The following is a 48,965-nucleotide window of genomic DNA, read 5'->3' as shown; positions in this document are numbered from 1 at the left end:
TGATAACGGAGGTAACTTTATACTTGAGTAAGTAGCTCCACCCAGGCAGACTTTAGTCTGCTTTAACAAACTATGGACTTTCAGTCCATAGTGGTTTATTTTGATTCTCAGCGCTATACTCATTTGAAAACCATACGAATAAAGGTATTCTTAATTGATAATAAGTTGGTGTGGGTGAAGCATGTAAGAACTTCCCTCTCTTATCATCAAATAAATCTTCTCCGTGGTCAGAGGTGTATAGTAATGCTGTAGAGGCATTTGTTTTCTTCAAGGCGTCTATTGTGCTTGATAAGAAGTAGTCAGTGTACAAAATTGTGTTGTCATAGGCATTTAGTAAATGCTCCCTCTCTGATTTTTTTACACCTGCGATTTCGTCAGACATAAATTGTTTAAACTCCTTTGGATAGCGCTCCATATAATTAAAGTGTGAACCATAGGTGTGTAAAAGTATAAACAGGTTGTCTTCAGTACTATTGATGATTTCTTCCATGATGGGAATTAATTCTGCATCATAGTGATTTTGGGTCATTCTTGTCTTTGAATCAGTTGTGCGAATCGTCTTGTAAATATCAGCTTCTTTCGTAAAGTATTCAATAAATGATGAATTTTCAGCTTGATTAGAAATACAAACTGTTTTGAAATTGGCTTCTTTGAATGCTTGAGCAATTCCTTTTCTATTGTATATGATATTGTAATTACTCGCTTCGGCATCTGATAAAATGATAGATACACTTTTGTGTGTTGTATTAGATTGCGTTAGTGCATCTTTGAAGACAAACAGATTATCTTGTTTGCTGAGTAGGGGCGTGGTAGGTCTGTCGTAACCATAAAGTTGCCAATTGTCAGCTCTACTTGTCTCACCCACAATCAGAACATATATTTCTCTTTGCTGTGATTTCTTTTCTTTTACAGCGTGAAATTTGAATCCTTCTGAAGTTATTGGATATCGCTTTACTTTATCCCATTTATTGACTGCAAACCCCAAGTTGTGAATGGCATTAATAGGATACACATGTTGATTAAAGGCGAATGTATTTGAATTGGTGTTTTCACTCCAAAAAGACAAAATTAAACTTGCTGCTAAAATAGCGAAAGAAGGAAGGAATACTTTTTTTCGGAAAGCCCAATCCAGATAAATCCTCTTTCTCCATTGCATAATGGCCAGAATAGTAGCAGGTAAATATAGAAAACAAACAAGGGCTATTGATGGTAGCAAACTACCTAATAATTCATTAATTTCACTTGTGTTTGTAGTTGCTACATTGAGAAACATATCTGCGGCGATCACATCTTCTCCAAACAGATAGAATAATACAATTTGAAAAGCATGCAAGAAGAGTAGAGGGAAGTAAATAATTTGCCACTTTCCTGTGTTCTTAAATGCGGATAAAATAAATATATAAAACCCTAAAGGGAATAATAGGGTAACAATCTTCCCAAAGAGATTTACAGGTGCATTGAAAAAGAAATAGATGGAAGGAACCATGTTTACAGTTATATAAAACCAAAACAAAGCTTTCGGATTGTTTATTATTTTTGAAACAATCCCTTTTTTTTCAGTCGTAGTCATTTGTCTTATTTCTTAGAACGATTCGTTAATATTAAAGTAAAAGCCACTTTGTCCTTTTCCTATGCCGTAATCTAATCGGATATTGACGCGGTTTTTAAATTCCCATCTGTAACCTATACCATAAGCTGGAAGGGTGTGTTTCCAATCGTAATTCTTGATGTTTTCAAATACATTACCGGCTCCACCCCAAATAGCTATTCCATGTCTGTTATAGATTTTCTGTCTTAATTCAACTTGTGTGTTTAGCTGCTTTCGATCCCTATACTGGCCCATAAAGTACCCTCTCATTTGTCGAGCACTTCCCAATAGGGAGAGCATATTCCATTGAACATCTCCATTGTTGAAGCTACCGTTCAAATCAAATGCCAAAAGCCCGCCTTTCCATACTTGTTGATACGTTCTGGCAGTAAAGTCAATTCGCCCAAAGTGGTGATTACTCCCAAGTGTTTTAGGGAAAAAGACTTGCTCGTATTTAATAAACCATCCTTTTGAGGGATTGGGAATAAAGTCTCGGGAATCATATTGAAGAATAAAACCTCCTCCGATTGCTGTACTTAGCATATCTCCTTCGGGAATCATTTCTTCTTTTTCGAAGTTTTTAGCTCTGAAATTTTGAGCAGAAAAAGTTACTCCAACATATGTATTTGGCAATACTTTTCTCAATACATCTAACTTTAAAGCCAGGCGATATTCATCGTATTTGGAATACTCATTTGCCGATCCAGCCTGATAACCAACTCCGTAAAATTTACTTGGCATGAAAGCAAAGTTCATGTCGTAGTTTAGGCGGTAATCATCATTGGGAAAAATAGTTGTGTTTTCTAAGCCAATTGAGAAGAAACCACTTGTCGTAAAATTGGTATATATAGATACAGCTGAAGGAGGTAACTCCATGTTTTCTTTGTCAAGTCTATATAAACCAGAGGCAACTATTCCAAGGCCAAGTTTAGTATCTACTGAATAACTTGGGCCACCAATAAAAGATAAGTCAAATTTTTTATCTGATTTATCTTTTTTCGCCTCTTCGAAATAACTTACAATCCGCTCAGTGAATTTTTTTTTAGTAGTAACACTGTCTGGGGTAATATTGCTATTATCAGGTTCTTGGGTTTCTTGAGCCATAGATATCATCGAAACAAAGAACATAATAATGAGCAATTGTATATGTATATAGTTTTGCTTCATATTATCAAAAATCTTAATCCACAAAGGTACGAAATATGTATTCGAGTAAAATCTCAAAGCTCTGAAATAAGGAGCGTAAAGTAAGTTTCTTAACTGTTTTTAGTAATAATTAGTTTAATGTTAAGAAATACATAAGCCATTCGTATAATGTTTATACTTTTTTCATTACTATTAGTATTTGACCAATAATAATAATGAAGGACACGGATAAAGTTGTGTAAATTGCTATTTTGTTAAATAATGTAACTTTTTTCTGATGAAATTGCATTGCTCGAACAAAAATAATGACGGGTACCACCAAAGCGAGAATCACCCCTGCTATCGCTGCGAAACCCAATGCCTTCATAAAACCTTCAGGGTAGAATAGGGCAAAACCCAGAGGAGGAAGGAAAGTAAGTGCACCTGATAAAGAAGGGATTACTTTGGAAGATTTGTTTTTTAATAAATCCTTGTAATAATCATAAAGACCAACGCTAACACCTAAAAACGATGTTCCTAATGCTGCAGCTGAAAACAGACTAAATAGCGTTTCTATATAGGTTGATTTTGCTACTTGTCGAATACTCATGATCAAGCCATCAAGAGGCTCTCTTTGTCTAAGTATAGACATAAATGTTGTTTGATCTAAACTGCCAAGTACTACGATTTGCCAGATTAAATATATCGCTAATGGAAGCAAACTCCCTAAAATGAATGCTCTATTGAGTAACTTCTTGTTTCCCCCAAGATAATTGACTATCGTTGGAATACTGCCATGAAAGCCAAATGAAGTGAAGATAGGTGGGATCGCAGCAATAATAAGCCCTTGCTTCAATGGCATTGAAAGTAAATTAATGCCTTGAATTAAAGGTATCATTAATATTACTAATACGATTAGAAAGATAACTTTAGCTGTAAATAGCCCTCTGGTAATAAGGTCGACTGATTTGGTACCGATGATGACTATCGTGCTAAAGAGGATAGAGAATAAAATGATTGCAAACTTTCTGTTGATATCTAAGTTAAATACCAGGTCGATATTTGTTTTTAAAATCGTTCCCCCTCCTGTCATATAGGCTGCTGTCAAAGAGTAGATTAAAAACATCAAACTTAACCCAGCAATGCGATTGACAAATAGATTAGTATATTTTCTAGTCAAGGTGTCAAATCCATCAGTGCACGAGTTAAACTCATAGATCTTTACCATTAGCAAAGCAGTATAGCAAGTGACAAACCATAGTAAGAATAGTAATAACGAAGATCCAATAAATCCAACTCCAGCCGAAGAAATTGGCATGGCTAACATTCCTGCTCCTATTGAGGATCCCGCAATAATTAAAATACTACCTAAAAGTTTACTATTCATTTTTTCTATGCGTTAAGCTACAAAGGTATGAAAAAGCTAAACCTTTATATACTATAAGCAGTTTTACAATGATCAAATATGTTTATTTAGTCGTTAGATTGAAAGATAGAGGTATCAATTATCTTGCTCAAGGTCTTTATAATTTTTGAGTTCCATATTTCCTGTGAGGATTTTATTTTCCTTATTCGCATCTTTTGTCATTCCTGTATCTAATCCAAGATAGTACTTAGTGTGTTCATACAGATTTGTAGTCGATATAGTATCGTTTATTTGTCCTGTAATCTTAAAATTTTGATCAACTGAATTACTGTGCCAGATAAAGTAAGGAACATCAATTCCCTTTTTACTCCATCCGTGTTTGTAATTGTGATTTTTGAATACTTGACCGTGATCAGATAAGTAAATAAGAATAGAATTAGTATTCTCTATTTTTTGGATGATTTGTTCCATGACAAAATCAGTATACAATACACTATTGTTGTATTCATTGATAGCTTTTTCAGTATTCGATTTGAATACATCAAATTCTTTTGGATAACGTTGATTAGCATCTAAGTGACTGCCGTTGATATGAATGATAATAAATCTCTTTTTATTATTGTCTGCTAAAGCTTGATCTAATAGTTTAAGGACAGATTCATCATGACTTTTATCTTTCCACTCTTTGTTTTGAGCCATTTCTGCAAGGAGTGATATCGTACTTACGTACTTTCCATACTTTTCTTGAGAAGACAACCAATAGGTGGACCAAATATTACTTTGGTTTGCAAGGTTAATTACATTGTCTTTGATAAAGTGAAGATCATATTTACTTGCGTTTGGTACGCCACTACTTAACATGTAAGGAACGGAAAGTATTGTAGAGCCTGACGGTGCTATAGCATTGTTGTAGATTAGTAAATTATCTTTTCTTTTATCAATATAGGGTGTTGTTTTTTCTAAATTACCATATAGAGATAAGGCATCTCTACGTTGAGATTCTCCTAAAAGGATAATAACATTTTGTAAGTTATTGTTTGTTGTTGTTAGGTTGCCATACGTGTGTACATCATCTGACATTTCTTTTGTATTGCGGATAATAGCAAAAGCTTCTTCGTATATACGAAGTGTAAATAATGGTACTTTATTTAGATAACGTTCATAGCGAATACCGTTAATATGCTCTAAATCTAAGTTTTTCTTTTTGTTTCTAAGACCATCTATAGTTATTCCAATAAATAGCAAAAGTGTTATAATGACAATTGCTTTCACTGTTTTAGTTTTCTTTAGCGAATTTAAGTTATAGGCGCAATACGTTACAATTATGAAGTAGAGTATAGAAATAAGTATATAAGGCATAAGTGAAATAAATATTTCTCTTACTTCTTTTGTTGTAGTCATTAAGGTACTCATTGCCATGTTTGTATCAAAACTACTGTTGTAGCTAAATCGTGCAACAATCACTTGGAAGAAATTGATGGTAATTAGTAGATTAATCAAATATGCGAATGATAGTCCTATTTTATTCTTTATTATTGTTGAAGATAGAATGAAAAAGCCAAAAGTTAAAAGCCAACAATATATATTGTTAGAAAACTTAAAGAAAGCTTCGTCACTATTAATAAAAATAGGTAAAAAAGATGCAATCAAAAGGATGGCAAAGGAAATTGATTTTTGTTTAGTAAGTTGACTTTTCAAAGTTTTTTTTGCGAATTTAATTAAATTTTATCATTTTTTCGTACATATAATGTATTTGTTTAACTTTTGAATTGTCATTTGTTGTCTGTTTGTCTGTTTTATTGAGTTTATTAACTTCATTATTATACCTTTAACGTTTTCTTGTTAGTTTAAATAGTTTAAAAAAAATGAGTCTATTGGGTTAGTATCTGAGATACTTATTTATATTTGCACTATGCAAAGAAGAATAAACATAGCGAGGGTTTTACTGATAGTAGCAGTTTTGTTTACTACAGTATTTCAGTTCATACATAGCTATGAACACGTTACTTCGTTTATATCTTATGCAAATGAACACAGTACACACGCTCACTTTAATGAAAAGCGTGAGGATAGTGGCAATAGGTTAGAATACAAGGTTAATCACAATGAACTTGAAAAATGTTTCGCATGTGATATTATTATTCCTGCTGATACTACACCTATTTTAGAACTAGCCTTTAGTTCTTTTGAACATCATGAGAAAGTACAACAAGAAGTTGTACAAACTTTCATTCCTTTATCTCATGTGTATTATTCTCTCAGGGCACCTCCTGTATTCGTTTAATTGTTTTTTTCCTTCTCATCTTATGTGAGTAAGGATAAGTATTTTATTAAACGAAAATATTATCAAAGTATGAGATTATCACTTTTGGTGTTATCTCTAATGTTTTCCATCTGCGTTTCTGCACAGAATTATAATGTTCGCGGAGAAGTATCAGATAGTTATGGACAGGCATTAGTGGGTAGTACTATACAATTAGGAGAATACGTTACACTAACAGATCTTAATGGACAGTTTTTATTTCAAAGTGTTCCTGCAGGTCAACATAGTTTTAGAATAAGCTTTATTGGTTATACTTCCATTGAGCAGGAGTTAAATGTAGGTTCAGATTTAAATTTACACTTTCATCTGAAAGATGATAACACACTTTTAGATCAAGTAGTTATTTCTTCAAAAGGAGTACAAACGGTTAGAAATACGGAAAAGATTTCTAACAAAGAACTTGTTGAGAAGTTTTCTGGATCATTAGCTAAGACCCTTGAGAATATACCTGGGGTTAATGCTATGGAGATTGGAGCGGGTGCTTCCAAACCTATTATTCGCGGACTTGGATTTAACCGTGTTGCGGTGGCTGAGAACGGAGCGAAGCAAGAAGGACAACAATGGGGAGCTGATCACGGATTAGAAATCGATGCCTTTAGTACAGAAGAAGTAGAAGTAGTAAAAGGGGTTGGAGCTATTGAATATGGAAGTGATGCTATTGGTGGAGTAATTAAAATCAACAATGAAAAGGTTCCAGAAGTACACTCTTTTTCTGGGAATGCAACGATATTTGGCAAGACTGTCAACGATTCTTATGGTGCTTCAATTCAATTGAAAGCACGTGAAGACAAGTTCTTTTATAAATTGAAGGCAACTGCACAAGATTATGGAGATTATAGGGTGCCCACAAAGGAAATATATTACTTGAATACGGATATCCCAATTTACGGTGGGCGAATGAAAAATACAGCAGGGAAGAACTTAGCCTTGTATGCTCAAGTTGGCTATGTAGATGGAAAGGTTAAAAATGTATTGAGTTTGAGTAATGTGTACGACAAAAGTGGTTTTTTCCCTGGATCACATGGACTACCTGATATATCAAGTGTTGTAGATGATGGTAATCACCGCAATATTGGGCTGCCAAATCAAAGTGTGAATCACTTTAAAGTAACGAACAATTTTAGCTATGACCTTACTGATAATAGTAAGTTTAGTGTTTTGCTTTCTTTTCAGAATAATAAACGACAAGAAAGTAGCCTTTTTCACTCGCACTTTGATAATCAACAAGCACCTACAAAAGACCCTAATTTAGAGTTAGAGTTCAATTTGAATACTTTTGATGCTGCAGTGAAGTATGAGTATTTGTCTCCTAATAATCACAAAAGTACTATTGGGGTACAGTACACTTATCAGAATAATACAATTGCAGGTTATGGCTTTTTATTGCCAAAGTTTAATCGATTTGGCATTGGTGCATTTGCTACGCATGAGCATTTTGTGAATGAACGATTAACTTGGGAGGCAGGAGTGCGTGCTGATTATGCCGAAATTCATATTAAACCATTTTACGACGAAGTATTGTACGATTATTTGAGAGGGAATGGGCATTCTCATAATTTTGCAGCAGACTATGCACAGCGCAGCCATAAAACAGATAAGGATTTTACAAGTTTTAATGCAATGGTTGGAGCGAAGTACGATTATACTGATAAAGTTAAGTTTGCTGCTACTTTTGGGACGAACTTTAGGTTTCCTACAGCAATTGAAATGGCTTCAAATGGAGTTCACCACGGAGCTTTTAGACATGAGAAAGGAAATAGTAATCTGAAGCCTGAGCAAGGGGTTGCTGTTGATTTTAGAGCAAGTTATGACAGTGATAACTTCAATACAACTCTTAGTCCTTATGCTTACTTTTTTTCTAACTATATTTTCCTGAAGCCATCAGGTAAGTTCTCTGTTTTACCAGATAGTGGCCAGATTTATGAATATTCTCAATCACAGGCATTTATATCAGGTTTTGAATGGAAAGTACAGCAGCGTTTCTTACAGCATTTTGTTTTTGATGGAGTATTTGAGTATATCTACAATCGTCAAATTTCAAATGGCAAGAAAGGGAATTATCCTTTGCCATTTTCTCCACCAATGAATTTCTTTGGTGAGTTAAAGTATGAGCTTAACGATTGGAAGGTGTTTAAAAATACAGAAGCATTTGTCAATGGCAAGTGGTATGCTAAACAAGAGCGAATCGCCCAAGGAGAATCAATTACACCGAGCTCTTTTAGTTTTGGAGCAGGTATAACTTCTTCTATAAGAGTTGGAAATTTTGAAGCAAAAACAAGTTTAGTAGCTACGAATATCTTCGATAGAAAGATCCTTAATCACATGAGTTTTTATCGTCCATTAGAAATACCAGAATTAGGTAGATCAATTCAATTAATGATTCAAATTCCCTTTTAATGAACAAAAAGAACATTCGTGTTCTGTGGTTGACATTGATGTTATCGGTATTTATTATACCACACATCAGCAATGTTTTACACTTTGTTGTTATAAAGCATGATTTTGGAAGAAGAACTAAGGTATTAGAATATGTCAATAGCAATAGTATTCACTATTGTGATCAATATTTGTTTAAGATTTCTCCTTTACTTGAGTTTGATTCAATTCAATGGGAGGTAATTGTCGAGTTAGCTTATCACTGCGTTGATGATTTCTATCTATTAAGCAAATACAGTTTTGATACTTTTTATTATTATTTAAGAGGACCTCCTGAGGTGTTGTTTCTTACACATATATAGACAACACAACAGAAGTAATATCTTTTAAATTTAAAAATTAATAAAAATGAAAACAATTAAATATATAGCCTTTTCTTTCGTTCTTAGTTCTGTCTTTTTAACGTCGTGTACTGCTGGTGACGATAACGTTGACACAGAACCACCTGTAGTTATTCTAAATGCTCCTGCAGAAGGGGCAAAGTTAGAAGCAGGCAAGGATATCCACTTTGATATGGATTTGTCGGATAACGAAGCACTTGGATCATACAATGTCGATATACACAATAATTTTGATGGACATAATCACGGAGGTGGAAATCATACGCATAGTTTGACTGTTCTACACGATGACCATGATCACGACCACGATGAGGAAAATGAAGGAAGAACTCCTTTTAGATTTAATCGCACTTGGGATGATATATATGGAAAAAAGAATGATCATATTCACCATCACGAAATTGTGATTGATAAAGATGCTAAAAGAGGAAAGTACCATTTTGTCGTAAAGGTTGTTGACAAAGCTGGAAATCAATCGATGGTGTTTCGCAACATCGAGATTGTAGATCCAGGAAATGGAAGTGGGCACGATCATGATCACGACCACGATCACAATCACTAATAATCTTTTCTCAAGCTTTATTTCTAACAGGTCAAGTGAAAACTTGATCTGTTTTTTTACTTTATACCGATTTAGCGGTATTCTAATGCTTAATTGGAAAGATAATGTCGATAATTATTTATATTTGTTTCTTAACTAATAATTACCCTAATATTCTATGAGAAAAACATTTATGACACTTATTGTGGCAACAGTTATTATTTCTTGTAAACAAGGAAATACTGACTCAAATAAAGAGATTAAATACCCTGAAACACACAAAGGAGATGTGGTAGATACTTACTTTGGTGTTGAAGTGGCCGACCCATATAGATGGTTGGAAGACGATAGATCTGAAGAGACAGCTGCTTGGGTTAAGGCAGAGAATGAAGTAACCTTTGATTACCTTGGTCAGATTCCATTTAGAGATGAGTTAAAGAAGCAAATGGAAGAGGCTTGGAATTATGAAAAGATAGGAGCTCCATTTAAAGAAGGCAAGTACACTTATTTCTTTAAGAATGACGGATTGCAGAATCAATCGATTTTGTATCGCAAGAATGAGGAGGGGAAAGAAGAAGTATTCTTAGACCCTAATAAGTTCTCAAAAGACGGTACTACTTCTTTTGGTAGTATTGACTTCTCTGAAGATGGTAGCAAAGTGGCCTATGCTATTTCTGAAGGAGGTAGTGACTGGAGAAAAGTGATTGTATTAGATACAGAAACTAAAGACGTAATCGGGGATACCTTAGTAGATGTGAAATTTAGTGGTGTTTCTTGGTATAAGAACGAAGGATTCTACTATTCAAGCTATGATAAGCCTGAAGGAAGTGAATTATCTGCTAAGACAGATCAACATAAATTGTATTATCACAAATTGGGATCTGCACAGAAAGACGATACGCTTATTTTTGGTCAAGATCAGAAAAGACGTTACGTAGGTGGTTACGTTACAGGGGATAATAACTTCTTAGTGATTACTGCAGCTAATTCAACTTATGGTAATGAACTTTACCTAAAAGATTTAACGAAAGCGAATAGCCCTATTGTTACTGTGGTGAATAACTTTGATAGCAGTAATAATGTGTTGGACAGCAAAGATGGTAAACTGTATATCGCTACGGATTACAAAGCGCCAAATACAAGAGTGGTTACAGTAGATGCTACCAATGCAGGTCAAGCGAACTGGGTTGACTTCATTGCTGAAACTGAAAATGTACTTAACCCTACAAAAGGTGGAGGATATATCTTTGCAAGTTATTTAAAAGACGCCGTATCATTTGTTAAACAATACGACTATACAGGAAAGGAAATTCGCGTGGTTGAACTACCAGGAATTGGTACAGCTGGTGGTTTTGGTGGTAAAAAAGAGGATACAACGTTGTATTATTCTTTTACGAACTACATTACACCAGGAACTATATATGCTTTTGATCCTAAAGAAGGAGTTTCTAAAATATACGAACAACCAAAAGTTAAGTTTGATTCTTCTCAGTATGAATCTAAACAAGTATTCTATACTTCTAAGGACGGAACAAAAGTACCAATGATTATCACCTATAAGAAAGGTACTGAACTGAATGGCAAAAACCCTACAATGCTTTATGCGTATGGAGGTTTTAATATTAGTTTGACACCGTCATTTAGCATTGCAAATGCTATTTGGTTAGAGAATGGCGGTATCTATGCGGTACCTAACCTAAGAGGTGGAGGAGAATATGGTAAAGAATGGCATGTTGCTGGAACAAAGATGCAAAAACAAAATGTATTTGATGACTTTATCGCTGCAGCTCAGTATTTAATCGACAACAAGTATACATCATCAGATTACCTTGCAATTAAAGGTGGTTCAAATGGAGGATTGTTAGTTGGTGCTACAATGACTCAATGTCCAGACCTTATGAAAGTTGCTTTACCTGCAGTAGGAGTATTGGATATGTTGCGTTACCATACATTTACAGCAGGAGCTGGATGGGCGTATGATTATGGTACATCTGAAGATAGTAAAGAGATGTTCGAGTATATTAAAGGATACTCTCCTCTACACAATGTGAAAGCTGTTGCTTATCCTGCTACAATGGTAACAACTGGTGATCACGATGATAGAGTAGTACCTGCACATAGCTTTAAATTCGCTGCTGAATTACAAGCTAAGAATACAGGTAATAACCCAATGTTAATCCGCATTGAAACAAATGCTGGACATGGTGCTGGAAAATCGATTGCTCAACAAGTACAAGAGCATGTAGATTTACAGGCATTTACACTTTACAGCATGGGAATCAAGAAATTGAAATAATTCATACTTCGTATGAAATAGAAACAAGAAGGCGAGTCAACTATTTGACTCGCCTTTTTATTTTGTTTTGATTTTTGGAAAGCCTCCATCTACACTTAGCTCTGTACCTACGATGAATGAAGCAGCTTCAGAAGCTAAAAACATAACTGCCTCTGCTACTTCAGATGCAAGACCGAAGCGCTGTATAGGCACTTGTGGTGCGAAGGAAGTAGTAAATGAGTCTACTTGTTCTTTTGACAAGTTTGATCGATCAAAGTAATTCGTTTGGATAGGGCCTGGCGATACAGCATTAACGCGTATTCCTCTACTGATTAATTCTGATGCAAAGGTCTTAGTGAATGATTGCACAGCTGATTTAGCTGCAGAATAGACACTTGAGTTTGGCATACCTACCTCCGTGACGATAGAGGTGTTTAGTACGATAGCACTATTGTTAGTCATTAGAGGTAAGACTTGTTGTACAGTAAATAAAGTTCCTCTCACAATCGTATTGAACATTTCTTCATAATGCACTTCGTCAATAAGCTCTAAAGGCGCATATTTACCAAAACCTGCATTGACAAACACAATGTCCAAATGGGAGGTGTATTGACGTAGTTCTTCGTTGAGGTGCATTAGGTCCTTCATGGATCCAGCATCCGTTACAATACCAATGGTATGATGACCTAATTCTTGAACTGTATGGTCAAGGGTAATTTTATCTCTACCGGTTATTATGACTTGTGCTCCTTCTTGAATGAATAATTGGGCTGTAGCTTTTCCTATGCCACTTGAACCACCTGTAATAAGCGCTATTTTTCCTTTGAGTTTCATATCGAATTGATTTAAAACTCAAAAGTATATAGGCTGTGATTCTCTGACAATCCGATTCTTGCTATTGTTTTTTTATTAGTACTGATAGTCTTTTACTCCTGCATAAATATCCGCTTTAATGAAATTTTTGTCTGGAGGTATAGGGCAAGAGTATTTTGGATTATAGGTGCAATAGGGATTATAAGCCATGTTAAAGTTGATTGTTATTTCATCTCCTTCAGGTATTTCTAAGTCTAAATATCGACCGCCTCCATAGGTTGTTTCTCCCGAACTCAAATCTGTAAAGGGTAGAAAGAGGTGATTCGTGTATTCTTCTTTACCCTTTAGGCTTAGATCTTGAAATACATCAACGGTATGTGTTTTGTCGGCCAAGGTAAATGTGATTTCTCCAAATTTGATATAGGTTGGCTTTCTACTTGTGGTTGTTGGCATTTCAAACGGTTTTTCGCCTGGAGTTCTCAATAGCTTCCCCGTAACAATAAAATCTTCTTGAATAGGAAAAAAATCTAAGGATTCAAATGTTTTTAAAGCATCCTTTGGCAAAGGACTGGTTTTACTATCTGCAAATTCTTTGTTTAGTTTTTTCTGAAATTTAGCAGCTTTTTCGGTTTCTGTTAAATGGTCTGAATTGCAGCTAATACCTATTAGTGCAAGGGCTATCATTGCAAGTAATTTCTTCATGTTTGTGGGTTTGGAGTAAATATATAAAAAAAGGTTTGCCTAAAAAAAGACAAACCTTGTTTCTATATTGTTTTGAGAATTATCCCAAGTGAGAACGCAACATCCAAGCTGTTTTTTCATGTTCTTCCATTAATCCAATAAGGAAGTCAGCAGTACTCTTATCATTTGATTCTTCTATTGCATCTATATTTTGTCTGATAAACGATACAATGATTTCATAATCGATTAACAATTCACTTATCCATGATTTACTGTCAGTCTTATCAGTTGATCTTTCTTCTGTCAAATGCGTTAGTTTTAAGTAATCTTTTAACGAAGAAGGTGCATAGTGTCCTAAAGTTTTGATACGCTCAGCTACAGCATCTACATTTACTGCTAACTCAGTGTACAACTCTTCGAAATAAACGTGTTTTGAATGAAAATCTACACCTGTTACATTATAGTGCGCATTTCTTGCTTTAGTATAAAGTACAAATTCATCCGCTAATAATTTAGCTAATACGTCTGCATTAAATTGACGTGCTTTGTCTGTAAGTCCAATATTTGCTTTCATAGTTTCTTAATTTTTATTACTATGTAAAGGTAGTAATATATTGTCGGATTGTGTTGATATCTAATTGTTTGTATTTATTTGACTATTGATAAATCTGATACCAAAATGTCTCAAAAACAAAAGGAGGAACTTTTAAAAGTTCCTCCTCTTTCATATTATTTAAATAAGTCTTTTTTTGCGTCTTGAAGCTTTTTGTCTGCTTCATTTTTCGCATCTTCAGTTTTAGATTTAGCGTCTTTAATTAATTCGTCTGCTTTATCTTTCGCTTCGTCTGCTTTTTCGTTGATTTTGTCTGTAGCTTCATTTGCTGCCTCTTTTAGTTGGTCTGCTTTTTCTTTTGCATCACCTTTTAAATCATTTGCTACATCGTTAGCTTCTTTTTTTAGGTTTTCTGAAGCCTCAACAGTTTTAGCTTTTAATGCATCCCACTCTTTTTGAGCTTCCTCTAATGCTTTGTTAGCTTTTTCTTTTGCTTCTTCATTTCCTTCTTTCACTGCAACTTCTACAGCTTTCTTAGCCTCTTCTAACTTAGTTGATGCATTGTCTAATGCTCCTTTTAAGTCTTCTTTAGCTTCTTGTCCTGCTTCGATTACATCTTGTTTCATTTCTTCTACCTCTTTTTTGGTATCCTTACAAGAAACAAACATTAATCCAAATGCTGCTAATAATAAAATTGATTTTTTCATAGTTTTTATTCTTTTATTTATTGTTTCCCTCAAAAATAAAGATTTTTATTTTAATAAGACAATAAAAACCATTATAATCTCAAATTTTACTTCTTTTTTGGTTTTTTCTTCTCAATATTACCATCAAAATCTAAGGGGCCGAAGTTGTTTACGTACTTTGTAATCAACGATCTTCTTTTATTGATATAAGGGCCAGAACCTGTAGCTTTGTATTTTCGTGGATTTGGAAGAATAACTGCTATGCTCGCAGCTTCTGAAGGGCTTAGATGCTTTGCTTGCTTATTAAACCAATAGTAAGATGCTGCTTCGGCGCCATATATGCCTTTGCCCATTTCTATACTATTGAGATAAACTTCTAATATTCTTTCTTTAGGCCAAATAAGTTCAATCAACACTGTAAAATAGGCCTCAAACCCCTTGCGAATATAACTTCTCCCTGGCCACAAAAAAACGTTCTTAGCCGTTTGTTGAGAAATAGTACTTCCTCCCTTTATACGTGCATTTTTCTTTTCGTTATTTTTCATCGCCTTTTCGATTGCCTTCATATCAAATCCATTGTGACTGATGAAATTTCCATCCTCTGATGCGATTACAGCTTTTTGCAAGTTTACATTTATTTCGTTAAGAGGTACCCAATTGTGTTTTAGTGTGATGGATTCTCCTGCTTTCATTTGTTCATACATTCTTATAAACATCAATGGTGTATAAGGAACTGGAACAAATCGAAATAGAATAACAGAAGCAATACTAAAAATAAAGAAGTAAATTATTGCTTTCAACAAAAAGCGAAATAGCTTGCGTATCATAGGGATAAATCAAGGTAAAAATCGTAGCAAATGTATATAAAAAAGTCTTTCTTTTCACAGGGATTACTTGAAATATCAAAAAAAAACCTTTGTATATTTTAAATACAAAGGTTTGATTATAAGTGTTTTATTTTTCCTATACTGGATTTGTTGTCCAAAGTGACGCTGACTTCAACATTGCTCTTCTTGGTAATTTAAGAGTAGCTACTATTAGTTCAGCAAAATCTTCTGGTTGAAGGATGTGATCTGGGTTACCATCTGTCAGACCTAATTCTATCGACATATCTGATGCAATAGTACTTGGCGTTAACGTACAAACTCTAATATTGTTTTTGCGTACTTCCTTCATCAGTGACTCAGACATTCCGATAACAGCAAATTTAGATGCTGAGTATGCAGACGTAGTTGCATTTCCATTTAACCCAGCAGTGGATGCTACATTGAATATATCTCCTTCATTTTGATCAATTAAATGAGGCAATACTTCTCTTGTTACATTGTAAACTCCCATTACGTTTGTAAGTAGAATTTCTTCCCAACGCTCAGCTGGCATATCTGTGAATTTACCAAATTCTGAAATACCTGCATTGTTTACCAAGATATCTACTCCACCAAGGGTATTGATAACCTTCGCTATTTCGCTTTTAACTTTCGCTTTATCTGTTACATCAAATGCTGCATAAGTTGCTTTAACGCCTAAAGCCTCTAATTCTTTAACTGTTTCTTGTAGCTTTCCTTCATTTCGACCTGTAATAGCAACATTAATTCCCTCTTTTGCAAAGGCAATAGCTGTCGCTTTACCAAGTCCTCGTCCTCCACCAGTTATTATTGCATTCTTTCCTTTCATGTTTTCTTATATTTTTATTGTTTTAGGTAAAAATACTGAATTATTAATCAAAAGTATGTTTAGTTGTTGTTAATAAACAGTTACTTATCTAATGTTTTTTTCTATTGCATTCCAAAGACCGTATCTCTTTTTCAGCGCCTCCTTTGACACAGCGATGACATCCTGCCATTTTTGTTGATCCTCTCCACATAATTCTGTTATCATTTGCATGGCCATCGGGCCGTGTTCATCACCATCTAATTCGATGTGACGTTCAAAATAGTAAACTAATTTGCTCAAATCTGTTTCAGGGAAGTTTTGTTGAAACCCTCTGAGTATTTCTGTGAACATATCTGGAATTAAATCTTCTCTACCGAAAGTAAAGGCAGCTGCAATCTCATGTGGTTTTCCCGCTTCGATAGTCTTGAATGTGAAGTTTAAAAAATCTTTTACTCCTTCATCCAAATTCATTGTTGCTATCGCCTCAAATATGGGTGTACCTCCTTTAAGCTTATCGATCAATGTAGATATAGTTGTAGTATTCGCCTCAGCAGTTGTCATGGCATCTAAGTACATTTCAAAATGACTTAATCGCTGACCATCTATAGCAAGGTCTGATTCTTCAGCTAACACGATTTCATTGATTAAATACCTTGTTTGAGCATAGGGAGACGCAAACCACGGAGTAGTGGTACAAGTGAGCTTTTGTTGTAATGCTTTTAATAAAGACATAAAATCCCATACAGCATACACATGTCCTTCCATAAAGGCACGTAGATTGTCAATGGTTTTTATCTTATTGTAAAGTGGATGCTGTAATAGTGCATTTCTTTCTGGCGAAATGAGTGTGTTTACTTCTTGAATTGTCATGGCAAAAAAATATTTGTGCAAAAATAAAAAAGCTTCCCTGCAAAGAGAAGCCTTTTCTATAAAGTTTAGTGATTTGAATATTGTTTATTTGAATGCAGAGAACCCCGTCACATCCATACCTGTAATTAGCAAGTGAATATCATGAGTTCCTTCATATGTGACAACAGATTCTAAGTTCATCATGTGACGCATAATAGAGTATTCTCCTGTGATACCCATTCCTCCTAACATTTGTCGTGCTTCACGAGCGATATCTAATGCCATAGCTACGTTGTTGCGCTTTGCCATGGAGATTTGAGCGGAAGTAGCACGTCCCTCATTTCTCAATACGCCAAGTCTCCAAGTTAACAACTGAGCTTTGGTAATTTCGGTAATCATTTCTGCCAACTTCTTTTGTTGTAACTGAGTCGCACCGATTGGTTTATCAAATTGTATGCGCTCTTTCGAATAGCGAAGTGCCGTATCGTAGCAGTCCATAGCTGCTCCGATTGCTCCCCATGCAATCCCATATCTCGCAGAGTCAAGGCAACCAAGAGGTGCTCCTAATCCTGATTTGTTTGGTAGTAAGTTTTCTTTTGGAACTTTGACATTATCAAAAATAAGCTCTCCTGTAGCAGAAGCTCTCAAAGACCACTTATTGTGTGTCTCAGGAGTAGAGAAACCTTCCATACCGCGTTCTACAATCAGTCCATGGATACGACCTTCCTCATTTTTAGCCCATACTACTGCAAGGTGTGCAAATGGTGCATTAGATATCCACATCTTAGCTCCATTTAATAGATAATGATCTCCCATATCTTTGAAATTGGTAATCATTCCCCCTGGATTTGATCCGTGATCAGGTTCTGTTAGTCCAAAGCATCCAATGTATTCTCCTGTTGCTAATTTAGGTAAATACTTCATTCGCTGTTCTTCTGTTCCGTATTTCCATATTGGATACATCACAAGAGAAGATTGTACAGATGAGGTAGAGCGAACTCCCGAATCTCCTCTCTCTATCTCTTGCATGATTAATCCGTACGAAATTTGGTCTAATCCTGCTCCTCCATATTCTGTTGGTATATATGGACCAAAACCACCTATTTCAGCTAATCCTGGTATTATTTGTTTAGGAAATTCAGCGCGTTGTGCAAAATCTTCAATGATGGGTGATACTTCTTTTTTAACCCATGCTCTTGCCGTATCTCGTATTAACTTGTGTTCATCAGTGAGCAAGTCGTCTAAGTGGTAATAATCAGGTGCTTGAAATAAATCTGGTCTCATATAATTAAAATGTTTTTTTGGTTGTATAACAAAAATAGTTAATATTTAGTCTTTTGCAATTTTTACGCAGTTTAATTCTGATTCTTCTCCTTTTTTTCGTAAGCCTCCTTTGTTATTATCTGCTTTCGTGCTTAATAATTTGTGTTGTTGCAGTGTGTTCTGTTCTGCTATTTGCTACATACTTTATCGATATGATAGTATAGTGATCGTAGGGTCATGGCATAGTGGTCGCATGTATTTAGCTATAAACTATGCGACCACTATGCGATCATATGCCGACCACAAGCCGACCACCCCTAAAAAAGGGTGTCTCGTCCTAATATAGCTGTACAGTTATTGTTGTCTCGTTCTAATGTAGCAGAGTTCCGCAAAGTCGGGAGACTTTGCGGAGCCTGTATTGTCTTTGTGGAGGGAGATTGTAGTAAAGACTTCTGTTATGTCTATGTATCACAATATGATGACATCTAATTATCTGTTGTTTGATTCTACAGGGGAGTTGATTAAAGAATTCGAAGGAGTACAAGGAGCGGATTTTGAAGAGCAGTCGAGAGCGTTGATGAAATAGGAGCGTAGTTATATTTATTTGAATGTTGATATTTAGTTATTCTTTAATTATTTAAATTGCTGTTACTTAGCTTTAATTGATTTGTGAACTATGAAATATAAGATATTCTATATGCTTTTAATGCTGTGCTCTATGGGAGTATTAGGACAGGAAAAATTACATATTATAGGGAAACTGGAAGGAATAAGCGATGAGGTAAAGATGAAGTTATCTAGTGGTGGAAAAGAACAAGAATTTCGTCTAAAGAATGGTGAGGTAGATGTGTCTATGGTACTAGAAGATGTTCCTAATTATGTGAGATTAGATGCTTATGTAGGAAAAGAGACAAAGAGTACCTTCTTTTTTTTAGGAAATGAGTCTGTAACTATTAATGGTTCTATAAATGATTTTTCAGGTAATCTTAGAGCGATGAATTCTGTGAATGACAGTCTGAGATATGAAAATATGTTAGTTAATAAGCACTTAGTAGAAGAACGAAGTGTTTATATCAAAGAGTATTATCGTCTTTTAGAAGAAGGGAAAGCTAAGGATAGTGTAGCGAAGGTGTATCTAAGTGATGAAGAACCTCTAGGTGAGATTAAGAAGTTGTCAAATCTTATTAACAAACAAGATAACGCTTTTATAAAAAAGAATATTAATACAGCTTATGCTCGATACCTACTGCAATATCAGGCTATAGATTATTCATCAGATTATTTAAACGAACTATATGCTCTTATAGATCCTAAGTATTATGATACTAAAGAAGTACAGATGCTTAAGATATATATAGATCATAAGCTTCTGGAAATAGGAGATAAGTATTATGATTTTTATGCTGAAGATCTACAAACTAAGCAAGTAAAGCTTAGTGATTACTTTAGGGGGAAATATGTATTGTTAGATTTTTCGACTTACCACTGTGGCTATTGTGAAAAAGCAGCTCCTAAGACAACTCAGATAGCTGATAACTTGAAGGATAAGCTTGTACATATTACGTATTATGCAGGACATGATCAGAAAGATAAGTTTAAATATTACTCTGAATTTAAAGGGAATAAGGGTATTTTATTAGGTAATAAAGAGGGAAGACTAAGTCCTGTTCTAGCAATGTATAGAAATAATAGTACACCAGATTATTGGTTGTTTGATCAAGATGGAAAACTAGTGAGGAGATTCGAAGGAATGCAAGGAGAGGATTTTGAAGAACAATTAAGAGCGTTGATGAAATAGGCGTAAGCGATTTTACATATATAAGTATAGGACAAAAGTCTTATGCCCTCAAGAAGATTCCGTATATTTTCGCTGTTGATTACAAAACAACAATAACAACGATGAGAACTAAAATAGATTTATCTCAATGGAATAGAAAAGAGCAGTATGCGTTCTTTTCACAATTTACAGAACCTTTCTTTGGATTAACCGTACAAGTGGATTGTACCACTGCTTACCAAAAAGCAAAAGAGAAAGGGCATTCTTTTTTCTTAACTTATTTATACGACGCACTAAAGGCTGCTAATGAAGTAGAGGCATTTCGATATAGAATAGTAGATAACGAGGTATATTTGTATGATGAGGTACACGCTTCGCCTACTATCAATAGACCGAATGGTACGTTTGGGTTTGCGTATATGGATTACTATAGTGATAAAGAAGTTTTTTTGATTAAGGCAAAAGAAGAGATTGATCGAGTACAGCAATCAACAGACTTCTTCCCAGCATCAAAAGGGGAGAATGTATTGCATATATCTACTGTGCCTTGGCTTGATTTTACTTCTATGTCGCACGCACGTCACTATGATTTTCCTGATAGCTGCCCTAAGATTTCGTTTGGTAAAGTGATGGAAGAGAATGGTCGTAAGCGTATGGCGGTATCTATACATGGACATCATGCACTGATGGATGGAGTACATGTAGGGGAGTTCGTAGATCGTTTTCAACAACTTTTAAACGAGAAGTAAGATGAGTAAAGTAATCATCCCTGAGGGCATAAAGAAGATAGCTACACTATGTGTGCTTAGAAATGGTAGTAACTTAATGCTGCTAAAGCGTTTAAAAGAACCGAATAAGGATATGTACACTCCTGTAGGAGGTAAGATAGAACCTTTCGAAACTCCTGAGGAGGGTGTGATCCGTGAGACGTTTGAAGAGACGGGTATAAAAGTAGAGAAGGTGAAGTTCTGCGGAATACTGACAGAGACTTCTCCTGTGAAGTATAATTGGCTAAACTATGTGTATGCAGCTGATATCGATGCTGTAACTCCTCCTGAGTGTAACGAGGGAACTTTAGAGTGGATAGCGTATGAGGACTTGCTAAATGTACCTACTCCGAAGACAGATTGGTTTATTTATAAATACATCTTAGAGAATAAGCCTTTTGTGTTTCACGCATTATACGATGGAGAGTTGAATTTGTTAGAGATGAAGGAGGAGATAACAGGTTTACAGTTGTCAGTTAACGGTTAACAGTTTTTGCCTATGGCATTAAGTATAGGTTTACTGTAGAAACGCAATATTTTGCGTGTCACATAAAGCAGGTAGATACATAATTAAAGAAATATAAAAAGCCCTACTATGACAGTAGGGCTTTTGCTTTATTAATATTTAGGTTTTGGTTTCCAGTAGATCTTTTGGATGTCGAATTGCTTTGTGTCTGGGTTGAATCGGTATTGTATAGTGTTGCCTTTAAGGCAGTATTGATATTCATCTTTAGTATGATACCAAGAACTCTCAAACTCGATAATCTGTTTATCATCTAAGTTAACATCATAAATAGATAGTTCTGCACCTTGAATTTTATCTAAACAGTCTGAATTGATATTAGGAAGAGTTACAAGATTTTCGAAATTCCCGAAGACTTCTTCTTGTGTGTAAGAATTAACTATCTCATTTTCTTTTACTTCTAATATATGTATGCTATTACTATCTCCAACTACATCATCTGTCACAATGTATATAGATTGATCAGTTGCTCTATAGATTGTTATAGTCCAATATCCATCTATGATAGAGAAACCTGCTGTGTGTGGCTCGAAGTAACTTTGATTAAAGTACAAAGGATCATCATCTATATAGTAGTTATTTTTCTTGATTTCATTATACCATGATTGACGTTCTGCTATATCCCATCCCCAGGTAGTAAAAACGGTATCAGGTAATAACAGTATCATATCTAAGATGTCTTTATGTTTATCAAAGTCTATATCTATTTGTTTAGGATAATCAGGGTGTTGATTATCAGTTGTCTGGTCAATTTCTTCTATAGCAGGTATTTCTTGAACAACTTCTTCTGTGGTTGAATTTTGAAACTCTTGAAAAGGTTGTTGTTTCTTGCCACAGGAGAATATCAATAAAGTTAGTGTTATTAGATATAAATATTTCATATTGAATAGTATAGAAAGTAATGTAATTTACAATAAATTATGGAGTTGTTGTGTTATTTTAATTGTAGCTTAGTTAATTAGGAAAAACATTAGATAATGATATTGTTTAAAAGCTATAGTAGAAGATAATAATTATAAACACTAATTATCAGCATATTATATTTGATTGCTTTAAATTTGATATATTTGTAATCAGAAAAAGATAATTGAATAGGATGATAATCTGGACAGTAGAAATACAGGATTTGACTCTGGACAATTCAATATAAAAAGCCCTACTGTCATAGTAGGGCTTTTGCTTTATATTAATTTATTTTATTCTGTTTTCTGCGTTTTCTGATACGTCTAATGATCAAGATTAATCCAATTGAGATTAGGATAAATGGCCAGATATAGAATAACCCTATCACAAATGATAATAGATTACTCCATCCAGAACCAAAGGCAGATGATATTTCGTACCCAAAGCCAGTTGTTGATTCTCCTTTTTCATAGAAAGTTACCGTAAGGGTACTTAGCGATATTCTACTCTTTAGATACTTTAATCGGCCTTCAAAAGATTCTATATTCGCACGTAGAGCCCCCAGTTCTCTTTCTATTCTTAGAATATCATCTATTGAATTGGCGCGTTTAAGTAATTCTTTATAGCGCACTTCTATTTCTTTCTTCGTCTTGATTCTCGCTTCTACATCGATGAACTCTTCGGTTACATCTAAGGCATTGATGTTTTTGCTGTCTACTTTAGTGGCAGTCTGTGTAACTCCTTCTAACAAGGTTTCGAAGTTCTTCGCAGGTACTCGAATCACAATGGTATGTTCAGTGCGATTGCTGTAGACATTTGATGTGTCTTGTGATAGATATCCGTTGAGTTTTTTGCTACTTGCTACGATATTAGCTCGAGTTTCTTGTGCATTCGAAGTTTCAAAGCGTATTTTCCCTTCTTTGACTATCATGCGTTCAGGTACAGTGATATCTTGAGTAGCATCTGTGGATTGTGGTGCTTCAGTAGTGGTTTCGGCAGCAATATCAGCCAACGATGCTACTGTTTCTTCTCTTAGCTCTCCTGTTTTAGAACACGATATAAGAGCTGTGAATAACAAAAGCGTTAATACTTTAAGTGTCTTTTTCATAGTTATTGTTTTACATTAACAAATGTAATAGATAGTTTGTTGTAAAACTTAAGAAAAGTTAAAATTTTGTTTTAAATCACTGATTATGGGGAAAGTGGAAGTGTCGTTGTATAAACATATTTTCTCAAAGTCTGGAGACTTTAAGGAGCAGTCATGGTCATGATTCGTATAAAAAACAAAAACCTCTTGCCTATAAACAAGAGGTTTTTTACAACAAAAAAATTATAATAAAGAATTATGGATTCTGTTAGTCGGTTCCCAGTTCCCTGTTTCCTAAATAGCCACTGGACACTTTCTTAACACTCGGTCCTCCCCGTTCCCTGTTTCCCGTTCCCAGTTTCCTAAATAGCCACTGGACACTTTCTTAACACTCGGTCCTCCCAGTTCCCAGTTTCCCGTTCCCCGTTCCCCGTTCTCTAAACCGTTGCAAGCTTAATGATCTTCTTGATATTATCAGATTTACCCATAGAGTAGTAGTGTACGATAGGGATACCTGCGTCTATCAATTCTCTTGACTGCTGTGCACACCATTCAATACCGATCTCGCGGATGGCAGCATTGTCTTTTGCTTTGAGTACTTCAGCAACCAAATCATCTGGTAAGTCAACTTTAAAACGTTGAGGTAGCAGATTCAATTGGCTTAGGGTAGCTAATGGTTTTAGCCCTGGGATAATCGGCACATCAATACCGATAGCTCTACATTTCTCTACAAAGGCAAAGAACTTACTGTTGTCAAAAAACATCTGTGTAACGATATATTCTGCTCCGTTGTCTATTTTCTGCTTTAGGTATTTAAGGTCTGTATCAAAGTTAGGTGCTTCCATGTGTTTCTCAGGATAACCAGCCACTCCAATGCAGAAGTCAGTCTTACTGGTATTCTCAAGCTCTGGGTCTAAATAGATACCTTGGTTAAGTTCACTGATTTGAGTTACCAATTCAGAGGCATATTTGTTTCCTTTCGGTTCGGGTTTAAAGTAAGTCTCGTTCTTCACAGCATCCCCTCTAAGGGCTACAACATTATCTATCCCTAAGAAATCAAGGTCTATGAGGAAGTTTTCGGTGTCTTCTTTGGTGAAGCCTCCACACAAGATGTGTGGTATAGCATCCAACTTGAATCTATGTTGGATAGCTGAACAAATGCCGACAGTTCCTGGTCTTTTTCTGACAACTCTTTTTTCCCACAGTCCGTTGCCTGCTTCTTTGTACTCATATTCTTCTCGATGATACGTTACGTCTATGAAAGGAGGGTCAAACTCCATTAGCGGTTCGATAGAGTCAAATATTCCTTGAATATTTTGTCCTTTTAAGGGAGGTAGTATCTCAAAAGAGAATTGTGTTTTCCCGTTTGCCTTTTGGATGTGTTCTGTTACTTTCATGATTCGTTCGTCGTTAATTTATTATTTTGTGCTAAGTTGGGTGACAGCCAACGTTCAGCTTCTTCTATTGTTATGTTTCTTCTCTTAGCATAGTCTGCTAATTGATCTTGTTCTATTTTACCTAATCCAAAGTATCTACTCTGTGGGTGGGCAAAATAATAACCCGATACTGCGGCGGCAGGGAACATGGCATAGCTCTCTGTCAGACTTACGCCTATGCGCTCTTCGACTTGTAGGAGTTTCCATATCGTTCCTTTTTCTAAGTGATCAGGACAAGCTGGATAACCTGGTGCTGGTCGAATTCCTTGATATGCTTCTTTTATTAGTTCTTCATTGCTAAGGCGTTCTGCAGAAGCATATCCCCAAATTTCTTTACGCACTGCGTGGTGAAGGTATTCTGCAAAGGCTTCTACTAAACGGTCTGCTAATGCTTTGACCATAATAGCGTTATAGTCATCAAGGTCATCTTCATATTGTTTGGCTATTTCATCTACTCCAAAACCTGTTGAGACTGCGAATAAACCAATGTAGTCCTCTAATCCACTTTCTTTTGGAGCAACGAAGTCGGCTAAGGCAATATTCGGAGCCTTGATGTTCTTCAGCGATTGTTGACGTAGCGTTAATAACTTGTCTAATGTTTCTCCTTGTTCATTGTACACTTCGATGTCGTCATCATTAACTTGATTTGCAGGAAAAATGCCCAATACACCTCGTGCTTCGAACCAACGTTCAGTGATGATTTTGTCTAACATTACTAAAGCATCGTCATATACTTGTGTTGCTGTCTGTCCTACTATCTCATCTGTCAAGATCTCAGGAAACTTGCCGAACAACTGCCAAGAACGAAAGAACGGTGCCCAATCTATAAATGGCAATAACTCGTCCAGCTCTACTGTTACAGTCTTCGTACCGATGAAGTTGGGTTTGACAATGTCTTTAGCATCCCATTCTATCTTGACTTTGTTTGCTCTTGCTTGTTCGATTGTGATATAGCTTTTGTCTCTTGCTCTACCTAAGTAATCGCGTCTAAGCTGATCGTATTCTGCTTTGATGTTTTCTTTAAAGCTTGCTTCAACTTCTTTTTGTAACAACTGATTGGCTATGGTCACTGAACGTGAGGCATCGTGTACATGTACAACGCAATTCTTGTATTCTGGTGCAATCTTCACAGCTGTATGAACACGAGAAGTAGTTGCTCCACCAATCATGATTGGAATATTGCTATTGGCCTTGTCAAGCTCTTTAGCCAAGTGTACCATCTCATCTAAGGATGGAGTGATTAATCCACTTAGTCCGATAATATCCACTTGCTCTTTTATCGCTGTTTCAATAATCTTCTCAGGAGGGACCATTACCCCAAGGTCAATGATCTCATAGTTATTGCAAGCCAATACCACTGCTACGATATTCTTACCGATGTCATGTACATCTCCTCTCACAGTAGCCATAAGTATCTTACCTGCATTACCTACAGAGGCTTCTGCGTTCTGTTTTTTACTTTCTTCTATAAAAGGAAGTAGATAGGCGACCGCTTTCTTCATCACACGTGCAGACTTTACTACCTGTGGTAAGAACATTTTGCCTGCTCCGAAAAGGTCTCCGACTACATTCATTCCATTCATTAGATATTGTTCAATCACTTGAATCGGTTGAGGTACACTAAGGCGAGCTTCTTCTGTATCTTGTTCTATATATGTTTCGATTCCTTTGACTAAGGCATGTGTTAGTCGGTCTTGGATACTACCTGAACGCCATTCTTCTACTTTAACTTCGGTTGATTGAATAGCACTTTCATTTTTAATACTTTCGGCAAAGTCGAGTAGGCGTTCAGTCGCATCAGCTCGTCTATTTAGCAACACGTCTTCTACGTGTTCCATTAAATCCTTGTCTACCTCATCGTAAACTTCTAACATCTCAGGATTCACTATACCCATGTTCATACCGTGCTGTATCGCATGGTATAAGAAGGCAGCATGCATTGCTTCTCTTACCTTGTTGTTTCCTCTGAAAGAGAAAGAAACATTACTTACACCACCACTTACGTTGGCATAAGGAAGGTTCTCTCTGATCCATTTGGTAGCATTAAAGAAGTCCAAAGCATTGTTGTTGTGCTCTTCCATTCCTGTCGCTACAGGAAATATGTTAGGGTCAAAGATGATGTCCTGAGGTGCGAAGTTCACTTGGTTGACTAATATATCATAAGAACGTTGGCAGATCTCTATACGTCTTTCTAAGGAGTCTGCCTGTCCTTTTTCGTCGAATGCCATTACTACAGAGGCAGCTCCGTAGCGTTTAATTAATTTAGCGTGTTCGATAAATAACTCTTCTCCCTCTTTTAGACTGATCGAGTTCACAATCGCTTTACCTTGTACTACGCGTAGTCCTGCTTCGATAATCTCCCATTTAGAACTATCAATCATGATAGGAACTTTCGCAATATCTGGTTCAGAAGCGATGAGGTTAAGGAAGTTAGTCATGCAATGCACACCGTCTAACAATCCTTCATCCATATTGATGTCAATAATCTGAGCACCTCCCTCTACTTGTTCTCTTGCTACAGCTAAGGCTTCGTCAAATTTCTCTTCTTTGATCAAGCGAAGAAACTTACGTGATCCTGTAACATTGGTGCGTTCTCCTACGTTGATGAAGTTCGCTTCTGCAGTCACATATAAAGGTTCTAATCCCGATAGGGCAAGTACTGGTTTTAGGTTGTTTTCTTTTGGTTTTCTGTCCTTACTGTGTTCTGCTACCGCCTGAGCAATTAGCTTAATATGTTCTGGAGTTGTACCACAGCACCCTCCGATGATTTGCACTAAGTTTTGACTTAAGAAACTGTCGATTAGTTCCTTCATCTCTGTTGGTGTTTGATCATATTCTCCAAAGGCATTTGGCAAACCAGCATTCGGGTGAGCTGAGATATTCACAGCAGCATGTTGACTTAATTGCTTTACATACGGTTCTAATTGCTCCGCTCCTAAAGCACAGTTAAACCCTATACTCAACAAAGGAATATGTGCTATAGAAATTAGAAAAGCTTCAACAGTCTGTCCTGATAAAGTACGTCCTGAAGCATCAGTTATCGTACCCGAAATCATGATTGGAATATCAATACCTCGTTCTGCCTGTATCTCGTCTATAGCAAATAAAGCTGCTTTAGCATTTAGCGTGTCAAATATGGTTTCTACTAATAGTAAGTCACATCCTCCATCTAATAGGGCTTCAGCCTGTTGCTTATAAGCTACTCTCAGCTCTTCAAAAGTAATGGCACGATATCCTGGGTTATTAACATCAGGAGATAAACTCGCTGTTTTATTCGTCGGTCCGATAGCACCTGCTACATAGCGAGGTCTGTCAGGATCTAAAGCTTCTACTTCGTCTGCTACTTCTCGGGCTATCTTAGCCGATTGGTAGTTTAGTTCGTATACTATATCTTCCAGGTGGTAATCTGCCATCGCAATAGTAGTCCCTGAAAAAGTGTTTGTAGATAAGATATCAGCTCCTGCCAAAAGATATTGTCTGTGTACTTCTTTAACAGCTTCAGGTTGAGTAATAGACAACAAGTCATTATTTCCCTTCAGGGGGTGAGCAAAATCAGCAAAGCGCTCCCCTCTGAAATCTTCTTCTGAGAATCGGTAAGCCTGAAGCATTGTACCCATTGCTCCATCGAGTACTAAGGTGCGTTCTTTTAATAGGCTTCTGATATCAGTATGTATTCGTGTTGTTGACATAATTTTCTCTTTTAATCAATGTTTTTTTGAAGTGTCTTGAAAGGCATTATTTAATTGCAGTAGATAATGCTTGTTCTAAGTCACGGATAATATCTTTTGTATTCTCTAAGCCAACAGATAGACGTATCAGGTTGTCTGTAATACCTGTGGCTATTTTTTCTTCTGCAGGAACTTTACTATGTGTGGTAGAAGCAGGGTGGGTAACGATCGTTCTACTATCTCCAAGATTAGCAGAGCGGCTACATAATTGTAAAGCATTTAAGAATGCTTTACCAGCATCCAGTCCTCCTTTAATCCCAAAGGCGATGATGTTCCCTCCTTGTTTCATTTGTTTTTTTGCTATTTCATATTGTGGATGACTTGGTAAGAACGGATACTTGATAAACTCCACTGCTGGATGTCTTTCTAAATACTCTGCTATAGTCAAGGCATTCTCACAATGTCTATCTACTCGTACAGCTAATGTTTCTAAACTTTTAGACAAGACCCATGCATTAAATGGTGAAATGCTTGAGCCAATGGTACGAGCGAAGACATATATTTTCTGAATATACTCTTGATAGCCAACAGTCACACCTCCACAAGCTCTTCCTTGTCCGTCTATTAACTTAGTTGCCGAGTGTATGACTATATGTGCACCTAATGGAATCGGGTTCTGCAAGTAAGGAGTGGCAAAAGTGTTGTCTACAATAAAGATCAAGTTGTGTTTCTTTGCAATCTCTCCTAAAAAAGCTAAGTCTAATACATCCACTCCTGGGTTAGTAGGGCTTTCTGCAAAGAGAATCTTCGTGTTAGGTCGAATCAATTGCTCTACATCGTAAACTTGGTTTAGGTCGAAGTAACTCGTCTCAACTCCCCATTCTGGAAACATATTACTGAATAAACTTCTCGTAGAACCAAAGATGTTAGAACAAGAAACAATGTGATCACCTGTTTTTAATAATGGGAACAAGCTGCAGTACACAGCCGCCATACCTGTGGCAAAGGCATAACCTGCTTCTGCTTTCTCGAATAGCCTGATCTTTTCTACCAACTCAGTTTGATTAGGGTTAGTAAAACGTGAGTAAGAATATTGTTCAACTTCTTCTGCGAATACGGCACGCATATTTTCAGCATCGTCAAAGACAAAGCTTGAGGTTAGGTATAGTGGTGTAGAGTGCTCATTGTATTGGGAGCGCTCTGTCTGTGTTCTTATGGCTTGTGTCTCAAAACAACAGCCTTCTTCATTGTTAATTGTACTCATCTTTTTTTTTAGTTTACGGTTAACGGTTTACAGTTAACAGTGGTTAGTTTTTGGTATTCACTTGTAAATCAAAAGTAGTTGCTTAATCAAAGCCTCTTTAAATACTTGACTATTATGGTCTCATATGATTATTTTAGTATTAAATGGTAGCATAAAGTGGGACACTATGTTGATTTACAGCTTATGGTTAACGGTTTACAGTTAACAGTGTTTGACACAAGATTCTGTGTCACTTTTACAGTTACGTTGGTTAGTTCGTTAACTGTAAACTGTCCACTGTTAACCAATTTATTTATCAGCTAATCTTAAAATATCTCCAAATACTCCTCTGGCAGTTACAGATGCTCCAGCTCCAGCTCCTTGGATAATGATAGGGTTGTCGCCATAGCTCTCAGTGTATATCTCGAATATACTGTCTGAACCTTTTAATTGTCCTAAAGCAGAACTTGTTGGTACTTCGATTAACTTCGTTTCTAATACTCCTTTGTCTTTTTGTAGATCGCCTGATAGCTCTCCTACATAGCGAAGTACTGTATCTGGTGCTAAGCCTTGTTTTATCTTGTCGAAATAAGGGTTTAACTTCTCTAAACTGTTTAAGAACGTTGGAGTATCCACAGCTTGTAAGTCTGTTGGAATTAAGTTCTGAATGTTTATCTCTTCGAACTCGTTTTGTAAGTCTAACTCTCTCGCTAAGATTAACAGCTTACGTCCTACATCATTACCTGATAAGTCTTCACGTGGATCTGGTTCTGTATATCCTTTGTCGATTGCTTCTTTCAGCACTTCACTAAATGGTCTGTCTTGGATAGAGTAGTTGTTGAAGATGTAACTTAAACTTCCTGAGAATACTCCTTTTATCTTCGTGATATTCTCTCCTGATAAGTGAAGTAGCTTGATTGTATCAATCAATGGTAATCCTGCACCTACGTTTGTCTCGTATAGATACTCTTTGTGGTTTGCCTTTAATGTCTGGCGTAACTCTCTGTAGAAACTATACGATATAGTGTTGGCAATCTTGTTTGATGAGATTAAATCAAAGCCATTCTCTACTAATGGGATATAATTTTTGATAAATTCTCCTGATGCTGTATTATCTATTGCGATTAAGTTTTCTAAGTGGTTAGCATTCGCATAGTCGATGACCTCTTGGATATTATAGGCAACACTTTTATCTTTTAAATCTTCTCTCCAGTTGCAGTTAATCCCCCCATCGTTTAGCAATACTTTTTTAGAGTTACCGATGGCGAAGATGTTAAGGGCAATATTCTTTTTGTCTTCGATAGATTGAGCAGAGTGTAAGATTTGATCAATTAAAGTACCTCCAACTAAACCATGACCGAATACAGCGATATTGATTTTCTTAGCGATACCAAATATTTGTCCGTGGATCACATTTAGCGCTTTCTTCGCTTCTTCTTTGCGTACTACTAAACTCACGTTCTTTCCTGTCACTGTATTGTTGAATAGGATAGGAACGATCTTATTCTTTACTAATGCAGCATAAGGCTTGTCAAATGTGCTTAGGTCTTGTCCGATGATTGAGATAACTGCTATATCACGGATAATAGAAATGCTATTCACATCACGTGTATAGAAGTCATTAGAGAATTCGCGGTTTAAGGCATCCTTTGCTTTATCTGCGTCTTTTTCTTCCACGATAAATCCTAAACCACGCTCTGAAGAACCTTGTGAAATTACCCCAACGCTTATTCCTTCGTTAGCCAATGCTGTAAATACACGTGCGTCAACTCCAACGATCCCTAATAGTCCACGTCCTTCGAATTGGATTAAGGCTGTGTTAGACTGTACAGATAAAGACTTGATTCCCTTTACTGTTTGTCTATTAGAGATTAATGTTCCTTTGCTATTAGGGTTCAATGTATTTAAGATACGCAGTGGAATGTTATTCTCTACCAAAGGCAATATTGTTTTGGCGTGTAGAATAGATGCTCCGAAGTTTGCCAACTCATTTGCTTCATCGAAGTGAAGTTCTTCTATCTTCTGTGCATTCTTAACCCAATCAGGGTTAGCAGTATAAATACCATCTACATGAGTATAATTTTGCAATTCATCTGCTTGGATAAAATTAGCCAATAGTGCTGCAGAGTAGTTACTACCATTGCGTCCAAGAGTAGTCGTTTCTCCTTTTTCGGTAGCTCCTATGAATCCTGTAACGATAGCGATAGTGTCTTTGTCTAATTGATCAAAGAAAGCTTTAGTCTTTTCTTTTGATAGCTCATCTATAGCTTGTGCACTACCGAAGTTGTTATCTGTGATAAAGAATTGACGGCTATCTACAGAAGTAGCTCTTATCCCTTTTGCATTTAATTGAGCAGCTAATATCTTACTTGATATTAATTCTCCTTGTGCTAATACTTGGTCTTTAATCTTTAGCCCGTAGTCTTCGATTAGAGATACTCCTTCGTATAATTTGCTCAATACTCCTATTTCTGTATCTATATCTGCTTCTTGGTGGTAAGGTCTGTTCTTAAAAGCTTCAAAGGCAGTTGTATAATCTTGTTTAGTCTTTGCTAAGTCTAATATATGTTCAAGGGTATCTGTAGTGTCTCCTATGGCAGAAACCACAATAGCGATAGGTCCTTCGTTTACTTTTGTTTTGATAATGTTTATAACGTTGTCAAAAGCTTGTCCTGATGCAAGGGATTTCCCTCCAAACTTTAATACTTTCATAATGTGCTGATTTTAATATAATGGTTTTAATAAATTGTTTAATTGTTCGTATTCAATCAAAAAGGCATCGTGGCCGTGTATGGATTGAATCTCTTGGTATGTAATGTGTTTGCAACAGTCTTTTAGTAATTCTACTGTTTGCTCTTGCTCTTCTTTGGTGAACATATAATCTGTATCTACTGCTATACAGTGTATGTGTGCACTGGTTTGTTGAGCAAAAGTTTTTAAACTGTCTTGTGTTTGCTCTTGGCCTATAGTTTTCAGAAGGTGATTCATCAATTTATAGGCTTGGAGTTTAAAGCGACTTTCTAAAGCCTGTCCGTGATATTTAAGCCAGCTCTCTATCGCATATTGGTTTTCGCTTTCTTTATATCCGTTAGCGAACTTCTGCTGGAGCGATGCAGGAGTGCGGTAGAGTAACATAGCATGCATACGGGCGTCTTCTATCGGTTGAGAAGAGTTGTTCAGAATACTGTCTTGTACTAAAGCATTTCCTATTAACCAATCAGATGCTTTACAGCTTGTCGCTATGGGGATTAAGTGGTCTATCGCTTTTGGTCTTAAAAATGCTAATTCCCATGCAATACTTCCTCCTAAACTTCCTCCGATAACAGCGTATAGTCTATTGATCTGTAATCGGTCTAACGCTTTCCAAAATACTTCTGCAATTACTTTAGTCGTTAGTGCTTTATAATCTTGGATGAGGTGAGCCTCCTGTTGGTTAAAACCATTACCAGGTATGTCAAAGGCAAGGACTGTGTATCGGTTGAGGTCGATTACTTTGTCATAACCCACTAAGCTATTCCACCATCCGTCATCGCCTGCTACTTGACTATTTCCTGTCAAAGCGTGGTTGACCAATACAATTGGAGCACTGTGTAAAGGCTGTCCCACCACCTGATAGGTGAAGTGAAAAGTATGTGTACTTCCGTTTGGTAGTGTATGATTAGTGATTGTTATTTCTTGTAAGCGACTCATGGTATTCAGTTGTTATTTATTGTGCTAATGCCTGTTTGATATCTTCTATTAAATCCTCTGTTTCTTCTAATCCTATGGATAATCGTATTAGACTTTCTGTTATCCCTGCTTGTACTTTAGTCTCTTTAGGTACTGAGCCATGAGACATCTCAAAAGGATAGTTGCTCAAGCTCTTTATTCCTCCTAATCCCTCAGTCAGTGTAAAGAGTTTTAGACTTTGTATAATCTTAAGAGCTGCCTCTTTGCTGTTGTTCTTTAGATCAAAGCTGATGACTCCTCCGAAATACTTTTGTTGCTTCTTAGCAAGTTCATGTCCTTCATGACTTTTTAATCCTGGATAGTATATCTTGTTTATCTTCGGATGTGTGCTGAGGTACTCTGCTATCTTTAGGGCATTCTCTGAATATCCTTTGTATCTGAGCAAGAGTGTTTCAATGCCTCTGATGGTTAAAAAGCTATCGAAAGGACTTAGTATAGCTCCTGTAGAGTTTTGGTGAAACTTAATGATCTTGCCTAACTCTTCTGTCTTCGTGATGACCAATCCCGCTACTACATCTGAGTGTCCTGCTATGTACTTAGTCGCACTGTGAACAACTATATCAGCTCCTAAGTCTAAAGGTTTTTGAGCTATTGGGGTAGCGAAAGTGTTATCTACGCATAACCAAACCTTGTGTTTCTTAGCAATGTCTGCTATAGCTTGTATATCTGATATACGCAGTGTAGGGTTAGTAGGACTTTCTATCCATATCAACTTGGTTTTGTCATTGATTGCTTTCTCTACATTAGCTGCTACTGTTGTATCTACATAATGAGTTTTGATCCCAAACTTTGCATATACCTCATTCAACAGTCTGTATGTACCACCGTAGATATTGGCTACTGCTATTACTTCATCTCCTTGACTCAGTGTTTTAAATACAGCATCTATAGCTGCCAGTCCACTCCCAAAGGCAAACCCCTTTGCACCGTTTTCTAAAGAGGCAACTAATTCTTCAAGGGCTTGACGAGTAGGATTGTTGGTACGTGTGTAGTCAAATCCTTTGTTTACTCCTGGTGCTTCTTGAGCGAATGTCGTTGTCTGATAGATCGGTACTGCGATGGCTCCTGTGTGTGGGTCTATCGGAATGTGTTTTAGTATATCTGTTTGGGTACTCATCTTATAATGTTTTAAATACGTTAGCTAAATCAGCTTTTAAATCTTCAATGTTTTCTATTCCTACTGATAGTCTGATTAAGTCAGGTGCTACTCCTGTTGCTTTTTGTTCAGCCACACTTAACTGTTGGTGTGTAGTAGAAGCAGGGTGGATGATTAATGACTTGGTATCTCCGATGTTGGCAAGTAGTGAGAATAGTTTTGTCTCGTTCGCTACTGTCTTCGCTGCTTCAAATCCTTTTTTCAATCCGAATGTTACCACTCCACTTTGTCCTTTAGGTAAGTACTCTTTTGCTAAGTCGTGGTAAGGGCTTGATTTCAGACCTGGATAGTTTACCCATGCTACAGCATCTTGTTTCTCTAACCACTCTGCTAATGCAAGAGCATTCTCACTGTGCTTTTGGATACGGATAGGCAATGTCTCTAATCCTTGGATGATTTGGAAAGCATTGAATGGGCTAAGTGCTGCACCTAAATCTCTTAATCCTTCTACTCTTATCTTAGCGATGAAAGCCGCATTACCTAATGCTTGATGATATATTAGTCCGTGGTATCCTGGTGATGGTTCTGTGAACTCAGGGAATCTACCACTTGACCAATCAAATGTCCCTGCATCGATAATCGCTCCACCTAATGAAGTACCGTTCCCGGTTATATATTTAGTCAGTGAGTGTACTACGATATTAGCTCCATATTCGATCGGGTTAAGTAGAGCAGGAGAGGCAACAGTGTTATCTACGATGAAAGGTATCTTAAACTCTTGTGCGATCTTAGCAACTGCTTTTAGGTTAATGATGTCTAACTTAGGATTACCTAAACTCTCTACGAATATTGCTTTTGTGTTCTCTTGAATATTTGTTCTGAAGTTCTCTACATTAGATGGATCTACGAAAGTGGTGTTGATACCAAATCTTGGAAGAGTAACATTAAATAAGTTATAAGTCCCTCCGTATAAGCTATTAGAGGATACGATGTGGTCTCCTGCTTTTAATAATGTTAAGAACGTTGTAGAGATAGCAGATGCTCCTGATGCTGTTACCACTGCTCCGATACCTCCCTCAAGTGCAGCTAAGCGTTGTTCTAAGATATCGTTAGTAGGGTTGTTTAATCTTGTATAGATGTACGCTGGGATAGACAGGTTAAAAGCTCCTGCTGCATGATCAGCATTTTCGAATACATACGATGATGTCTGATAGATAGGCACAGCTCTTGTTCCTGCTGTAGATTGTACATTGTGTCCTGCGTGTAATGCTTGTGTTGAAAAATTTAGATTGCTCATGGTTATATTTTTTAATGTTTTAGTTACTTGTTTTTTATTTTCTCAGTACTTAACCCTACTGAGTAAAGGGCATAAAAAAAGTCCTTTCGGCATTGCCAAAAGGACTTCAAGTATTTTAATCTCTTTGTTTAGATTATAACTAACTCGTTGACTTTAGGCAATAGGGCGTCGTGAACATCATCATGTTCATCATCATCATCATTGCCATCATCATTGTGTTAGTATTGAAAATCATGGTATTTATATTTATCTAATTATATACTGTTTGGTTTAGTGTAAAAAAAAAGCCCTCGCTATCGCAAGGGCTTTATATATGTTATTTAGAATTTAAGTTTATGCAAATAACAAGCCCTGCGGATTTCTCCACATCATCATTGTCATCATCATTGTATAAACTGTATTCATTTTTTCTTCTTTGTTTTCGTTGGTACAAATATCATTAAATTATTTCGGAATAAACAAAATAATTTTAACTTTTTTTATAATTTTAGATAAAAATCTTTCACAAGTGCCTCAAATGCTGGGGTGTATTGATGTCTCTCTACTTCGATAGTTAGCTCATCTAAGGGGATTTTCTCTACTAATTGACGTGAAAAAGCTATTAAGCTACGTTTGATTTCAGCTTGTTCGTTCCCTCGAACGCGAGTTACCTTGAATGGATAGATACCAAACTCGGCTGCTAATCGCATCAGTGTCTCTTCTTCTTTGGCTGGAATAATTACACTAAACACCCCTTTCTCAGACAAGAAATATTCTACTGCCTCAATTAATAAATCAAAAGGCATCGCATCCTGAAAACGAGCAGTATCTCTCTGCTTATCATTCGTGTGATAATCTTCACTATAGAAAGGAGGATTAGAGATAATTAGATCATATTCTTCTTCCATCTCATTAGCGAAGGTCTCTAAGTCGGCATGATAGCAGAATAGTCTATCACCCCAAGGGCTGTTCTCAAAGTTCTCTACAGCTTGCTCATGTGCGTTTTCATCTATTTCTACTCCATCTATCTGCTCTGCACCTGTGCGCTGTGCCATCATTAAGGCTAACAGTCCTGTGCCTGATCCTATGTCTAACACCTTATAAGGATTATTGTCTATCGGTGTCCATGCTCCTAATAGTACTCCATCCGTACCTACCTTCATCGCACATTTATCCTGCTGTATCGTAAACTGTTTAAATTGAAACATCTTGCTTAGTCTTTTTGCAAAAGTACAAAAAGGAGGTTTAGTGACCTAATAAGGAAAGTATATCTCTTTAAGTATGGTAGGCTTATCATAAACGTATGAAGTACCACATTTGTTATTGCGTATTTAGTATTTTATGGTTTGTTTTATTGTTAATATTTATGAAATTATTGTAAAATATTTTTTAATTTTGTATTAAAATTAATTTAAGTGATTATGAAATTAAGAATTTTATTAGTGTTTATTTTGTCTCTATTCATGTTCTCTTGCTCTAGTAGCGATGATGGAGGTAATAATATTACTGATGGAGGTGAAGTACCAAAGCCAGTTGTGGAAGAAATTACGTTTGATGTGCTTACACATACCATTTTACCTAATGAAGAGTATGATATATTAAAAAATTTACGGGTTAAGAATATTTCTTTTGAAGAAATAAATTTTACTTCTGATAATCCTGAAGTAGCAAGCTTTGTAGATGGTACTAACCTTGTTGGACATAAAACAGGGGAAACTATTATAAGAGCACAATCTAAGAAATCTAAGGTAAATGCTACCATGAAGATTGTTGTAGCTGAACAAAAGATTGTTTTTGCACAAGATGAGATTGTATTAGGGACTCTAGAAGAGTTAGATTTAATGCCAATTGTCTCATTGATTAATGTTGAATGGGATCAGATAGAGTTGAAAGCTGATAATTCTGAAAATGTTAGAATAGAAGGAACAAAGCTTATAGCATTAAAAGAAGGAGAGGTATTGATTAATGCTACAATTAAAAACACGAATAATACTTCTATTTTAAAAGTAAAAGTCATAGAAAGAAAGATTACGTTTAAAGAAGAATCTATTGATATGGCAGTAGATGCTTCTGTTGATTTGAACGACCTTGTTGAACTAAAGAATATCGATGTCGAAACTATTAAGTGGAAGTACAATGATACTTATGTAAGTATTAGCAAAATGAAGATGACTGCTTTAAAAGTAGGTTCACTTATTGTAATTGCTCAAACAGCTGATGGGAAGATAGAGGGTAATTTAAAGGTTAATGTTGTAAAAAATAAACTTGAATTTACAAAAGAAGTAATAGATATAACAGGGGATGAAACTTATGATTTAAATGAAGTGTTGATAACAGAGAATCTCGATGTAAATAAATTAGTTTGGAAAAGTTCACCAACTGGTTTATCTGTTGTAAAAGGTATTGTATCAAAATTAGATAATATTAAAGTAGATACATCCTTTATAGTAACAGTAACAACAAGTGAAGATGCTAAATTAACTGCTTCAATACAAGTGAATGTAAAAATGAGAGAAATATCGAAATTCTCTTTAAAGCAGAATCCTGTACAATTATATAAAAGTGCTATAGAAAGATTTACTTATGATATAGAACCTAAGGATGCGGATCCTTCATCTTTAGAGTTTGTTTCACAGAAAAAATTATCATTTGCTCAGTTTGCTAATTACAAAAAAACAGAGATTAGTATAGAACATATTAGTTATGAGAGTGATATAATTGATGTATATACAAAAATTAGTAATGGTAGTCGAAAAAAAGTGGGTGAGATAAAGGTTGATTCTCCAAGTGATATTTCTTTCAAAGTTGTATCACAGTATGCTGTATTAGGCTTGCCTACAGATGAAGTAGCTAATACATATGAGTTTTCTAATAAAACTATTGTGGCACCATTAGGACCTAAAGGTGATTTTATTTGGACTTCAGATAATCCAAATATTAGAATTACTTCAAATGGTGTTATAACAAGGCCTACTGAAAAAGGTACAGCAGTACTTACAATTAGACACCCTTATTATACTAATTTTGAACAAAAAATAAATGTACAATCGGCACCTTTTGCAGAATTATTTAGAGTAACACAATCAAGTACAAGTAAAGTTAATAATAACAATGGACAGGTGGAGCTCAAATTAGTAATGGAGAATAACTCTCCTGATATATATTTTGTAAATGGATATCAGTTTTATGATTCTAAAGGTGATTTAATAAAGGATATTCATTGGTCAGGTGGAGGAAATGGTAATGCTATTGTAAATGCATACTCTTCTAATGTGAAACATCCATTACTTACGACAGATGAAAAAGATTATATTGTATTATTGTATTATGCAGATGCTGAGAAAACTATACTTAAGTCACTACAAATAGATTTTGATTAAGTTAGAATTTCTTTATAAAAAACCTCAAATCAACTGATTTGAGGTTTTTTTATGGGTTATGACTTTATGTACGCATCCATTAGTTTGTTAGGTATGTTAATTATAGCTCTTTATTTTTGTAGACAGTAATCAACTTAAAACGACTAAACATTGATTGTAGTTTAATAGATGAATACTGAATATTAGAGTTAGATTTAGAGAACATATAATGTTTTTCTTTAGTTGAATTGATGATAAGGCCTCTGAAAAAGATATAATTTGGAGTAAATGCAAAGGGCGAGGGGATTAGGATAATCCCCACACTTTATACCACTTCATTAGTTCTTTAAAACTTCTGATATGAATGAAGGTAGCAGTGCTATTATTAATTAGTTCTACATACTTAGGGCTTTTTTTAGGAGCTTCGAATAAGATATACTTAACCATCTTCATACTGAATTGGCTCTCGGCACCGTCTAAGTTGCCAGGGCGAGTATCTCTATGCGTGATACTGCGTTTTATGTATCTATACAATGCTCCGATAGGAGAGAAGTCTAGCCAGATAATGCACGTAGCCTCTTTAAACCGCTCAGGCATTAAGAAGCTATAGTTGCCTTCTATCACCCAGTCTGTATGATCGCTTAAGAATGTCTGATGATCAGCTGTCATAAGTGCTTTGTCACGAGGTATCCAGTCTGTATTAGGGATATGTGCTATCTGATCTAAATGCAGGATATTTAGATTCAGTTTATTGCCTAAGGCTTGTGCTAGAGTAGACTTGCCAGAGGAGCTAAGCCCAATGATGCAGATGCGATTACCCAAGTGATGTAGTGCTACCATAATCGACAAATATAAAAACAAAAAACCTCGAAACAAGTGCTGTGGGGTATACATTATATTTCTATATCCCCTATTGCTCTAAGAAGTGTTAATATTTTAGTCTTACAGTCTTCTACAAAAGTAGTAGATTCTATAATGTTTGTTTGCCAATTTTCTAGAGTAAGATTTTCGTTATAAGCATAAAAAGGCCACCATTCACTAGTTTTACGGTTTGTTACATTAGACTCTTCTAATTTTTTATGTATTATAGCTCTGTTTTCTATTGACATTAAATGTGTTTTTGGGTTATTAGCAATTCCATAATAATATTTTTTACTTTCAAATGTAAAACCAATCCAAAATTTGCCTTTCCATTCTGTATTTGTAAAATAGAATCGTATATACTCTTCTTTGCTTTCTTCATAAACATACTCCAATCCATTTTCTTTAGCAAATTCTTCCATTAATGGGTTTACGTATTTTTCAGCCAAATAATCAAAAGTTGCGGCATAGTTTTGAGCTATAGCTTGCGCAGCTTTAAGATTCTCTATTTTTGATAATACTGCTACTATTTCTTCTTTATTTTTGGAATCCATATCTTGTCCTGTTAGTTGTTTTAAGTGATTTATGTATTGAATAATAGTCTCTCTTACTATTGGGAAACGAGATGCAATAGTTACACACTGTTCTAACCAATCTATGATTTCTTTACCATGAGCGATAGGAAGATAGGTTACTCCTGCACTACTTTGTTCAGAAGCATCTTCACCATAGAGACTAAGGTAAAGTATTTGGTAATTTTGTTTAGTGTCTTTTGCATAAGTGTCATACCTGATTAATTGTCTATCTTGATCTTCTGCATGTATCTTATTCTCTATTATTATTGCATTATTATTGTTATCTTCAATAAATATATCAATACGTCCTTGGGGTGTAGAGTATTCTCTATGTACTTTAGCTGTCTCAGAATTGAAATTAGGAATACTAAAGTAAGGATCTAATGATTTAATGAAGGTATCTAATAGTTTGTGTTTTAGTCCATGACTTCCTTTTGGATTCAAAAGTTCTGCTATAATTGCAGAGTGCGTATTTTCGTAGTGATTGACACCGCAAATGGCAAACATATTAAACAGCCCACCTGTAGTGGCTAAAGTCTCTGTATTTTTCCTATCAATAATACTTATTTGACTAAGTAGATTCTTTATTTGTACCATTGTATTTAGTTTAAATGGATAGTAAAGCTACGAAATTCTGGAAGTATTATAAAAAACAAAAAACCTCGAAACAAGTGTCTCGAGGCTGTATGATGTGATGTATTATCTACCTAAGTAAATATCTAATAACCCAACAGGTACATTAAGATATAACTTCTTATTCTCACGATCTACTTTATGGATAAGTTCGTCTATCATCGGAACTAATATTTCGGTTCCGTTAAAGTCTATCTCGAATAGAGGTTGATAATTACTATCGTTTACTCTTTTTAGTTGACCTATTTCACCTTCGTTAGTATCTATTACGTCAAAACCAGTGATCTCGTGGTAGTAGAACTTGTTTCCTTCAAGTTTAGGAAGCATCGTTAGTGGTAGGTATATCTCTGATCCGACTAATCGGTCAGCATCTTCTTCAGAGTTAGACTCCTCGAATTTAACTCTTAAAAAATCGCTTTTGTGTAATGAAGCTTGTTCCATAAAAAAAGGAACCAGTTGTCCGTCGAAGTCGACGAACACTGATTCCAAGTTTTCGTATAACTCAGGTTCATCGGTGTCTAAATAAATAAGCACCTCCCCTTTAAAGCTAAATTTCTTTGCGATTTTGCCTAAATAGAAACAATCCTTTTTACGCATATCGCTTGAGAATTATGCTTGAGTTTCTTCGTTGCTTTCTTCAGTTGCTTCAGCAGCTTCAGCAGGAGCAGCCTCAGCAGCTTCAGCAGGAGCAGCCTCAGCAGCAGCTTTAGCTTCTTGAGCAGCAGCAGCACGTTTAGTACTTACTTCTTTCTCAGCAGCTAATCTTGCAGCTTTATCAGCAGCTTTGTTTGATGATAAACCATCTTTCTTAGCGTTGATTTTAGCAGCTTTTTCTTCTAACCAAGCAGCGAATTTCGCGTCAGCTTGCTCTTGAGTTAAAGCTCCTTTGTTAACTCCACCTTGTAAGTGGTGTTTTAACATTACTCCTTTGTAAGAAAGTAAAGTTCTAGCAGTATCTGTTGGTTGAGCACCATTGAATAACCATTTAACAGCAAGATCAACATTAATCTCTACAGTTGCAGGGTTAGTTGTTGGATTGTAAGTACCGATTTTTTCTAAGTATTTACCATCTCTTTTTGAGCGTGCATCAGCAGCTACTACCCAGTAAAAAGGTTTTCCTTTTTTACCGTGTCTTTGTAATCTAATTTTTACAGACATAATTAATTTATTTGTTTGAGGTACCCGACCTCGGTTAAAAATTGAGTGCAAAGATATGCTTTTTTGACTTTAATACATTTATTTTATTGAAAAAAATATTTATTATAAGCTATTGATTGATAACGAGATGTCTTATTAACCTTAGATAAAGGATAGATTCGCACTTTTTTAGCAACTTTTATCTTTGAGAAAGTTTTTTTCTGCTATTAAATACTATATTTTTGTATTTGAAGTTATTATAGAAGATAATTATTTACTATGAAAAAGATATTAGGTCTACTATTGGTTATTGCTGCTTGTATTGCTTGTGAAAATGACACTAAGAACAGTGATCCTGGGTTACAAGCTTATACAAATAATGAGGAGTATAAAGAGGCAGTAAAATATGAGAAGTGGAAGCCAGAGCGCATGACTGCTTATATAGCTAATGAGAATGTACTGTATATTATGGGCGAAACTGATAGTACCTCTTATGTAATGAAAGTACCTTATAGTCCAAGTTTGTTTGGTAAAACAATCAAACTTGAGGAATATCGCAAAGTTGAAAATGGCGGTAAACAAGCTAATATTCAATTTGACAATAGAGAAAGTACGAAAGATGATGCATATGCTTATTATCGAGTTAAAAGTAAAAGTTCATTAGATGAAACGTTCGCTTTATATGTTACAAGAGGTATTGATAAGAATAAGAATGAAGTAGAGATGGGGGAAGTGTATTTTGCTCCTGAAGCTGATCAAATACCAGGGACAATTAGTGGAACTTTCTTCGCTAATCTTATCAAAGAAGATCTTGACGAAACACAACAAAAGAACTTCACAGAAAAACAGAAAGAGGAGCATGCTGCTCTGCAAAATACTAAAATATTTCAAGAAGGAGTATTCTTTAGAATACCTTTAGAATTACCTCGATAGGTAATGATTACAATTCTTTTGAGACTGTGTTTTTCCGAAACGCAGTCTTTTTTTATACCTTTGTTTTTCTTGAGAAATCTAAGTAAAATAAGGTAAACTTCTTATAATCAGCTATGTATTTAATTTTTGATACTGAAACAACAGGACTCCCAAAGAGTTGGTCTGCCCCTATTACAGATACAGACAACTGGCCACGTTGTGTACAGATTGCTTGGCAATTACACGATGAAATGGGAAATTTAATTGAACATCAGGATTACCTTGTTAGACCTGAAGGATTTAATATTCCTTACGATTCAGAGCGCATCCATGGTATTTCTACCGAATTAGCAGAGGAGCAGGGTATTTCTCTTGCCGAAGTGTTAGCTAAATTTAATATTGCATTATCAAAAACAAAATTTATTGTAGGACAGAACTTAGCCTTTGACCTTAATATAATGGGGTGTGAGTTCTATCGTATGGGGGTGACATCTATTATGAGTGAGTTGCCTGTGCTTGATACTTGTACCGAAGTTACAGCTGAGTTACTTAAGATACCCGGAGGTAGAGGGGGTCGTTATAAATTGCCTACTTTAACTGAGCTACATACTTATTTGTTTGGTGTTCCATTTGGAGAAGCACATAATGCAACTGCTGATGTTGAAGCAACTACTCGTTGTTTTCTTGAGTTATTAAAAAAAGGAGTATTCTCTAAGGAGGAACTGCAATGTGATGATACATATATTCAGCGCTATATACAAGCAAACCCAGAGCCATTTCAACCAGCTGGTTTAAAGCACATCAATCTTAAAAAGGCTTCTGATGAAGTTCGTCAGAGGTTGTCAAAGTTGCAAGGTGAACCTACTGAGGTTATTAGCGATGAAGCAAAGGAGAAGTTTAAAGTAGCGAAGTTTGCTCATCTCCATGTACATACACAATTTTCCGTCTTGCAATCTACGATTTCAATTCCCTCTCTTGTAAAAAAAGCAGGTGAAATGGAACTGACTGCGGTGGCTATGACGGATCACGGAAATATGATGGGAGCCTTTCATTTTGTAATGGAGGTTAACAATCACAATAAGAAAATAGAGGCACAGAATAAAGAGCGTGCGGAGAAAGGAGAAACATTAGTACCTCTTTTAACTCCGATTGTAGGATGTGAGTTTTTTATTTGTGAAGATCATACGGATAAGTCTAAAAAAGACAATGGTTTTCAAGTAGTACTGTTAGCAAAGAATAAAAGAGGATATCACAATTTGGCTAAGATGGCTTCTATTGCCTATACAGATGGTTTCTATTATGTGCCGCGTATAGATAAAGAGGTTGTTAGGAAATATAAGGAAGATGTGATTGTCCTAACAGGTAACCTCTATGGAGAAGTGCCAGGTAAGATTCTAAATATTGGTGAAAAGCAGGCTGAAGAGGCTTTACTTTGGTGGAAGGAAGAATTTGGTGAAGACCTCTATATTGAGTTAATGCGCCATGGGCAAGAAGATGAAAATAGAGTTAATCAAGTGCTTATTGACTTTTCAAGAAAACACGATATCAAATTAATAGCAACGAATAATTCTTATTACTTAGATAAGAAGGATGCGAATGCCCACGATATTTTATTGTGTGTTAAAGATGGTGAGAAACAATCTACACCTATAGGTAGAGGAAGAGGCTATCGCTATGGGTTGCCAAATCAAGAATACTATTTCAAGTCAAGTGACGAGATGAAGGAACTATTTAAAGATGTTCCGGATGCTATTTATAATATTCAAGAAGTTGTAGATAAAGTTGAGCCATTTGTTTTACATAGAGATGTACTTCTTCCAAAATTTGATATTCCGGAAGAATTTCAAGATGAAAGAGACTTGGAGGGTGATGGGAGTGGGAAAAGAGGTGAAAACAACTATTTGCGTTATCTTACTTATGAAGGTGCAAAACGAAGATATAAAGAAATTACAGATGAAATTCGCGAGCGTTTAGACTTTGAGTTAGCTACTATTGAAAGAACGGGCTATCCTGGTTACTTCTTAATTGTACAAGACTTTATTGCTGCGGCAAGAGATATGGGAGTTTCGGTTGGGCCAGGTCGTGGTTCTGCTGCAGGTTCTGCTGTAGCTTATTGTTTGGGAATTACGAATCTTGATCCTATCGAGTATGATTTGCTTTTTGAGCGTTTCCTTAACCCAGATCGTGTATCCATGCCCGATATCGATATTGATTTTGACGATGAAGGTCGTGGTCGAGTAATGGAATATGTAATCAATAAGTATGGAGCTAATCAAGTGGCGCAGATTATCACTTATGGTAAGATGGCGACTAAGTCTGCAATTAGAGATACAGCACGTGTATTAGACCTGCCATTGTTTGAGGCAGATAGAATTGCGAAGTTGATTCCCGGTATGATGCCTTCTAAGTGGAACCTAAATCGATTTTTAACAGAGGATGAGAGTGCAATAAAGGGAGTACTTCGATCAGAAGAATTTGATAAAGTAAAAGAGCTCATAACATTAGCACAAGAAGACTCATTAGCTGCAGAAACTATACAACAAGCTAAAATATTAGAGGGTTCTATGCGAAATACAGGAATCCACGCTTGTGGTGTAATTATTACACCAGATGATATTACAAAGTTTGTTCCTGTTACTTTAGCTAAAGATTCAGATTTATACGTTACTCAGTTTGATAACTCAGTTGCAGAGAGTGCAGGGTTATTAAAAATGGACTTTTTAGGGTTGAAAACATTGACTCTTATCAAGGACACCGTTAAGTTGGTAAAACATAGAACAGGTATAGATATTAATCCTGACGAAATCCCTATTGACGATGTAAAAACTTATGAGTTATTCCAGCGTGGGGAAACGGTAGGTGTATTCCAGTACGAATCTCCTGGAATGCAAAAGTATATGCGTGAACTGAAGCCTACTGTATTTGCCGATTTAATTGCGATGAATGCTTTATATCGACCAGGACCATTAGAGTATATCCCTTCGTTTATTAGTCGTAAGAATGGTGAGGAACCAATTGTCTACGATTTAGATGCTTGTGAAGAATACCTAAAAGAAACTTATGGTATTACCGTATATCAAGAGCAGGTAATGCTTCTGTCACAAAAGCTTGCTGGATTTACGAAAGGTGAGGCGGACGTACTTCGTAAAGCAATGGGTAAGAAGCAAAAGGATGTCTTGGATAAGATGAAACCGAAGTTTGTGGAACAAGCTTCAGCGAAAGGGCATGATGCAACAATATTAGAAAAGATTTGGAAAGACTGGGAGGCATTTGCTTCGTACGCGTTTAACAAATCTCACTCTACTTGTTATGCTTGGATTGCCTATCAGACTGCTTATTTAAAGGCTCATTATCCTGCTGAGTACATGGCTGCTGTACTGTCTAATAATATGAATGATATTAAATCGGTTACTTTCTTTATGGAAGAGTGTAAGCGTATGGGACTTCATGTATTAGGACCTGATGTGAATGAATCTTATTACAAGTTTACAGTAAATGATGAGTATGCAGTTCGCTTTGGGATGGGAGCGATAAAAGGAGTAGGACAAGGAGCTGTGAATACCATTGTTGAGAATCGCGAAAAAGGGAATTACAAGTCAATATTTGATTTAGCGAAGCGCATTGATTTGCGTGCAGCTAATAAGAAAGCTTTTGAAAATCTTGCCTTAGCTGGTGGTTTTGATTGCTTCGAAAATACACATCGCGCGCAATACTTCTATATGGATGCGATGGATAATATTCCATTCTTAGAGAAGGCAATTCGCTATGGGGCTAAATCTCAAGAGAATGATAATTCTTCACAATTCAGTTTATTTGGTGAAAGTGCTGAAGTAGAAATACCAGAACCTGTCTTACCTGTATGTGAGGAGTGGACAACAATGGAGAAACTTGCAAAGGAGAAGGAAGTAGTAGGTATTTATATATCTGGACATCCACTTGATGATTTTAAGTTTGAGATGAAGTATTTTTGCTCTAGCAGAGTGGAAGAAATGCGCGATCTTACAGAATTAGCTGGTCGGACAATAACCTTTGGTGGAATGATTAGTAATGTTGAATTTCGAACATCTGCTAAAGGAAAGGATTGGGCGATGTTTACGATTGAAGGATACGATGAGGGATGTGAGTTTAGACTTTTTAATGAAGACTTTTTAAAGTTTAGACATTTCTTATTACAGAATACCTTTGTTCATGTAAAAGCTCAAGTTAAAGAAGGTTGGATAAGAAAGGATACAGGTGAAAGAGGAGAGCCGAGATTGCAGTTTTTGGAAATGAAATTGCTTTATGAGGTTATTCCGACATCAGCAAAGAAGTTGATAATATTATTGAACGTAAAAGAGATTGACGAGAAGCTAATCAATAATATGAAAGAGGTGTTTAGTTTTAATGAAGGGGACAAACCTGTTTACTTTGACTTAGTGGAGTTAGAAAAGGTTTTCTTAGATCCTGTTGATCAAGTAAAACCAATTATGCCCATTACATTTGATGAAGATATGGAATTTGGAGATGAAGAAATGGCCATGGAAGAAGTTGTAGTAGATGAAAAGAGAGAAGAAATAAGAATTGTCAATAGAGTAGAGCTATCCAGTCGAAATATGCGTGTCAATATTACAGCTGAACTCTTAGAGGAATTGGAGAGAATGCAGGTTAATTTTAAATTAAATTAGTTTTTGTAATTGCTCTATAGTTAAAATTAATACTTTATAAATAGTATTATATAATTAATTTATTAGATTTGTTGATATAACATAAAAGGTAGAATAATGGCATTAGAAATTACAGATGCTACTTTCGAAGAAGTAGTATTAAAATCAGATAAGCCAGTAGTTGTTGACTTCTGGGCAGTATGGTGTGGTCCTTGTAAAATGTTAGGCCCAATCGTTGAAGAATTAAGTGTAGAATACGACGGAAAAGCTGTAGTAGGTAAAGTTGATGTAGATACAAACCAAGAGTTTGCTGCAAAATACGGTATCCGAAACATTCCTACAGTATTGGTATTTAAAAATGGTGAAGTTGTAGCGAAACAAGTTGGTGTAGCTCCAAAGAAAACTTACCAAGACTTTATCGAGAGCAACTTGTAATAGATAGTATTACTTGTCTAAAATATAAACAATCCCCTTTTGATTTTTAATCGAAAGGGGATTGTTTTATTGTATAATCTAATGAGATTATTTTTTTCATGATAAAGATATTAGTTTTTGTACTATATAGTTTGTCTGTATTGGCTTGTCAGCTATAGGTATTATAGCTGTGTATCTTGAGTTTTTAATAAAATAAGGGTATAGTAAGGCTGGTCAGTATTTTCTACTAAAAGAGTATTCCATTACGGAAAAATCTATTTTAAAGTGAGTTCGATAGAAGGTACGAAGACAGCTTATAGTCTTCAGGGTGTTTATTGGTCGCAGACTGTAGTTAAAACTATGCACTTTAGTGCATTTAGCTTTCAGCTTCTAAAAATGTTTACCTTTGATATATGGAATATCAACGAACCGG

39 protein-coding genes are annotated in these 48,965 nt (G+C 35.8%); 13 read left to right on the top strand and 26 right to left on the bottom strand.

All coding sequences use genetic code 11. The features are described 5' to 3' along the window. Window positions 1–70: 70 nt before the first annotated feature. From GOQ24_RS10090 to GOQ24_RS10075, 4 genes are all read right to left on the bottom strand, one after another. Window positions 71–1,570 carry a phosphoethanolamine transferase gene (locus GOQ24_RS10090; RefSeq protein WP_160339608.1) on the bottom strand — a complete coding sequence of 500 codons (1,500 nt, stop codon included), beginning with the start codon at window positions 1,568–1,570 and terminating at the stop codon, window positions 71–73. Between the two features lie 12 nt (window positions 1,571–1,582). Next, the gene (locus GOQ24_RS10085; RefSeq protein WP_155090815.1) at window positions 1,583–2,755 is read right to left on the bottom strand and encodes a BamA/TamA family outer membrane protein; all 1,173 of its coding nucleotides are present in this window, start codon (window positions 2,753–2,755) and stop codon (window positions 1,583–1,585) included. Window positions 2,756–2,906: 151 nt separating this feature from the next. Next, window positions 2,907–4,100: an aromatic amino acid transport family protein gene (locus GOQ24_RS10080; protein WP_155090816.1), complete on the bottom strand. Its 1,194-nt coding sequence runs from the start codon at window positions 4,098–4,100 to the stop codon at window positions 2,907–2,909. A gap of 114 nt (window positions 4,101–4,214) precedes the next feature. After that, window positions 4,215–5,777: a phosphoethanolamine transferase gene (locus GOQ24_RS10075; protein WP_155090817.1), complete on the bottom strand. Its 1,563-nt coding sequence runs from the start codon at window positions 5,775–5,777 to the stop codon at window positions 4,215–4,217. Between the two features lie 214 nt (window positions 5,778–5,991). On the opposite strand from GOQ24_RS10075, the gene GOQ24_RS10070 reads away from it, so the two are divergent. From GOQ24_RS10070 to GOQ24_RS10050, 5 genes are all read left to right on the top strand, one after another. Further along, window positions 5,992–6,363 carry a hypothetical protein gene (locus tag GOQ24_RS10070; RefSeq protein ID WP_155090818.1) on the top strand — a complete coding sequence of 124 codons (372 nt, stop codon included), beginning with the start codon at window positions 5,992–5,994 and terminating at the stop codon, window positions 6,361–6,363. A 69-nt stretch (window positions 6,364–6,432) separates the two neighbouring features. Further along, window positions 6,433–8,799, top strand: a complete 2,367-nt coding sequence (locus GOQ24_RS10065; protein WP_155090819.1) for a TonB-dependent receptor — start codon at window positions 6,433–6,435, stop codon at window positions 8,797–8,799. Further along, window positions 8,799–9,140 (top strand): hypothetical protein, encoded by a 342-nt coding sequence (locus GOQ24_RS10060; RefSeq protein WP_155090820.1) that lies wholly within the window; start codon window positions 8,799–8,801, stop codon window positions 9,138–9,140. Before GOQ24_RS10065 ends, GOQ24_RS10060 begins: the two co-directional genes overlap by 1 nt. 46 nt (window positions 9,141–9,186) lie before the next feature. Continuing rightward, complete coding sequence (locus GOQ24_RS10055) at window positions 9,187–9,741, top strand: DUF4625 domain-containing protein (RefSeq protein ID WP_160339607.1); 555 nt, start codon at window positions 9,187–9,189, stop codon at window positions 9,739–9,741. Between the two features lie 157 nt (window positions 9,742–9,898). Further along, the gene (locus tag GOQ24_RS10050; protein ID WP_155090822.1) at window positions 9,899–12,016 is read left to right on the top strand and encodes a prolyl oligopeptidase family serine peptidase; all 2,118 of its coding nucleotides are present in this window, start codon (window positions 9,899–9,901) and stop codon (window positions 12,014–12,016) included. Between the two features lie 57 nt (window positions 12,017–12,073). On the opposite strand, the gene GOQ24_RS10045 is transcribed toward GOQ24_RS10050, so the two are convergent. The 8 genes from GOQ24_RS10045 to GOQ24_RS10010 form a co-directional block, all read right to left on the bottom strand. Then, window positions 12,074–12,829: an SDR family oxidoreductase gene (locus tag GOQ24_RS10045; RefSeq protein WP_155090823.1), complete on the bottom strand. Its 756-nt coding sequence runs from the start codon at window positions 12,827–12,829 to the stop codon at window positions 12,074–12,076. 75 nt (window positions 12,830–12,904) lie between these two features. Further along, entirely contained in the window at window positions 12,905–13,510 is a 606-nt protein-coding gene (locus GOQ24_RS10040) for a DUF1684 domain-containing protein (protein ID WP_155090824.1), read from the bottom strand. A gap of 79 nt (window positions 13,511–13,589) precedes the next feature. Then, a complete protein-coding gene (locus GOQ24_RS10035) occupies window positions 13,590–14,063 on the bottom strand; it encodes a Dps family protein (protein ID WP_155090825.1) in 474 nt (157 codons plus the stop codon). A 155-nt stretch (window positions 14,064–14,218) separates the two neighbouring features. Then, window positions 14,219–14,749 carry a hypothetical protein gene (locus GOQ24_RS10030; protein ID WP_155090826.1) on the bottom strand — a complete coding sequence of 177 codons (531 nt, stop codon included), beginning with the start codon at window positions 14,747–14,749 and terminating at the stop codon, window positions 14,219–14,221. An 86-nt stretch (window positions 14,750–14,835) separates the two neighbouring features. Next, window positions 14,836–15,555, bottom strand: coding sequence for a monofunctional biosynthetic peptidoglycan transglycosylase (gene mtgA / locus GOQ24_RS10025; protein WP_155090827.1), 720 nt, complete (start codon window positions 15,553–15,555; stop codon window positions 14,836–14,838). A 136-nt stretch (window positions 15,556–15,691) separates the two neighbouring features. Then, complete coding sequence (locus tag GOQ24_RS10020) at window positions 15,692–16,402, bottom strand: 3-ketoacyl-ACP reductase (RefSeq protein WP_155090828.1); 711 nt, start codon at window positions 16,400–16,402, stop codon at window positions 15,692–15,694. Window positions 16,403–16,486: 84 nt separating this feature from the next. Next, entirely contained in the window at window positions 16,487–17,251 is a 765-nt protein-coding gene (locus GOQ24_RS10015; protein WP_155090829.1) for a DUF3050 domain-containing protein, read from the bottom strand. 84 nt (window positions 17,252–17,335) lie between these two features. Beyond that, a complete protein-coding gene (locus tag GOQ24_RS10010) occupies window positions 17,336–18,514 on the bottom strand; it encodes an acyl-CoA dehydrogenase family protein (protein ID WP_155090830.1) in 1,179 nt (392 codons plus the stop codon). Window positions 18,515–18,950: 436 nt separating this feature from the next. Here GOQ24_RS10010 and GOQ24_RS16805 point away from each other — a divergent pair, with 436 nt between their 5' ends. The 4 genes from GOQ24_RS16805 (at window position 18,951) to GOQ24_RS09995 (ending at window position 21,524) form a co-directional block, all read left to right on the top strand. Further along, window positions 18,951–19,079 carry a hypothetical protein gene (locus GOQ24_RS16805; RefSeq protein WP_258204662.1) on the top strand — a complete coding sequence of 43 codons (129 nt, stop codon included), beginning with the start codon at window positions 18,951–18,953 and terminating at the stop codon, window positions 19,077–19,079. 90 nt (window positions 19,080–19,169) lie between these two features. Beyond that, window positions 19,170–20,291: a TlpA family protein disulfide reductase gene (locus tag GOQ24_RS10005; RefSeq protein WP_155090831.1), complete on the top strand. Its 1,122-nt coding sequence runs from the start codon at window positions 19,170–19,172 to the stop codon at window positions 20,289–20,291. Between the two features lie 101 nt (window positions 20,292–20,392). Beyond that, the gene (locus GOQ24_RS10000; protein WP_155090832.1) at window positions 20,393–21,019 is read left to right on the top strand and encodes a chloramphenicol acetyltransferase; all 627 of its coding nucleotides are present in this window, start codon (window positions 20,393–20,395) and stop codon (window positions 21,017–21,019) included. 1 nt (window position 21,020) lies between these two features. Next, a complete protein-coding gene (locus GOQ24_RS09995) occupies window positions 21,021–21,524 on the top strand; it encodes an NUDIX hydrolase (RefSeq protein ID WP_155090833.1) in 504 nt (167 codons plus the stop codon). Window positions 21,525–21,655: 131 nt separating this feature from the next. Here GOQ24_RS09995 and GOQ24_RS09990 read toward each other — a convergent pair whose 3' ends face one another. The 10 genes from GOQ24_RS09990 to GOQ24_RS09945 all read right to left on the bottom strand — a co-directional run bounded on the left by GOQ24_RS09990 (window position 21,656) and on the right by GOQ24_RS09945 (window position 37,206). Next, a complete protein-coding gene (locus GOQ24_RS09990) occupies window positions 21,656–22,441 on the bottom strand; it encodes a hypothetical protein (protein ID WP_155090834.1) in 786 nt (261 codons plus the stop codon). A gap of 305 nt (window positions 22,442–22,746) precedes the next feature. Continuing rightward, complete coding sequence (locus GOQ24_RS09985; protein ID WP_155090835.1) at window positions 22,747–23,571, bottom strand: DUF4349 domain-containing protein; 825 nt, start codon at window positions 23,569–23,571, stop codon at window positions 22,747–22,749. Between the two features lie 416 nt (window positions 23,572–23,987). Continuing rightward, window positions 23,988–24,947, bottom strand: a complete 960-nt coding sequence (gene metF, locus GOQ24_RS09980) for a methylenetetrahydrofolate reductase [NAD(P)H] (RefSeq protein WP_155090836.1) — start codon at window positions 24,945–24,947, stop codon at window positions 23,988–23,990. Next, window positions 24,944–28,675: a methionine synthase gene (gene metH / locus GOQ24_RS09975; RefSeq protein ID WP_160339606.1), complete on the bottom strand. Its 3,732-nt coding sequence runs from the start codon at window positions 28,673–28,675 to the stop codon at window positions 24,944–24,946. Before metH ends, metF begins: the two co-directional genes overlap by 4 nt. 46 nt (window positions 28,676–28,721) lie before the next feature. Then, entirely contained in the window at window positions 28,722–29,918 is a 1,197-nt protein-coding gene (locus tag GOQ24_RS09970) for a trans-sulfuration enzyme family protein (protein WP_155090838.1), read from the bottom strand. Between the two features lie 288 nt (window positions 29,919–30,206). After that, window positions 30,207–32,609 (bottom strand): bifunctional aspartate kinase/homoserine dehydrogenase I, encoded by a 2,403-nt coding sequence (thrA, locus tag GOQ24_RS09965; protein WP_160339605.1) that lies wholly within the window; start codon window positions 32,607–32,609, stop codon window positions 30,207–30,209. Between the two features lie 12 nt (window positions 32,610–32,621). Beyond that, complete coding sequence (locus tag GOQ24_RS09960) at window positions 32,622–33,587, bottom strand: alpha/beta fold hydrolase (protein WP_160339604.1); 966 nt, start codon at window positions 33,585–33,587, stop codon at window positions 32,622–32,624. Between the two features lie 16 nt (window positions 33,588–33,603). Then, complete coding sequence (locus tag GOQ24_RS09955) at window positions 33,604–34,743, bottom strand: trans-sulfuration enzyme family protein (protein ID WP_155090839.1); 1,140 nt, start codon at window positions 34,741–34,743, stop codon at window positions 33,604–33,606. Between the two features lies 1 nt (window position 34,744). Continuing rightward, entirely contained in the window at window positions 34,745–36,019 is a 1,275-nt protein-coding gene (locus tag GOQ24_RS09950) for an O-acetylhomoserine aminocarboxypropyltransferase/cysteine synthase family protein (protein ID WP_155090840.1), read from the bottom strand. A gap of 479 nt (window positions 36,020–36,498) precedes the next feature. Then, on the bottom strand, window positions 36,499–37,206 hold the full coding sequence (locus tag GOQ24_RS09945) for a tRNA1(Val) (adenine(37)-N6)-methyltransferase (protein WP_155090841.1): 708 nt from the start codon (window positions 37,204–37,206) through the stop codon (window positions 36,499–36,501). A 213-nt stretch (window positions 37,207–37,419) separates the two neighbouring features. Here GOQ24_RS09945 and GOQ24_RS09940 point away from each other — a divergent pair, with 213 nt between their 5' ends. Next, window positions 37,420–39,378, top strand: a complete 1,959-nt coding sequence (locus GOQ24_RS09940; RefSeq protein WP_160339603.1) for a hypothetical protein — start codon at window positions 37,420–37,422, stop codon at window positions 39,376–39,378. Between the two features lie 285 nt (window positions 39,379–39,663). Here GOQ24_RS09940 and GOQ24_RS09935 read toward each other — a convergent pair whose 3' ends face one another. The 4 genes from GOQ24_RS09935 to GOQ24_RS09920 all read right to left on the bottom strand — a co-directional run bounded on the left by GOQ24_RS09935 (window position 39,664) and on the right by GOQ24_RS09920 (window position 42,584). Continuing rightward, a complete protein-coding gene (locus GOQ24_RS09935) occupies window positions 39,664–40,197 on the bottom strand; it encodes an adenylate kinase (protein ID WP_166520738.1) in 534 nt (177 codons plus the stop codon). Window positions 40,198–40,250: 53 nt separating this feature from the next. Further along, complete coding sequence (locus GOQ24_RS09930; RefSeq protein ID WP_155092068.1) at window positions 40,251–41,390, bottom strand: PD-(D/E)XK nuclease family protein; 1,140 nt, start codon at window positions 41,388–41,390, stop codon at window positions 40,251–40,253. Between the two features lie 102 nt (window positions 41,391–41,492). Further along, window positions 41,493–42,023, bottom strand: coding sequence for a ribosome maturation factor RimM (rimM, locus tag GOQ24_RS09925; protein WP_006257597.1), 531 nt, complete (start codon window positions 42,021–42,023; stop codon window positions 41,493–41,495). Between the two features lie 12 nt (window positions 42,024–42,035). Continuing rightward, complete coding sequence (locus tag GOQ24_RS09920; RefSeq protein ID WP_160339602.1) at window positions 42,036–42,584, bottom strand: 30S ribosomal protein S16; 549 nt, start codon at window positions 42,582–42,584, stop codon at window positions 42,036–42,038. A 258-nt stretch (window positions 42,585–42,842) separates the two neighbouring features. On the opposite strand from GOQ24_RS09920, the gene GOQ24_RS09915 reads away from it, so the two are divergent. The 3 genes from GOQ24_RS09915 (at window position 42,843) to trxA (ending at window position 48,553) form a co-directional block, all read left to right on the top strand. After that, a complete protein-coding gene (locus GOQ24_RS09915; RefSeq protein WP_155092070.1) occupies window positions 42,843–43,496 on the top strand; it encodes a hypothetical protein in 654 nt (217 codons plus the stop codon). 113 nt (window positions 43,497–43,609) lie between these two features. Further along, the gene (gene dnaE / locus GOQ24_RS09910) at window positions 43,610–48,139 is read left to right on the top strand and encodes a DNA polymerase III subunit alpha (RefSeq protein WP_155092071.1); all 4,530 of its coding nucleotides are present in this window, start codon (window positions 43,610–43,612) and stop codon (window positions 48,137–48,139) included. Window positions 48,140–48,235: 96 nt separating this feature from the next. Next, complete coding sequence (trxA, locus tag GOQ24_RS09905) at window positions 48,236–48,553, top strand: thioredoxin (protein WP_155092072.1); 318 nt, start codon at window positions 48,236–48,238, stop codon at window positions 48,551–48,553. The last annotated feature ends 412 nt before the right edge of the window (window positions 48,554–48,965 follow it).

This window comes from Myroides sp. LoEW2-1 (assembly GCF_009767705.1).
Taxonomy (GTDB): Bacteria; Bacteroidota; Bacteroidia; order Flavobacteriales; family Flavobacteriaceae; genus Flavobacterium; species Flavobacterium album_A.
Note: the sequence above shows the minus strand (reverse complement) of the source record. Positions and strands in the feature narration are given on the sequence as shown.

Bases quoted from the DNA above. Each gene is read 5' to 3' on its own strand.
- GOQ24_RS10090 (WP_160339608.1), bottom strand. From the start codon at position 1,570: ATGACTACGACTGAAAAAAAAGGGATTGTTTCAAAAATAATAAACAAT.
- GOQ24_RS10085 (WP_155090815.1), bottom strand. From the start codon at position 2,755: ATGAAGCAAAACTATATACATATACAATTGCTCATTATTATGTTCTTT.
- GOQ24_RS10080 (WP_155090816.1), bottom strand. From the start codon at position 4,100: ATGAATAGTAAACTTTTAGGTAGTATTTTAATTATTGCGGGATCCTCA.
- GOQ24_RS10070 (WP_155090818.1), top strand. From the start codon at position 5,992: ATGCAAAGAAGAATAAACATAGCGAGGGTTTTACTGATAGTAGCAGTT.
- GOQ24_RS10065 (WP_155090819.1), top strand. From the start codon at position 6,433: ATGAGATTATCACTTTTGGTGTTATCTCTAATGTTTTCCATCTGCGTT.
- GOQ24_RS10060 (WP_155090820.1), top strand. From the start codon at position 8,799: ATGAACAAAAAGAACATTCGTGTTCTGTGGTTGACATTGATGTTATCG.
- GOQ24_RS10055 (WP_160339607.1), top strand. From the start codon at position 9,187: ATGAAAACAATTAAATATATAGCCTTTTCTTTCGTTCTTAGTTCTGTC.
- GOQ24_RS10050 (WP_155090822.1), top strand. From the start codon at position 9,899: ATGAGAAAAACATTTATGACACTTATTGTGGCAACAGTTATTATTTCT.
- GOQ24_RS10045 (WP_155090823.1), bottom strand. From the start codon at position 12,829: ATGAAACTCAAAGGAAAAATAGCGCTTATTACAGGTGGTTCAAGTGGC.
- GOQ24_RS10040 (WP_155090824.1), bottom strand. From the start codon at position 13,510: ATGAAGAAATTACTTGCAATGATAGCCCTTGCACTAATAGGTATTAGC.
- GOQ24_RS10035 (WP_155090825.1), bottom strand. From the start codon at position 14,063: ATGAAAGCAAATATTGGACTTACAGACAAAGCACGTCAATTTAATGCA.
- GOQ24_RS10030 (WP_155090826.1), bottom strand. From the start codon at position 14,749: ATGAAAAAATCAATTTTATTATTAGCAGCATTTGGATTAATGTTTGTT.
- mtgA (WP_155090827.1), bottom strand. From the start codon at position 15,555: ATGATACGCAAGCTATTTCGCTTTTTGTTGAAAGCAATAATTTACTTC.
- GOQ24_RS10020 (WP_155090828.1), bottom strand. From the start codon at position 16,402: ATGAAAGGAAAGAATGCAATAATAACTGGTGGAGGACGAGGACTTGGT.
- GOQ24_RS10015 (WP_155090829.1), bottom strand. From the start codon at position 17,251: ATGACAATTCAAGAAGTAAACACACTCATTTCGCCAGAAAGAAATGCA.
- GOQ24_RS10010 (WP_155090830.1), bottom strand. From the start codon at position 18,514: ATGAGACCAGATTTATTTCAAGCACCTGATTATTACCACTTAGACGAC.
- GOQ24_RS16805 (WP_258204662.1), top strand. From the start codon at position 18,951: ATGTCTATGTATCACAATATGATGACATCTAATTATCTGTTGTTTGAT.
- GOQ24_RS10005 (WP_155090831.1), top strand. From the start codon at position 19,170: ATGAAATATAAGATATTCTATATGCTTTTAATGCTGTGCTCTATGGGA.
- GOQ24_RS10000 (WP_155090832.1), top strand. From the start codon at position 20,393: ATGAGAACTAAAATAGATTTATCTCAATGGAATAGAAAAGAGCAGTAT.
- GOQ24_RS09995 (WP_155090833.1), top strand. From the start codon at position 21,021: ATGAGTAAAGTAATCATCCCTGAGGGCATAAAGAAGATAGCTACACTA.
- GOQ24_RS09990 (WP_155090834.1), bottom strand. From the start codon at position 22,441: ATGAAATATTTATATCTAATAACACTAACTTTATTGATATTCTCCTGT.
- GOQ24_RS09985 (WP_155090835.1), bottom strand. From the start codon at position 23,571: ATGAAAAAGACACTTAAAGTATTAACGCTTTTGTTATTCACAGCTCTT.
- metF (WP_155090836.1), bottom strand. From the start codon at position 24,947: ATGAAAGTAACAGAACACATCCAAAAGGCAAACGGGAAAACACAATTC.
- metH (WP_160339606.1), bottom strand. From the start codon at position 28,675: ATGTCAACAACACGAATACATACTGATATCAGAAGCCTATTAAAAGAA.
- GOQ24_RS09970 (WP_155090838.1), bottom strand. From the start codon at position 29,918: ATGAGTACAATTAACAATGAAGAAGGCTGTTGTTTTGAGACACAAGCC.
- thrA (WP_160339605.1), bottom strand. From the start codon at position 32,609: ATGAAAGTATTAAAGTTTGGAGGGAAATCCCTTGCATCAGGACAAGCT.
- GOQ24_RS09960 (WP_160339604.1), bottom strand. From the start codon at position 33,587: ATGAGTCGCTTACAAGAAATAACAATCACTAATCATACACTACCAAAC.
- GOQ24_RS09955 (WP_155090839.1), bottom strand. From the start codon at position 34,743: ATGAGTACCCAAACAGATATACTAAAACACATTCCGATAGACCCACAC.
- GOQ24_RS09950 (WP_155090840.1), bottom strand. From the start codon at position 36,019: ATGAGCAATCTAAATTTTTCAACACAAGCATTACACGCAGGACACAAT.
- GOQ24_RS09945 (WP_155090841.1), bottom strand. From the start codon at position 37,206: ATGTTTCAATTTAAACAGTTTACGATACAGCAGGATAAATGTGCGATG.
- GOQ24_RS09940 (WP_160339603.1), top strand. From the start codon at position 37,420: ATGAAATTAAGAATTTTATTAGTGTTTATTTTGTCTCTATTCATGTTC.
- GOQ24_RS09935 (WP_166520738.1), bottom strand. From the start codon at position 40,197: ATGGTAGCACTACATCACTTGGGTAATCGCATCTGCATCATTGGGCTT.
- GOQ24_RS09930 (WP_155092068.1), bottom strand. From the start codon at position 41,390: ATGGTACAAATAAAGAATCTACTTAGTCAAATAAGTATTATTGATAGG.
- rimM (WP_006257597.1), bottom strand. From the start codon at position 42,023: ATGCGTAAAAAGGATTGTTTCTATTTAGGCAAAATCGCAAAGAAATTT.
- GOQ24_RS09920 (WP_160339602.1), bottom strand. From the start codon at position 42,584: ATGTCTGTAAAAATTAGATTACAAAGACACGGTAAAAAAGGAAAACCT.
- GOQ24_RS09915 (WP_155092070.1), top strand. From the start codon at position 42,843: ATGAAAAAGATATTAGGTCTACTATTGGTTATTGCTGCTTGTATTGCT.
- dnaE (WP_155092071.1), top strand. From the start codon at position 43,610: ATGTATTTAATTTTTGATACTGAAACAACAGGACTCCCAAAGAGTTGG.
- trxA (WP_155092072.1), top strand. From the start codon at position 48,236: ATGGCATTAGAAATTACAGATGCTACTTTCGAAGAAGTAGTATTAAAA.